This is a genomic window from Arthrobacter sp. NPDC093139 (assembly GCF_044754165.1).
Lineage (GTDB): Bacteria > Actinomycetota > Actinomycetes > Actinomycetales > Micrococcaceae > Arthrobacter.
Window position 1 is genome coordinate 57,672 of the sequence record NZ_JBIVOO010000006.1, and the last position, 46,480, is coordinate 104,151.

Annotated in this window: 44 protein-coding genes and 2 pseudogenes; 22 read left to right on the top strand and 24 right to left on the bottom strand. The window is 61.8% G+C overall.

Annotation, left to right across the window (positions count from 1 at the left end; translation table 11 throughout):
• Positions 1-275 precede the first annotated feature (275 nt).
• Positions 276-1,043 carry a glucose 1-dehydrogenase gene (locus tag ACIP90_RS11365; protein ID WP_400579425.1) on the bottom strand — a complete coding sequence of 256 codons (768 nt, stop codon included), beginning with the start codon at positions 1,041-1,043 and terminating at the stop codon, positions 276-278.
• Between the two features lie 87 nt (positions 1,044-1,130).
• A complete protein-coding gene (locus tag ACIP90_RS11370; RefSeq protein WP_400579426.1) occupies positions 1,131-2,585 on the bottom strand; it encodes a sugar porter family MFS transporter in 1,455 nt (484 codons plus the stop codon).
• A 539-nt stretch (positions 2,586-3,124) separates the two neighbouring features.
• Between ACIP90_RS11370 and ACIP90_RS11375 the strand changes: the two genes are divergently transcribed.
• From ACIP90_RS11375 to ACIP90_RS11410, 8 genes are all read left to right on the top strand, one after another.
• Positions 3,125-3,529, top strand: coding sequence for a nuclear transport factor 2 family protein (locus ACIP90_RS11375; protein ID WP_400579427.1), 405 nt, complete (start codon positions 3,125-3,127; stop codon positions 3,527-3,529).
• 58 nt (positions 3,530-3,587) lie between these two features.
• Positions 3,588-4,115 carry a cupin domain-containing protein gene (locus ACIP90_RS11380; RefSeq protein ID WP_400579428.1) on the top strand — a complete coding sequence of 176 codons (528 nt, stop codon included), beginning with the start codon at positions 3,588-3,590 and terminating at the stop codon, positions 4,113-4,115.
• A 113-nt stretch (positions 4,116-4,228) separates the two neighbouring features.
• Positions 4,229-4,723, top strand: coding sequence for a hypothetical protein (locus ACIP90_RS11385; RefSeq protein WP_400579429.1), 495 nt, complete (start codon positions 4,229-4,231; stop codon positions 4,721-4,723).
• Between the two features lie 707 nt (positions 4,724-5,430).
• Positions 5,431-6,255 (top strand): SDR family NAD(P)-dependent oxidoreductase, encoded by an 825-nt coding sequence (locus ACIP90_RS11390; protein WP_400579430.1) that lies wholly within the window; start codon positions 5,431-5,433, stop codon positions 6,253-6,255.
• Between the two features lie 36 nt (positions 6,256-6,291).
• Positions 6,292-7,743: an aldehyde dehydrogenase family protein gene (locus ACIP90_RS11395; protein WP_400579431.1), complete on the top strand. Its 1,452-nt coding sequence runs from the start codon at positions 6,292-6,294 to the stop codon at positions 7,741-7,743.
• A 32-nt stretch (positions 7,744-7,775) separates the two neighbouring features.
• Positions 7,776-8,567: an HpcH/HpaI aldolase/citrate lyase family protein gene (locus tag ACIP90_RS11400; RefSeq protein ID WP_400579432.1), complete on the top strand. Its 792-nt coding sequence runs from the start codon at positions 7,776-7,778 to the stop codon at positions 8,565-8,567.
• 27 nt (positions 8,568-8,594) lie between these two features.
• On the top strand, positions 8,595-9,584 hold the full coding sequence (locus ACIP90_RS11405) for a ketopantoate reductase family protein (RefSeq protein WP_400579433.1): 990 nt from the start codon (positions 8,595-8,597) through the stop codon (positions 9,582-9,584).
• Positions 9,585-9,773: 189 nt separating this feature from the next.
• Positions 9,774-10,031 carry a hypothetical protein gene (locus ACIP90_RS11410; protein ID WP_400579434.1) on the top strand — a complete coding sequence of 86 codons (258 nt, stop codon included), beginning with the start codon at positions 9,774-9,776 and terminating at the stop codon, positions 10,029-10,031.
• A gap of 326 nt (positions 10,032-10,357) precedes the next feature.
• Here ACIP90_RS11410 and ACIP90_RS11415 read toward each other — a convergent pair.
• From ACIP90_RS11415 to ACIP90_RS11440, 6 genes and pseudogenes are all read right to left on the bottom strand, one after another.
• A pseudogene (locus ACIP90_RS11415) lies at positions 10,358-11,239 on the bottom strand (alcohol dehydrogenase catalytic domain-containing protein); the annotation flags it as partial.
• Between the two features lie 375 nt (positions 11,240-11,614).
• A complete protein-coding gene (locus ACIP90_RS11420) occupies positions 11,615-12,355 on the bottom strand; it encodes an SDR family NAD(P)-dependent oxidoreductase (RefSeq protein ID WP_400579435.1) in 741 nt (246 codons plus the stop codon).
• Positions 12,356-12,641: 286 nt separating this feature from the next.
• Positions 12,642-14,162, bottom strand: a complete 1,521-nt coding sequence (locus tag ACIP90_RS11425) for an aldehyde dehydrogenase family protein (protein WP_400579436.1) — start codon at positions 14,160-14,162, stop codon at positions 12,642-12,644.
• A 125-nt stretch (positions 14,163-14,287) separates the two neighbouring features.
• Entirely contained in the window at positions 14,288-15,121 is an 834-nt protein-coding gene (locus tag ACIP90_RS11430) for an ABC transporter ATP-binding protein (protein WP_400579437.1), read from the bottom strand.
• Positions 15,122-15,277: 156 nt separating this feature from the next.
• Positions 15,278-16,300, bottom strand: coding sequence for an ABC transporter substrate-binding protein (locus tag ACIP90_RS11435; RefSeq protein ID WP_400579438.1), 1,023 nt, complete (start codon positions 16,298-16,300; stop codon positions 15,278-15,280).
• Positions 16,301-16,361: 61 nt separating this feature from the next.
• Entirely contained in the window at positions 16,362-17,219 is an 858-nt protein-coding gene (locus ACIP90_RS11440; RefSeq protein ID WP_400579439.1) for an ABC transporter permease, read from the bottom strand.
• A gap of 521 nt (positions 17,220-17,740) precedes the next feature.
• On the opposite strand from ACIP90_RS11440, the gene ACIP90_RS11445 reads away from it, so the two are divergent.
• A complete protein-coding gene (locus tag ACIP90_RS11445) occupies positions 17,741-18,676 on the top strand; it encodes an aldo/keto reductase family oxidoreductase (RefSeq protein ID WP_400579440.1) in 936 nt (311 codons plus the stop codon).
• A gap of 228 nt (positions 18,677-18,904) precedes the next feature.
• Complete coding sequence (locus ACIP90_RS11450) at positions 18,905-19,927, top strand: zinc-dependent alcohol dehydrogenase family protein (protein ID WP_400579441.1); 1,023 nt, start codon at positions 18,905-18,907, stop codon at positions 19,925-19,927.
• Between the two features lie 134 nt (positions 19,928-20,061).
• On the opposite strand, the gene ACIP90_RS11455 is transcribed toward ACIP90_RS11450, so the two are convergent.
• From ACIP90_RS11455 to ACIP90_RS11495, 9 genes and pseudogenes are all read right to left on the bottom strand, one after another.
• Entirely contained in the window at positions 20,062-21,207 is a 1,146-nt protein-coding gene (locus ACIP90_RS11455) for an alpha/beta hydrolase (RefSeq protein WP_400579442.1), read from the bottom strand.
• 138 nt (positions 21,208-21,345) lie between these two features.
• Complete coding sequence (locus ACIP90_RS11460) at positions 21,346-22,242, bottom strand: PQQ-dependent sugar dehydrogenase (RefSeq protein ID WP_400579443.1); 897 nt, start codon at positions 22,240-22,242, stop codon at positions 21,346-21,348.
• A 186-nt stretch (positions 22,243-22,428) separates the two neighbouring features.
• A complete protein-coding gene (locus ACIP90_RS11465) occupies positions 22,429-23,700 on the bottom strand; it encodes an MFS transporter (protein WP_400579444.1) in 1,272 nt (423 codons plus the stop codon).
• Between the two features lie 45 nt (positions 23,701-23,745).
• Positions 23,746-24,291: a cyclophilin-like fold protein gene (locus ACIP90_RS11470; RefSeq protein ID WP_400579445.1), complete on the bottom strand. Its 546-nt coding sequence runs from the start codon at positions 24,289-24,291 to the stop codon at positions 23,746-23,748.
• Between the two features lie 103 nt (positions 24,292-24,394).
• Positions 24,395-24,991, bottom strand: coding sequence for a hypothetical protein (locus tag ACIP90_RS11475; protein ID WP_400579446.1), 597 nt, complete (start codon positions 24,989-24,991; stop codon positions 24,395-24,397).
• Positions 24,992-25,701: 710 nt separating this feature from the next.
• Entirely contained in the window at positions 25,702-26,013 is a 312-nt protein-coding gene (locus ACIP90_RS11480; protein WP_400579447.1) for an SDR family oxidoreductase, read from the bottom strand.
• An 86-nt stretch (positions 26,014-26,099) separates the two neighbouring features.
• Positions 26,100-26,285: a hypothetical protein gene (locus tag ACIP90_RS11485; RefSeq protein WP_400579448.1), complete on the bottom strand. Its 186-nt coding sequence runs from the start codon at positions 26,283-26,285 to the stop codon at positions 26,100-26,102.
• 86 nt (positions 26,286-26,371) lie between these two features.
• Positions 26,372-26,659, bottom strand: a complete 288-nt coding sequence (locus ACIP90_RS11490; RefSeq protein ID WP_400579618.1) for a hypothetical protein — start codon at positions 26,657-26,659, stop codon at positions 26,372-26,374.
• Between the two features lie 56 nt (positions 26,660-26,715).
• Positions 26,716-27,009 (bottom strand): annotated as a pseudogene (locus ACIP90_RS11495) (dehydrogenase); the annotation flags it as partial.
• Between the two features lie 159 nt (positions 27,010-27,168).
• Between ACIP90_RS11495 and ACIP90_RS11500 the strand changes: the two are divergent.
• From ACIP90_RS11500 to ACIP90_RS11515, 4 genes are all read left to right on the top strand, one after another.
• Entirely contained in the window at positions 27,169-28,047 is an 879-nt protein-coding gene (locus ACIP90_RS11500; RefSeq protein WP_400579449.1) for a helix-turn-helix transcriptional regulator, read from the top strand.
• 461 nt (positions 28,048-28,508) lie between these two features.
• Positions 28,509-29,015: a hypothetical protein gene (locus ACIP90_RS11505; protein ID WP_400579450.1), complete on the top strand. Its 507-nt coding sequence runs from the start codon at positions 28,509-28,511 to the stop codon at positions 29,013-29,015.
• A complete protein-coding gene (locus tag ACIP90_RS11510) occupies positions 29,012-29,398 on the top strand; it encodes a DUF2255 family protein (protein WP_400579451.1) in 387 nt (128 codons plus the stop codon). Before ACIP90_RS11505 ends, ACIP90_RS11510 begins: the two co-directional genes overlap by 4 nt.
• Before the next feature lie 199 nt (positions 29,399-29,597).
• Positions 29,598-30,365, top strand: a complete 768-nt coding sequence (locus ACIP90_RS11515; protein WP_400579452.1) for a hypothetical protein — start codon at positions 29,598-29,600, stop codon at positions 30,363-30,365.
• 226 nt (positions 30,366-30,591) lie between these two features.
• Here the strand turns inward: ACIP90_RS11515 and ACIP90_RS11520 are convergent, their stop codons facing one another.
• Positions 30,592-30,792, bottom strand: a complete 201-nt coding sequence (locus tag ACIP90_RS11520; RefSeq protein ID WP_400579453.1) for a hypothetical protein — start codon at positions 30,790-30,792, stop codon at positions 30,592-30,594.
• An 822-nt stretch (positions 30,793-31,614) separates the two neighbouring features.
• Positions 31,615-31,755: a hypothetical protein gene (locus ACIP90_RS11525; RefSeq protein WP_400579454.1), complete on the bottom strand. Its 141-nt coding sequence runs from the start codon at positions 31,753-31,755 to the stop codon at positions 31,615-31,617.
• A gap of 393 nt (positions 31,756-32,148) precedes the next feature.
• Here ACIP90_RS11525 and ACIP90_RS11530 point away from each other — a divergent pair, with 393 nt between their 5' ends.
• Genes ACIP90_RS11530 through ACIP90_RS11540 form a run of 3 tightly spaced genes read left to right on the top strand, consistent with a single transcriptional unit; the run spans position 32,149 to position 34,482 of the window.
• Positions 32,149-33,171, top strand: a complete 1,023-nt coding sequence (locus ACIP90_RS11530; protein ID WP_400579455.1) for an SDR family NAD(P)-dependent oxidoreductase — start codon at positions 32,149-32,151, stop codon at positions 33,169-33,171.
• A gap of 59 nt (positions 33,172-33,230) precedes the next feature.
• A complete protein-coding gene (locus tag ACIP90_RS11535) occupies positions 33,231-33,995 on the top strand; it encodes a hypothetical protein (RefSeq protein WP_400579456.1) in 765 nt (254 codons plus the stop codon).
• Positions 33,988-34,482, top strand: coding sequence for a DUF6644 family protein (locus ACIP90_RS11540; RefSeq protein WP_400579457.1), 495 nt, complete (start codon positions 33,988-33,990; stop codon positions 34,480-34,482). The genes ACIP90_RS11535 and ACIP90_RS11540 overlap by 8 nt, the downstream gene beginning before the upstream one ends.
• Positions 34,483-34,851: 369 nt before the next feature.
• Here ACIP90_RS11540 and ACIP90_RS11545 read toward each other — a convergent pair whose 3' ends face one another.
• On the bottom strand, positions 34,852-35,649 hold the full coding sequence (locus ACIP90_RS11545) for an IclR family transcriptional regulator (RefSeq protein ID WP_400579458.1): 798 nt from the start codon (positions 35,647-35,649) through the stop codon (positions 34,852-34,854).
• A 647-nt stretch (positions 35,650-36,296) separates the two neighbouring features.
• Here ACIP90_RS11545 and ACIP90_RS11550 point away from each other — a divergent pair.
• Positions 36,297-37,400, top strand: a complete 1,104-nt coding sequence (locus tag ACIP90_RS11550; protein WP_400579459.1) for a mandelate racemase/muconate lactonizing enzyme family protein — start codon at positions 36,297-36,299, stop codon at positions 37,398-37,400.
• Positions 37,401-37,514: 114 nt separating this feature from the next.
• Complete coding sequence (locus tag ACIP90_RS11555; RefSeq protein ID WP_400579460.1) at positions 37,515-38,876, top strand: MFS transporter; 1,362 nt, start codon at positions 37,515-37,517, stop codon at positions 38,874-38,876.
• Between the two features lie 359 nt (positions 38,877-39,235).
• On the opposite strand, the gene ACIP90_RS11560 is transcribed toward ACIP90_RS11555, so the two are convergent.
• Entirely contained in the window at positions 39,236-39,514 is a 279-nt protein-coding gene (locus ACIP90_RS11560) for a hypothetical protein (protein ID WP_400579461.1), read from the bottom strand.
• 58 nt (positions 39,515-39,572) lie between these two features.
• Between ACIP90_RS11560 and ACIP90_RS11565 the strand changes: the two genes are divergently transcribed.
• Entirely contained in the window at positions 39,573-39,839 is a 267-nt protein-coding gene (locus tag ACIP90_RS11565) for an IclR family transcriptional regulator C-terminal domain-containing protein (protein ID WP_400579462.1), read from the top strand.
• 837 nt (positions 39,840-40,676) lie between these two features.
• On the opposite strand, the gene ACIP90_RS11570 is transcribed toward ACIP90_RS11565, so the two are convergent.
• On the bottom strand, positions 40,677-41,573 hold the full coding sequence (locus tag ACIP90_RS11570) for a TIR domain-containing protein (protein ID WP_400579463.1): 897 nt from the start codon (positions 41,571-41,573) through the stop codon (positions 40,677-40,679).
• An 879-nt stretch (positions 41,574-42,452) separates the two neighbouring features.
• Between ACIP90_RS11570 and ACIP90_RS11575 the strand changes: the two genes are divergently transcribed.
• Positions 42,453-43,487 (top strand): DUF4192 domain-containing protein, encoded by a 1,035-nt coding sequence (locus ACIP90_RS11575; protein ID WP_400579464.1) that lies wholly within the window; start codon positions 42,453-42,455, stop codon positions 43,485-43,487.
• A gap of 104 nt (positions 43,488-43,591) precedes the next feature.
• Positions 43,592-43,852 (top strand): hypothetical protein, encoded by a 261-nt coding sequence (locus ACIP90_RS11580; RefSeq protein ID WP_400579465.1) that lies wholly within the window; start codon positions 43,592-43,594, stop codon positions 43,850-43,852.
• A 1,158-nt stretch (positions 43,853-45,010) separates the two neighbouring features.
• On the opposite strand, the gene ACIP90_RS11585 is transcribed toward ACIP90_RS11580, so the two are convergent.
• Together ACIP90_RS11585 and ACIP90_RS11590 are read right to left on the bottom strand one after the other, a co-directional pair.
• Positions 45,011-46,132 carry a hypothetical protein gene (locus ACIP90_RS11585; RefSeq protein ID WP_400579466.1) on the bottom strand — a complete coding sequence of 374 codons (1,122 nt, stop codon included), beginning with the start codon at positions 46,130-46,132 and terminating at the stop codon, positions 45,011-45,013.
• Positions 46,125-46,480 (bottom strand): hypothetical protein (locus ACIP90_RS11590; RefSeq protein ID WP_400579467.1); only part of this gene is annotated, 356 nt, incomplete at its 5' end. The genes ACIP90_RS11590 and ACIP90_RS11585, both read right to left, overlap by 8 nt.

Below are 46,480 nucleotides of genomic sequence, written 5' to 3' on the forward strand. Positions count from 1 at the left end.
CTGCGCGCGAAACGGCCGGTGCCCCTACAGGCCGATCTGGACCACTTCAGCGGTCATGGTGTGCGCCGGGATCTGATCCGGTCGTGCAGCTACGAGCATGAGCCCCCGGCAAGTGTGAACGTGGATTGGAAAGGTCACAGCGAAGGTTCACCTCGCGCCCAGCGTCCCTACCAACTGGCACTACCACCCCTGCGGGTCAATATCTTCACGGGCACGTACGCGAATCCGTCGGCCTGGACCCTCCTTGGGTCCAGGCCGACGGACGAAGGACTGTCTCAGATCCCGACCGTTTGACCGCCGTCGATGACCATTGCATGTCCGGTTGCAAATCCGCCGAGATCAGAAGAAAGCCAGAGCACTGCGGAAGCGATCTCTTCAGGGCTGCCCATCCGGCCAACCGGTTCCTGACCGATTACCCGTGCCCGGCCTTCGGGGGTGCCACCGGAAAACCTGTCCATCATGGGCGTTTCGATGATGCCCGGGCAAATCGCATTTACTCTTACGCCCTGCGCGGCATAGTCCAGCGCGGCCGATTTCGTCAGGCCAATCAGTCCGTGTTTCGCGGCGACGTAGGCGGCCTGCCCTCGGATCCCGATGACGCCGGCGCCGGATGACGTGTTGACGATGGAGCCGCCGCCGTTCTTCAGCATTGCGGGGATTTCGTACTTCATACACAAGAACGCGCTACGCAGGTCGATGTCGAGCACCCGTGACCACTCATCCTCGGGGATGTCGACGAGAGGTGCGGGCGGCTGTTCGATACCGGCGTTGTTGAACGCGACATCAAGTCGACCAAACTCCTGGACCGTCTGATTGATGACGGCTTGGATGTCGCTGGATGAAGTCACGTCGCATTTGACGGCGAGCAGCCGCCCACCGTGCTCCTCGACGAGTCGAGCGGTCTCTTCGTTGCCGATTGCGTCGATGTCGGCCAAGACTACGTCGGCGCCTTCGGCCGCGAATGCTATTGCTGTAGCGCGGCCAATGCCGCTGCCGGAACCGGTCACGAAGGCAACCTTTCCGGCGAACCTGCGTTCAGTCATCTTCGGTGTCACTTTCTATTAATGAGGTGGTGGAGCTTGGTTCCTGCCGATCCGACAGGCCAGAGCGGCAGGTACCAAAGAGGGCGGTCACGGCGACGTCAGGTTACGGCGTTCAGTAACCGCGCCGGTGTAACGGTCGCGCAGTTCAACCTCGAGCTCTTCCAACGTACGTCCCTTGGTTTCCGGAATGTACCGAAACGCGAAAAGCGCCGCCAGCACATTGAGCACCAGGAATCCGGAAAATACGGCCACCGAGCCGAACTGCTCGGCGAGGATCGGGAAGAGGAACGAGATGAGAGAGTTGGCGACCCACAGCCCGCCGAGTGCAGCGCCCATGGCAAACCCACGGATCGGCAACGGGAACAGCTCCGAGAGCACGAGGAATCCTGTGGTGCCCAGGAAGGTGACCATGAACGCCGTCACCAGCAGCATGAACAGCAGGATCAGGTACGAACGCAGGGTGGACTCGGGTAGCAGATAGGTGATTAGGAGCCCCAGATGCGAGGCGGCAACACCGCCGAAACCGAGCAGCATCATTTTGCGGCGCCCCATCAAACCGAGAATCCACATACCCACCAACGTGAAGACGATCATCGCGATTCCGACGGTGACGGAGGCGAGCAGCGACGCGGATCGGGTGAGGCCTGAGCTCTCCAGCACGGTCGGCGCATAGTACATGACCACGTTGATACCTGTAGTCTGCTGGGCGATCGCCAGGACGATGCCGACCAGGATCAAACCTTTCATCCAAGGTTCACTGCGAAGGGTGGCGAGGACCGAGACCTTGCCCTGGATGTGGTCAGCCTCGACGATGGCGGTGATTTGCTTGTACTCGGCCTCAACCCGGTCCGCGAGATGCGCCCGCTGCAGAGTGCGCTTCGCCTCCGACCACATCTGCTTGCTCGCGTACCAGCGAGGGGTGTCGGGCAGGGTAAGCATGCCGAAGAGAAGCCCGAGGGCCGGAACGAGAGCAATGCCAAGCATGTAGCGCCACACGACAGTGTCGTTGATCAGGTTGGCAAGTACCGCGTTGATAACAAATGCCAGGAACAGACCGATGACCAGCATGAGCTGGTTCATGGTAACGATGCGGCCTCGCTGCGATGCCGGCGCCATCTCGGCGAGATACAGCGGAACGACGACGGATGCGACGCCCACAGCGTAGCCCAGCGCGATGCGCGCCGCGACCAGGATGACGACGCTGGGAGCCAAAGCACATGCCACCGTACTGACGACGAAGATCACACCGGCAATTACCAGCGACTTCTTCCGTCCCACACGGTCAGCAATAGGCCCGCCCAAAAGTGCACCAGCCGTCGCTCCAGGGAACAGCAGTGATGTGACGACCAGCCCCTCGGTAACGGCTGTCAACTGGAAGTCCTCCCGGAGGTACACCAGCGCTCCCGCGATCACCCCAGTGTCAAAACCGAACAGCAAGCCACCGATGCTGGCGATCAAGGTGAGTCGGAACATAAACGTTCTAGGGCCTTCGCGACCAGTCGTGGTGGCCAAGACCGTGGTGGGGCGTGAATTTTCGGACACAAGCTCTCCCTAGTGGTCCGCAGGGCGGAAGGTATGAGTCCCGCACTGGTTCGATCGACATTGTTCGTTCATGCGTCTTACTACCTTTTAGCTAGGTGTCCCTGCTCATTAGAGCGAACACGACGGTGTGTTGGTGGTTGCACCCTCAATGAGGATGGATCTCTCGATCAACATGAATTGTTGGCCTTGCTTGACGCCGCAGCTCGTGGTGCGGCGGTTCAGCAGTGATGGCGCACACATTTAGGTGGAGCAATAATGACGATATCCTGTATTATGAGACTCAGTCAATCGCATGGCATCCTGTTTCTTCTTGAGCGGCAGGAAGAAAAGGGTGGGGACTGCACGTCGTGAGAGGATGCCGGTTCGCCGGGTTTGCGCCGGGGAGATCACAGAAAGTCAGGGCAGAGTGGCAGCTTTGCCAAGATGTTGAAACGCCCGGGGGCAAGAGCGTGACCTGTCTAACTGCACGTATTTTTGTCCTCCCAGATCGTCGTCCGGCGGCACATCCGGCACCCCAAACACGGAAGGTTTTGATCATAATGCGCGCAAGCACCGAGACAGTGAGGCTGCTGACCAATTACTACGCGGCAATGGAGGCAAACAACCCCCGGGAGTTCGGCTCCTACTACGCGGAAAACATGACGCTGACATTCGGGAACAGCCCGGAGATCAAAGGGCGAGACAACATCATCTCGGCCTTCAGCGACAAGCTCAACGAGGTCGTATCGCTCGGGCATGATCTCGTCAACGCGTGGGAGGAAGAGGGCGGGATCGTCTTCTTCGAGTCCCTCGGCCGATGGACCCTCCGCGGTGGGGAGGTGATCGAGATCAAGGCGGCTTCCAAGATCACGATTGTCGATGGCAAGTTCGTCGACCAGCGCATCTACGTCGACAACACTCCCGTATTTGAAGCAATTGAGCGAGAAAAGACTGGTGCGATCTAAATTTTGGCGGAGACTCCCCGCTAGAAGAGCAGTTCTCAAGATGGAAAGGACCAAAAACATGACTGGAGAACATCGGGAATATCAGTCGCGCCTGATCATCACCGGACTCGATGCCGACGGCAGGTCAACATTCGTAAGTGACGGTCCGACGACAGATCGCCTGGTTGCCGACGGCTACACCCGGAACCACCTGTGGCAGGCGACTGAGGTGCCAACACCGGTCATGGCGCCGAACGGCCCCGGTGGCGCCTCGGTCATCCCGCCACCCCCGGCAGGGTACAACTACGTAATCACGGCTTTTGCCCCCGACAGTGAATGGGACTATGAGGGAGGCTACGCCCGCATCCTGGCTGAGTCGGGTGCCGGAGATGCAGTTGATCCCACGGATGCACCCGGTATGCACACAACGGATACGGTTGATATTGTCACCGTGATTTCCGGGGAGGCTGTCGTTCTGCTCGATACAGGCGAGACGACGATGCGGCAAGGCGACACCATCGTTCAGCGGGGTACCAAGCACGCCTGGCGGAATCGGACGGACAAACCCTGCGTTGTCTCAGCTGTTCACGTCAGCGTAATTCGCTGACGCTCCGGCTGATTGATTCCCCGCCAGGAGAGGGGGCGGGCGGCCCTCACTTCCCGGCACCATCGGCACGTGCGGCGAACGTGGTGCGGAGCCACCAGATTGGAAGAGTTTTTATGCAACGCGATAACACTGCCCTGCCCCCCTTTGCTCGCCGCGTAATCGTGGGCGTCAACGACGCCGCAGCGTCCACGGTCATCGCTGACGAGCGAGACCTTCCCCGCACCCGGCTCCCTAACGGGATCATTTTGCAGGAGCTATGGCAACAGCGGGGTATTCCCGCTAAACCGCACGACCGGCCGGATCCAAAATGGACGCTGGGGCCGGCTGCGCCGACCCGAGGCGCCGTTGTTAGGATCCTCACCATGCCGGCCGCAAGCGGAAACTCCCTTGCAAAACCTGACCTGCATACCGACCCGTCTCTGCACGTGATCACGATGCTCGACGGTGAACTGATTTTTTTACTCGAGGACGGCGAAGTGGCGCTCGGCGTTGGAGACTCGATCGTACTGCGGGGCAGCATGCATGATCTCCGCAATGAGCTACCGCGACCCGCAACATTCGTATACACCTCGTTCCCTCTCGCCGAGAGCAGTTCAGAGCACCAGTAAAGTATTTCTCCCGGGGCAGGGGTTCACTGCTGCGGTAAGTGCAGCAGTCCCCTCGTTTACTGAAATCAAGGAGGGTCAGGGCTGAGCATTAGCCCGGCACTGCCCCTCCTTGCCGCAACGCGTCTGGCGAGAGCATGACTGTTAAAGCGCCTGCATTAGAGGGGTGCAAAAAATCAGGAGTCTTGAAAGACTAGGTTCCCCTCAAGCCGGGCACTAGAAAAATCTGCGGTTGCCTGTCGACCTTCGCGGAAATTCGTCTTATTGCCTGCGAGGAGGTCAACAACGTACCGCCGGACCGAATGCCGTCCTCTCATCCCAGGCAAAAGTCCTCTAGCATCCGCAAGGGGCCTGATCATCGCTGGCAGGAGCCAGGTGGCGAGACCACTGGCGTACCGGGCCCATGGACGGTTGGCCAAACTTACACCCCGTAGCCCCGCACAGGCCCGGGGATGGGTACTGCCAAGCCTCGAGCGTGAGAGCTTCCCCAACTTCTTCGACAAGTCGCGCGGTCTCTTGGTCGCAGCTGCTGGACAACTTCCGCCATTCAGACATGCGGCGATGCCTTGACTGAATCCCACATGACGGGATATCGTTTATTAGAGGCGCCCTTCTGGTCCCCTTCGACAGCGCCAAAGAGTTGAGCTCACTTGGGGCGCCACTCTGTTCACCACCTCCACGACCATCACGACGACGCAAGAGGATCGACTATGACGACGACACCCCTGACTCACACCCCCCACGACTCTGGCGTGCCGGCGTCGGCGCGGGACTTCAGCGTAGAGGGGCGGGTAGTCATTATTACCGGCGCCGCCCAGGGCATCGGCCGTGAACTCGCACGCCAGTTCGCTGCTGCCGGAGCCGTTTCGGTCGTCGCCGACCTCGACATCAAAAAGGCTGAATCAGTCGTCAAGGAAATCCACGATGCCGGAGGTACCGGCATGGCAGTCAAGGTCAACGTGGCCGACGAACCGTCCGTCACAGCAATGGTCAATACAGTGATCGAAACCTGGGGCCGGGTCGATGTGCTGATCAACAACGCCTCGATTTTCGCGACCCTGGACAAAGTCCCGTTCGACCAGATCCCTCTGGCGCAGTGGGACAATGTCCTTAAGGTGAACATCACCGGTACCTACCTTTGTGCCCGTGCGGTCGCTGACCATATGCGTAAGGCTGGATTCGGCCGTATCATCAACGTCTCATCCGACGCGGTAACGCGCGGCACGATCAACTATCTGCACTACGTCACGTCAAAATCGGCAGTGATCGGCATGACCAACTCGCTGGCACGCGAACTCGGCAGTTATGGCATCACCGTCAACTGCATCCGGCCGGGCAGCGTGGCCACCGAAGTCGAGCGCACCGTCAATCCCACCGCCGAAGTCCGCGAACGAGCCGCATCCTTGCAGTGCATCCCACGCGGCATGGTCCCCACCGACCTGGTTGGCATCATGCTCTTCCTCGCAACACCAGCATCAGCATTCATCACCGGCCAAACCATCGCCTGTGACGGCGGCTACACCCACAGCAGCTAACCCTAAAAGCACACGCAGGCACAGGAGAACCCGCTCATGAAGCAATACCCTCACCTCTACATCGGCGGCCAATGGACGGAACCGACCGACCCTCGCGAAGTGGAGCTCATCGACCCCACCCGCGAGGAGGCCTTCGCCCGGGTCACCCTAGGCACCGCTGCTGATGTAGACCGCGCGGTCACCGCCGCCCGGCGCGCCTTCGAAACCTACTCTGCTACATCGGTGGAGGAACGCATCGCGTTGATCGACCGGATCATCGACGTTTACGAGTCGCGTATCGACGAGTTCTCCGAGTTGATCGCGCGTGAGGTTGGCATCCCTGTCAGCAGCCGCGCCCAGGTCACGGGCCCGGTTGAGCACATGCGGGTGGCGCGGGACATCCTGCGGAATTACCCGTTCGAGTCGCGCATCGGCAGCGCCATCGTCCGTCGGGAGCCGATTGGGGTCTGCGCACTGATCTCACCGTGGAACTGGCCGATCCAGACAGGCGTCATCAAGACTGTCTACGGCCTGGCGGCCGGATGCACGATCGTGGCAAAACCCAGCATCAACTCCGCCGCCAGCGGCACGCTTCTTGCCCAGGTGCTGCATGAGGCCAACGTGCCGGCGGGCGTATTCAACCTGGTGAACGGTACCGGTCGTGACGTGGGCGACGCAATGTCCCGCCACCCGGGTGTGGACATGATCTCCTTCACCGGTTCCACTGGCGCCGGGCAACAGGTAGGAGCGGCCGCCGCGGAAACCGTGAAACGCGTCTCCCTCGAACTCGGCGGGAAATCAGCGAACATTGTGCTGCCCGACGCTGACCTCGAAAAGGCTGCCCGCTGGAACATTCAACGCAGCTTCTTCAACGCCGGTCAGTCCTGCCATGCCCCCAGCCGGATGCTGGTGCACGAAAACCAGGTGGAGCAGGTCGTACCCTTCCTCGTTGACGAGGCACAGCGCTTCCGCCTGGGTGACCCACTGGAAAGCTCCACAACCATGGGCCCGGTCGTCAGCGCCGCCCAGTACAAATCGATCAGGAACCTCATCCAGAGCGGTCTCAATGAGGGTGCGCAGCTCGTCATCGGCGGCCTCGACCGGCCCGAGGGCCTGGACCGGGGCTATTTCGTGCAACCGACCGTTTTCACCGGCGTCACGCCGGAGATGACGATCGCCCGGGAGGAGATCTTCGGACCCGTCCTGGCGGTCATCCCCTACCGGGACGAGGACGAGGCCCTGCGGATCGCCAACGATTCGCCCTACGGCCTTGGAGGCTACGTGTTCGGCGGCGACCGGACGAATGCCCGCCGTGTGGTCAACGGGCTGCGTGCCGGGCGCGTCAGCTACAACGGCGCAGCCACGGACTCCTACACCCCCATGGGCGGATACAAGCAGTCAGGCATCGGCCGCTCGATGGGCAGGTTCGGCCTAGAAGAATACCTCGAAATCAAGTCCGTGTACGGGTTCGACGACGAGGCAGAATCATTGCCGACTCTTTTCGGCTGAGAACACACGAGTCGATCAGGAGACGACAGAAAATGAACAACGTAGCCACGCCCGTTTTGCGTAATCATGCCAAGGAAAAGCTATCCCGGGGCGAGCCGGTATATTCGATGACCGTCCGTCTGGTGCGTACTGTGGACATCGCCTCCATCGCCTACACGGCGGGATTCGATTCCGTTTACATTGACATGGAGCACAGCAGCTTTCCCCTTGAAGCTGCGGGTCAGATCTGTATGGCCTGCAACCACCTCGGGCTCACTCCCCTGGTGCGTGTGCCCGGCCTCGACCCCACCTTCATTGCCAGGGTCATGGATTCCGGTGCCATGGGGATCATCGTGCCCGATGTTGAATCCGCCGACCAGGCACGCGCCCTTGTCCGTGCAGTTAAGCATGCGCCGCTGGGTGAACGCTCCCTCGCCGGAGCTGCACCGCAGCTGCATTACCGGACGTTCCCTGCAGACCAGGTCGTCCGGGTCCTCGACGAGGCGTCCATGGTGGTAGCGATGATCGAATCCCAGGCAGGACTGGACGCGGTTGAGGAGATAGCTGCTGTGGACGGCGTGGACATGCTCCTCGTGGGAGCAAACGATCTCAGCGTCGAACTCGGGATCGCGGGGCAAATGGACGACCCCCAGATACATAAGGCGTTTCTTCGGGTTATCGAGGCCTGCCGGGCGAACGGAAAGTCCATAGGCATCGGCGGACTCGGCGGGTGGCCGGACCTGATCAAGCAGTACCAGGACCTCGGCGCCGGCTACGTCTCCACCGGCAACGACATCTCGTTCCTCAGCGCCGCCGCGGCACAAAAGCGCCAGCAGTTCGTTTAATCGAGCATTACCTAACAGGGGACACACATGAAAATTTGCGTTTACGGTGCCGGGGCGGTCGGCGGGCACATCGCCGGCCGGCTCGCTGCGGCGGGTCAAATTGAGCTCTCATTGATCGCCCGCGGTGAGCAACTGGCCGCCATTCGACAGAACGGGCTGCGGGTGGAAACCCACGAGGGTACACTCGTCTCCCACCCGCTATCTACCGACCGTCCCGCTGACCTTGGACCACAAGACGTCGTCATCGTCGCAGTCAAGGCCCCGGCCCTGCCCACCATCGCCGAGCACATCGCTTCGCTCCTACACGAGGACAGCCTGGTGGTGTTCGTCATGAACGGCATCCCCTGGTGGTACTTCAGCTCTCACGGTGGAATCCTGGACGGGACCCGACTGCGACGGCTGGACCCCGAAGGCGCACTGTGGGACTGCATCGGTCCGGAGCGCGCAGTCGGCGCCGTTGCCTACACTGCCTGCACCGTTACCGCACCCGGAGTCGTCCGCGCAGAGAACGCCCGTAACCGCCTGATTATCGGGCGCCCCGATGGCAAGCCCGACCCCAGGCTTGACACCCTGGCATCGCTGCTGAACCCCAGCGGCCTGGAAGTCACCGTCACGTCCAAAATCCGTGACGCGGTCTGGGCCAAACTGGTCATGAACCTGATCGGGGGCTCACTGGCCGCCCTCACCGCTTCCCCCATGAAGGATGTCCTTAATAAGCCCGCCATAGCAGGCACCGCGAAAGCAATGGCGGACGAGGGCGTCGCTATCGCACGAGCCCTTGGATGCGATCCAGGCGATCCCGATGAAGGCCTGGCAAAACTGGCCACTTCCAGCCACCTTCAAAGCATCGCGCAGGACCTGCTGGCCGGACGTTCCATGGAGATCGACGGCCTTTTCCGCGTCCCCCTCGATTTGGCGGAACTGGCACAAGTCCCAACCCCCAACCTGGACCTCGTCATCGAACTGGCGACACAGCGCGCACGCGCCGCTGGTCTGTACCAACACACCAGCACCTGATATTGAACATCTAGAAAACCGGTTGCAAAGCCAAGAATAGCGACGGTATTCAACCGCAGCCCCCAGCCCCGTGCGTATGACCCGGCCCGGGGAACCATCAGGAATCCGAAGCCGTATCCAGCCTCCTGGCGTACGTCGGGCGAGGTATTCAGTGACAAAAATCCGCTTATCGACTTCAAGGGAAAACAGATGATTCCTGAAGATACGCCGAAGGACAGGAACGGCAGCAGCAGGAAGCTGGCACCGGGCGAATATGTCGAGGTGAAAACGTCACGGGGTGGCACCCGGCGCGGCGTCATCGAAGCAGTCATGAAAGACAAATCCGGCTTCTGGTTGGCTGCCGACGGCGTGGAACCCCGCGTTTTTGTTCCGCTTGAGGAGTTTATTGTTCCGCTGGAGGACAAGGAACAAAGCATTCGGCCCGCGACTGCGCCGGAGAATGCATGACGCACGCAATCTTGCCGGGTCCGACCGTGCTCGCAACCGGTCGGACCCGGCAATCCAGGCAGAACGTGCACCGGATTCAGAACCAACAGTGGGAGCAATAGAAAGGAGACAGCCCGTGGAAACGCTGATACCGGTAGCCTCGGATCAACCACCTCGGTTCGATTACGCGAGCCAGTTTTGCGACGGCGGCGGAAACGTAACGGATTGTCCCTTCTGTACAGGCCCCGAAACTGACTAGCCCAAGAGCAATCAAGGCCCATGTTGAGGACACCAGCGGGACCGCATGTGCGGCAACTGATGCCTCCGTACCCACGGGCGCAGGAGTGTACCTTGATGGCGCGGCGCTCGTCCATGGCCTTGTAGCCCTCGGCTGCCTCCTCCGGTGGGAGTTCAAGGTTAAAGACCTTTCCCGGGTTCATCTTGCCGCTGAGCATGAGGTCGATCAGCTCCGGCAGGTAGTCCCGGACCGGGCCGGACCATCATGCAGGTGAACATGGGAAAAGCGTGCGCCCCGCGACGTGTAGCGCGGATTGCATGCATCATCCGCTTCCTTGATCCCCACTGCTTCGAGGAGCGCCGAGGCCGCCGGTGAGTTCCTTGATCCTTTTTACGCCTTCGCCACCGCGTTCCTCCACGATGTCTGTGGCACCGAACTCGCCGGCCGGCGCCTGCCGGTCAGTGTGGCGGGAGAGGGCAATCATGCGTTCGGCTCCCATTTGTTTGGCCGCGAGGATGCCCAGGAGAGTCCGACCGCTCCGTCGCCCACTAGGGCAATGGTCTTGCCGGGTCGACCTCGGCTGCCCTGGCGGCGAACCATCCGTTGCGGAGCACATCGGAGCGGCAAGCAGCGACGGAACCGTCTCGGCGGCGGGGGCATTCCAGGTGTCGTCACCAGTGCGCCGTCGGCGAGAGGCACTCGCATGTATTCGGCCCGCGCACCGCCCACACCTTGGCGGTGGACGCAGCCGCTCTGGTAACGGGAACGGTAAATTTCGCAGGTATTGTCCGAGACGAAGAAGGACCCGACCACGAGCTGGCCCACCTGGACGTTCTTCACATCCGCGCCGATCTCTTCAACGATGCCCACATACTCGTGACCCATTGCTGAAGGTTCAGCCGTGTCGTCGGCACAGCGGTAGGGCCAAAAGGTCGGAGCCGCAAACACAAGCGCCGGTCAGTTTGATGACCGCTTCGATGGGCTGCTGGATAGCGGGCTTGTCACGATCCTCTACGCGGACGTCTCACGGCCCGTGCAGAATGGTTGCGCGCATGAGTGATCCTCGATGTGCCTATTGATCACAAAGGTTTGTTTTCATCAAACCGCGGGCGTGCTGCTGTAGCGAGGGCTTTGCTGAAACGGGTTATGCAGGACCCTCCTTACGGCTCCCGATTTGCTCTTCGTGGCTGCAGGTTGCTGCAACGGGCGGGGTGGATCTGCGCCGGTGCAGTTTCTGTTCTAAGGTGCACCGTCCGGGATGCCCATATGGGTCGCCGGCCCGGAGTTCCAGGCACCAAAACGCGGGTCGTGCCTAAGTGCCTCAAGGACTAGGCGCTCCTGTGAATATTCGCCTTGGCGATGATGACTAGTGAAAGGACCGGCCTCCGTCTGTTGCCAGGGCTGAGCCCGTAATGTAGGAAGATTCCGAAGAAGTGAGGAAGAGGATGGCGCGGGCGATCTCTACCGGATCGGCGAGTCGGTTCAGCGCATAATTCCCGACATTTCCCCTATGGCCGTCAGCCATGGCTGTATCGACCATGCCGGGACATACCGTGTTCACCCGGACCGTCGGTGCTAGCTCGGCCGCCAACGCTTTCGTGAGAGCAATAACCCCTCCTTTCGATGCGGCATACGCTGTGTACCCTGGCGAGTTCGGCAACAGCCCTGCCGCTGAGGCAATCGTGACAACCGTCGCGGAGGTCTCCTGCAGGAGCCAGGGTATGGAGCTGCGGACTATGTTGTACGTGCCGGTGAGATTGATGTCGATCACCTTGCGCCAGTCCTGAGCCGACACGTCGACCGCGTGCCCGCGGAACATGATGCCTGCGGCATTAACGACACCGTCGATCCCGCTCAGAGCGGCCGCAGCCTCCCCGACCGTGCTGGCGACTGCCTCATCGTCGGTTAGGTCCACGGGAAAGGCCAAGCCTCCGATTTGTTCGGCAGCCGCCTGCAGTTTCTCCTTATCACGATCGAAAAGCCCAACTGCTGCCCCTTCGCGTGCGAACAGCTGGGCGGTGCTCCGTCCGATCCCGGAAGCTGCGCCCGTAATAATGATCCGGCGCCCCTTCAGCCGCTGAGTTAGAGGTTCTGCATAATCATTCATGTCACTCTTCCCTTGTTAGTAGTTGTTCAGTTTCATGGGCACCCCAAGGCCGGCTCTCATACACTCGTCGCGAAATTGGCACAAGCCCTGCTCCGCACCTCTTCGAGCCTTTGAGTGAGCGCAAACTATGGACCGACAATTTAGCGAGGGGAACGTTGTCGAGTCGTTGGGTTCGCGTGAACTTGAACCGGGCTTCGTCGAGGAAGCCCCCAAGTCCTGGTCCGCCGTACGAGAGCTCCCGTCTACCCGTGGTCCGTTGTCACTGGTCCACTTTGGCTGGCTGGAGTTAGTTGTCGGTGTAGGGTAGTTCGCGTTCGGTGGTGAGGTCCCAGACGACTGCTTTTCGGCGGGTGTACATGGCGATGGAGTCAAAGCCGTTTTCTTTGCCGAAGCCGCTTTGTTTCATTCCTCCGAACGGGACTGTCGGGTGGAAGGAGCGGTAGGTGTTGATCCATACCGTTCCTGCGATCAGCTCCTTGGCGAGATGTTGGATGGTCCGGGCGTCGTTGCCCCAGATTTGGGCGCTGAGCCCGAATTCTGAGGCGTTGGCGCGGGCGATGACTTCGTCGGTGTCAGAGTAGGACAGGACGCTTGCCATCGGGCCGAAGGCTTCATTGAGCGCTGCCGGGTTATCGTCTGTGACTTCCGCCAGGACCGTGGGTTGGTAGAAGGCGCCGTTTGCGAGGTCGCCGTCTTCTGCCGGGCCGCCGCCGGCCAAAGCGACCGCGCCGGCGTTAATCGCACTCTTTACCAGGGCATCGACGCGGGTACGGTGCTGGCGGTTGATGAGCGTGCCCATCTGAGAGGATTCCTTTGTGGGCAATCCGACACGCACTGTCCTTGCCTTTTGCCCGAGCCGGTCGGTGACCTCGGCGTACATCGAGTCCGGGACGAAGATCCGGGAGCCTGTTACGCAGCTTTGGCCGCTCTTGGCGAAGTTGGAATGCAGCAGCGACGGGATGGCGATGTCGAGGTCGGCGTCGGGCAGCAGGATGGCCGGGCTCTTGCCGCCCAGTTCGAGGAATGTCGGCACGATGTTGGTTGCCGATTGGTGGATGATGGCCCGTCCTGAACCAGGTCCCCCGGTGAACGCGATCATCCCGATATCCGGGTGCTCGGTGAGCAGCGGGCCTACCTTCTCTCCGCGGCCGGTCACAACGCTGACGACACCGGCAGGAAGGCCCGCCTCCAATGCGAGCTCGACCATCCTGTAATTCAGCAGTGGGGCGACCTCGGGAGCCTTGATCACGATGCAGTTCCCGGCGACAAGCGCCGGTCCTGCCTTCAACGCCACGAAATTCGCGTTGCCGTTGTAGGGGCTGACTCCTGCCACGACCCCGAATGGCTCGTCCATCCCGTAGGACAGCCGGTCAGGCAGCTGCGCAAACGTGCGGCCTTCGATTTTGTCGGCGATGCCGGCGTAGTAGCGAAGGACCCGTGCGCTGTTGTCGATGTCAGCCAGGGCCTCGTGGCGCAGGTGGCCAACATCAGAGACCTCTATATCGGCCAGTTCCTCGCGGTGCGCTGCAATCGCGTCGGCCCACGCTGTCAGCATTCTTGCCCGGACCTCAGGTGCGGTTCTGCGCCACACTTTCTCATAGGCCGCTTTCGCACCTGCGACCACAGCGTCAATGTCGGCCGCGCCCGCCTCGTGGAGCGCGCCAATCACCCTGCCGGTAGCAGGGTTCAAGATCTCCATCTCATGACCGCCGGAAGGGACCACCACCCCCTCCGCCGAGATAAGCCCAATCCGTTGGTCCCCTCCGCCAAGCGGCAAAGCGTAGTCTTCGGACAGTTTTGTCTTCATTTGAGGATCTCCTTGAAAGGCCTCGCGGCCCCGATTAAGTTCGCTTGGCCCGATGAGCCCATTGATTGATCGACAGTCGTAATACCCAGCACCATTTAGGGGGTGCACTAACGGTGGGCACCGGCTTATTCGTCTCCTCGCTTTGGAATCTCGATGCCGTGAAGAACTCCCATTCGTTCGAAGTGGGTGTAGATCCGGTCGACGTACTTCCCGAAATCGGGGGACTCCACGAGCGCGAGGGGGCGTGGACGAGGCAGATCGACGACTATTTCGTCGACTACCTCACCTGGGCTTGGGCTCATGACGAAGATCCGGTCTGAGAGTCCGACAGCTTCTTCAACACTGTGGGTGATAAAGAGAACTGTTGGCCTGTTGCGCAGCCAGAGCGCCTCGAGGTCTGCCCGGACCTGGAGGCGGGTAAGTGCATCCAGCGCCCCGAAGGGTTCATCGAGCAGGAGTACCGATGGCTCGTGGACGATGGTACGGATGAGTGAAACTCTTTGCCGCATCCCACCGGACAACTGGCGCGGGTACTTGTCTATTGCCTTCTCGAGGTGGAGTTGCTTGAACAACTCGGTGGCCCGGGACCGGAGTGTCTTTTTATCGAGCCCGCGTATGTCAGCATGAATCAGGACGTTTTCCATTGCAGTCCGGAAATCCAGGAGGAGGTGGTCTTGGAAGGCGATTCCGATATCAGTGAAGGGCCTGTTCACTGATGTTCCGCCTACGCGGATGTCTCCTTCAGACCTGTCCAAAAGCCCGGCGACCATGAGCATCAGCGTGCTCTTTCCGCAGCCGGACGGGCCGACTATAGAAATAAACTCTCCGGGCTTTATGTCCATCGAAACAGGCCTGAGCGCTTCAAATGATTTGCCCGCCGCGCTGGTAAATGTTTTTGCGACGTCCGCTATCGAAATGGGCAGACCTGCCGCCCTTGTCTGCAGTGCTGTGTCGTTCACTCGTGTGCCTTTCTCTGATCCGTGCAGGTGTGGATCTGAATCCTCATCGATAACCTCACCCTTGACGGGAGGTTCGCTGTATGCTGGCCGCTGGTCCTACGGCCTCGAGGAGACCCGGGTGGAATCGTCCGCTACTCCCGGGCCTGCTCAACGCCACTACTTGCAGCTCTTCAATTCAGTCGTCGGGGGGAGGTAGTCGTAGGAGACGGATTTGGCCGTGTCCAAGGGAGCAGGCAGGAGCTTGGCACGAGTCATGATTTCGTTACTTTGCTGCCAGTGTGCGGCTTCGGCTCGGCCTATGACGTTTGCGTCTGCGGCACACAGCAAGGGGAGCAGGAATTTGAGTTCGGCGCGTACTGTGTCGTCGACGGAGTCCGGCAGAAGCTGTTTGACGGCGGCTACGGCGTGCTCGGGATTATCGCGTGCAGAGGAGATTCCTTTGAGGCTTGCGGAAACGAACTTCTTGACCGCGTCTGGGTTCTTTTCTGCGTAGCTTTGCGTAGTGAATATTGAATGGGCCACCGGAGAGACGCCGTAGTCAGCGAACAAGAAGTTCTTGAACTTGGTTTTTTGCTGTTCCAGCGAAACAGCGGTGTCTTGGCCGCCGATGATCGCGTCAACGTTTCCCTGGAGCAGCGCTGCTGGCATGGACGCAAAGGGAACGTTCGAAATGGTGACGTCCGTTTCGGTGAGACCGTTCGCTTCGAGGAAGAGCGGGAAGAGGAAAGCATGGGCACTGCCCTGAGGTACCGCTATGGTTTTTCCCTTGAGGTCCTGGACAGAGTTGATCCCGGATGATTCCAGGACCTGCATAGCAATGTTGGTCACCTGATTCATGGTTGCAACAATGACGAGGGGAGCGCCCTTTTCGATTTGCTGGCTGATCGGCACGGCGTCCGCGATCCCGATGTCCGCCTGGCCGTTGGCTACGAGCTGGACTGCAGTCCCGGACCCTGTGCCCTGCTCAATTTGTGCGTCAATGCCGGCGTCCTTGTATAGGCCATCCGCTTGGGCAACCGCGAAGCCGGCGGTGGAGGCCGACCAGGACCAGTGCATTTGAAAGCGGACTGGGGTTCCACCGCCGCCACCATCGCTTGCTGTGGGCGCGGAGCACCCGGAGAGCAACATTGCTCCCGCGGCGATCGCAGTTGCGATCCACTTTTTGATGCCTCTTTGCATGATGCTTTCCTTCGAATCTTTGTTTGCCAACTGGTTGGATAGATGCACTTAGTTCCGCTTGTTAGGCGGCTCGGCGTTGCCATGGGGTCAGCAGCCATTCGACTGCTTCCACCAGGTAGTTGAGGATCACTCCGATGACGGTAAGAATCACCAGGATGGCGAACATGTATTCGGTGTCCATCGCACCGCTTGCCCGGAGTAGCGCGTAGCCCAACCCGCTGTTTGATCCCAAGAACTCTGCAACAAGTGCACCGGTGATCGCGATGGTCGCAGAGGTCTTGATGCCGGAGAAGATCACGGGGAGAGCGGCAGGAAACCGTAGTGTCCAGAATGTTTGCCACCGGCTCGCACCCATGGAGCGAGTCAAGTAGAGCAGCCGGTCATCAAGAATCCGAAAACCGCTGATGCTGGCCATCAGCAAGGGAAAGAAGGTAATGAGAACGACCAAGGCAACCTTGGTGTTAAGGCTGAATCCGAGCCACACCAGGAGTAGTGGTGCAACAGCGATCTTTGGCACCAACTGCAGCACTATGACCGGCGGGTAGACCAGCTGCTTGGCGGTCCTTGAGAGAGCGATGACCAAGCCGAGAGGGATGCCGATCACGATGCTCAGCAGTAGACCGATGACAAGGACAACGAGAGTGGACTGTGTGTGGATCCAGAGGCTGTTGGCATCGGTGAACAGCCGTTCGAAGACGGCAAGCGGTCCGGGGAGCAGGTACGCGGGAATTTTGAAAAGCTCCACCGCGCCGGCCCAGCCCAGAAGAATCGCCACGAACACCAAGGGCGGCAAGGAGGACCAGGCGATGGAACCGATTCTTCGCCGCGTGGCAGATGCTTGCCGTGGTTTGCGCTGGCCCACCCCCGGTGGCGTCAGGGCAACGGCAGCCGTTGCTGTTTGGCTAGGCCGATCGGCCATAAGGTTTTTCCTCGGCATGAACCTTCTCCTCCTTGAGCGCGGAACACAGATTGCTACCACCCCGCTGCCGACAGCACGTACACGTGACGTGTCCGAAAGACAGGGGAAAGCTTTGCCCAGAGGGCTTCTTGGGACGGTGACTTCCTCCATAGTCCGTTCATGTAGTCACGACTATGGATGGTCGTGCGACTAGATTTCTTCAACGAACTTATCCTGCATTATGAGACTTCGTCAATAGCTGGATCCTGTACTGTGGGATTCGAGTCACTCCCCTATGGATGACTTGCTTATGCAGCCAGTTCAAAAAAAGTAATGCGGGCGGGGTAGGTGCCGTTGCATAGCGTCGGATGCATATCGACTCCGCGCAGTGCGGGAACCTCACCACGATGCTGCAGATCCTGGGCTCCAGGGAACCGGCCAGTCCACCCAACCGTGACCTCAACGGAGCCTGAAGAGGGCTGACTGCCTCGCCTGCCTGCCGATGCTCATATCCGTGGCCGCTTTCAAAACACAGAGGACTTATGCGTACCATTACCTTTGGCCAGACAGACCAGCAGGTGCCCAACATCGTGGCTGGCATGATGCGAATCAAAGAATGTTCCGACGAGGAAATCCGCGCGTTGTACTCCACGGCGCGTGAAGCCGGCATCGACTTCTTCGATCACGCCGACCTGTACGGCGGGCAGCGGCACATGTGTGAGCGCCGGTTCGCTTCGGCCCTTAGGCTGAGCCCGTCTGAACGTGAACAGATTACCTTGCAAACCAAGACCGGCATCGTCGCTAAGGAATGGCATTACGACTCCTCGTACGAGCACATCGTGACGTCAGCGGAGGAGTCTCTGGAGGCCCTCGGGATCGACTACATCGATGTGCTGCTGCTGCACCGACCAGACGCGCTACTCGAGCCCGAGGAAGTCGCCCGCGCGTTCGATCACCTGGAGTCCAGCGGGAAGGTCCGCGCCTTCGGCGTCTCGAATCACACACCGCGCCAGATCGACCTGCTCAAGACAGCTGTTACTCAGCCGATCGTTGCGAACCAGGTACAGCTGTCCCTCACCCACTCCACGATCATCGCCCAGGGCCTGTCGTCGAACATGACCGGCGAGGCGGACTCGATCAGCCGTGACGGTGGCGGCATCGTCGACTACGCACGCATCAACAAGACCACCCTGCAAGCGTGGTCGCCGTTCCAAATGGGTTTCCAGGATGGAGTGTTCTTCGGATCCAAAGACCACCCCAAGCTCAACTCCGAACTCGACCGGCTCGGCATAAAGTACGGAGTCACGCCGACTGCTATCGCCACAGCCTGGATCACCCGCCACCCGGCCGGGATCCAGGTCGTGCTCGGGACCACCACACCCCAGCGCATCACTGACGCCGCCGCCGGCTCTGACATCCCGCTGACCCGCGGCGAGTGGTACGGACTCATCCAAGCCGCCGGTCACAAGGTGCCATAACCCCGAGACGGGGCCATGCGACGACCCATCGCGTAGCCAGCCATGCGGACGCTTTAAAGCGACCGGGTCCAATATCAGGGACCGATGCCAGCTGGGGGTTTCTAAGGGAACCTGCCAGAACTGTGCTGACGGTCATTGAATGTATTATGCGCGGCGATCTTTGAGCAGTCGCAGGAGGGCGCCGGCGCTGATTGTCGATGCAGAACCAAGGAACCAGGAGTAACACGCATGCGTGGAGTAGTTATGTACGCACCCGGCGACGTCCGGGTGGAAGAACGTGAAGACCCGAGGATCATCGAGCCGACCGATGCAGTAATCCGGCTGGCCGCAACCTGCATTTGCGGGTCGGACCTGTGGCCCTATCGTGGGATCGAACCGGTCGACCACACGCCCATGGGCCATGAATACGTCGGTGTTGTCGAGGAGATCGGATCCGAGGTCAAGAATCTCAAGGTAGGCGACTTCGTCGTGGGATCATTCGTTATATCTGACAACACCTGCGAAATCTGCCAGTCCGGCTTCCAGTCCAAGTGCGTGCACGCCGAATTCGTCGCAGCCACGATCGGGACCCAGGCTGAGAAAGCGAGGATTCCGCAAGCAGACGGAACTCTCGTCCCCACACCCGGACAGCCCACCCCTGACATGATTCCGCATCTGCTCGCGGCATCGGACGTCCTTGGTACGGGATGGTTCGCTGCCGTCGCGGCGAAAGCGGGCCCGGGCAAAACAGTAGCGGTGGTCGGCGACGGGGCAGTCGGACTCATGGCCATCCTCGCAGCCAAGCAACTTGGCGCCGAGCGGATTATCGCCATGTCCCGGCACCCGGAACGGCAGAAACTCGCCCGCTACTACGGCGCGACCGACATCGTCGAAGAGCGTGGTGAAGCCGGAATCGAAAAGATCAAAGAACTCACCGGCGGCCTTGGCGCCCACTCTGTGGTTGAGGCAGTTGGCACCCAGGAATCCTTCATGCAGGCAGTGGGTGCCACCCGTGGTGGCGGCCACCTAGGCTATGTGGGAGTGAACTACGAGGTCAGCATTCCCGGTATCCAGATGTTCTTCGCCGGAATCCACGCGTTAGGCGGACCCGCCCCCGTCCGGCGGTTCCTTCCGGAGCTGATCCAGCTGATCTGGGAAGGCAAGATCGATCCAGGCAAAGTCTTCGACCTCACGCTTCCCCTGGAGGAAGCGGCCGAGGGATACAAGGCGATGGACGAACGTCGGGCAACAAAGGTCCTCCTCACCCTATAAGAAGCGGTCCGCAGCGGCGCTCCAAAAGCGGACCGCTGAATTCCGCCCCCAACAAGAGTGGTCGAAGCGAGAAGAGCCCGCGGCACGTGAAGTGCCGCGGGCTCCCGTCTCCGCTGCAGAATGGCGGGGGCCGTTTAGAGGTTTTTCCGGAAGAAACTCCGGAGCTTCTCGAAGGGGATGAGGCTTACGCGGTCGTAGAGGTCCACGTGGCCGGCACCGGGAACCAGCACCAGTTCCTTCGGTCCGGAGGCCAAGCGGTGCGCTTCCTCGCTGAACTCGCGGGAGTGTGCCTGGTCGCCGGTGATGAACAGGAGCGGCCGCGGCGAGAGAAGGTCCATGTCGTTGAACGGGTAGAACGTCATGAACTTCGTGTTCGTGGCCAGGACGGGGTGCGTGGTGGTGTTCGGGCAGTAGCCGCGGGCGGTGCGGTAGAAGTCGTAGAACTCACGGTCGACGGCGGTCGATTCCGGAGTCAGTTCCTCCGGCGTGCCCCCTGTGTAAGCGATCTTGCCGCCGTCGAACTCCACGTCCCTCTGGGCCGCAGCCTGCGCGATAAATGCCTTCCGCTGCTCCAAAGAAACGGTCTTCCGGAGCCCGTCGCGATTGGCTGCCCCCATGTCATACATGCTCACGGTGGCGATGGCTTTGATACGCGGGTCGATCTTTGCCGCGCTGAGAACGAAACTGCCGCTGCCGCAGATGCCGATGGCGCCGACGCGCTCCCTGTCCACGAAGGACTGCGAGCGGAGGTAGTCGACCGCGGCACTGAAGTCCTCAGCGTAGATGTCCGGGGAGACGGCGTTGCCGGGCTTCCCGGCGCTCTCTCCCCAGAAGGAGAGGTCGAAGGACAGTGTGACGAAGCCTTGTTCTGCCATCTTGGTGGCGTAGAGGTTGGCGCTCTGTTCCTTCACGGCGCCCATGGGGTGTCCGACCACCAGTGCAGGGTTGCTCAGCCTGCGATCCAGGTTGTTCGGGACAAACAAGTTGCCCACCACCTTCATCTGGTACTGGTTTTTGAAGGAGATCTTCCGTACGGTGACCTGATCGCTGGTGTAGAAGTTGTCTGCGCCGTTCGAGGTGTCTCCGGGCTCCAAGTCAGTGCGGGATCCGCCAGGTGCTGCGTTGGCTGCTCCGGCAGTTGCCATGCCGGCCACACCGGAAAGCCCAAGTACAGCGGCGCCGGCACCCGTCAGCTTCATCAGCCCGCGGCGGGAAACGCCGTCTTCTGCCAGACCTGCACGGATGGCGGTCGTCTTGATTCCGTCAGTATTCGTAGTCATGTTGTTGTCATCCTCGTAATGTGCGCTAACGAACGTCGAAGTTTCCTTCTGCACTTTCGAGCAAATCACGGTTGAAAGAGACGAGGGAGACTCTGCTAAGGGTGGTACCGGCAGGGCCTCCATCAGAAAACTCCCAGCTCAGGCGTCCTTACTCACAGGTCTGACACGAAGAATGCGGTCGTCGTCCGGGCCGGGACTTCCCCGGCCGTCGGTGTTGTTGGTAACGAACCAGAGGGTGCCGTCCGGGGCTTCTGTGACATCCCGGATGCGGCCGAACTCGCCGTCGTAGTAGGTGCTCGACGTCGAGGGATCGGCCACCGGGACGGCACGCAGGACCTCTCCGCGGAGGTTGGCGATGAACAGGGTGCGCACCACGCCGCTGGGGCTAGCCCCGGCGGGCTCCCACTGCTGTACAGGATCCGTGAAGCCCTCGGTATTGGCGATTCCTTCCGCGGCTGGCCAGCCATAGTTAGGGCCCGCGGTGATGATGTTCAGTTCGTCCCACGCGTTCTGGCCGAACTCCGTGGAGAACGATCCCGGGAAGGGGTTGTCCTCGGGGACATTGCCGTCCGGTGTCATTCTCAGGATCTTTCCGTTGAGCGAGTCGAGGTCCTGGGCGGTATCGCGCTGGCCGGCATCACCGGTGGAAATGTAAAGCATGCCATCCGGGCCGAAAGCCAGGCGGCCGCCGTCGTGATAGCTGGCAGCGGCGATACCGTCGAGCAGCGTTTCCGGCTGGCCAAGCGTCAGGGAACCCCTGCTGCCCGTGACATCAAAACGCTGGACGCGGTTACCCCCGGTCCCGGTCGAGTAGACGTACAGGCGGCCCCCGCCGTCCACCGCCAGGCCGAGAAGACCGCCTTCCCCGATACCGGCGACACCCGGAACGGTTCCCACGGCACGCGCGGTACCGTCGACGCCGAGTTCAAGGATGCGTCCATTGTCCCGCTCGCTAATCAAGGAGATACCGCCGCGGAACACCACCGACCACGGCGCCTCCAAGCCGGTCGCCACAGTTTGCGGGGTGCCCGTCAAGGTGGCTGTGCGGGCCGGGCGCAGGGGTACCCACGGCAGCAGAAGCGTTTGGTGCAGCCGACGGCGGCGACGCTGGCGTTGCTGCCGGTGTGGGGCTGCAGGATGCCAGCAGGAGGCTGGCCCCGATGAAAGCGGATAACAGGATCGGCCTGTGCGTGGGGTTCATTTAGTCCTCCTGACTTTTGGTTAGGTGGGGAATGCGGTGCGGCGTCCCGCTATTGCGAATAGCAGCGCGACGGCGGCAAGCCCGGCCATCACCGCCGGCAGGACCAGCCCGTCGAAGTTGCTGATCATCACCGCGCCGGCGACGCCGGCGGCGAAGATCGCCAGGTTGAAGGCCACGCCGAGCATCGCGTTGGCGACGTCGGCATTGTGCCCGCTGGCAGCGCTGATGGCCGTTTGGAGCTGGGCTGCCGCCCCACCGAAAGCGATGCCCCACAGCACAATCGCGGTAACAACCGCTGCCGCCGAGGCGTGGCCGACGATGATGATCACGCCGGCCGCGATGAAGGCCGCGAGACTCAACAGGGACAGGCGCCGAAGGCCACTGTCGATTACTCCACCGGTGATGGCGATTCCGGCAATGGCCGCCGCTCCGAACACCATCAGGGCGATCTCTACCGGGAGCGGAAGACCCGTCGAGCGGAGGTAGGAGCCGATGTATGTGTAGAGAATGTTGTGTCCAAGCATCCACGTGACAACGACGGCGAGGACCACCGCGACGCCGGGAAACCCGAGGACCCGCACCAAGGGCACACGCGTCCCGGCATGCTGGCCAGGCGCATCCGGCACCAGAAAAACAGCGAGCAGGACGGTCAGGAGCGTAAGGATAGCGAGGACGCCGAAGGACCAACGCCAGTCCCACGTGGTGCCAAGCCAGGAACCGAACGGCGTCCCCACTGCGAGTCCCACCGGGGTGCCAAGGGACGCAACTGCCAGTGCGCGGCCGGCATGTTCGGGAGCGGTGATGCGGCGGGCGTAACCGGCGATGATGCCCCACAGCAGGCCGGAGAATGCACCGGCCAGGAGCCGTGCTGCCAGGGAGAGCACGATGTCCGCGGAGAAGGCCGTGACAAGGTTGGCTGCCAGGAAGCCAAGGATCCCGACCACGAAAACAGGCTTCCGGCGCATGCTCCGAGTGATGGCGACCGCGGGCATCGCGGCCACAACGGTTCCCAAAGCGTAGGCGCTGACGAACTGCCCGGCGGTGCCCTCGGTAATGTCCAACCCGGCAGAGATCTGCGGCAACAGTCCCGCCGGCATGGTTTCCGTTGCGATCAGCAGGAACCCCATCAGTGCCATGATCAGCAGGGCCGCCCACGGAAAACGGTGTACCAGGGCGGAAGAATCAGATGATGTGTCTTGGAAGGTACCGAGGTTTTCGTGGGGCTGGTTTTCGTGGGGCAGGCTGTCCGCAGGCGTTCCGCCGGCGTCATCCTGAAGGATTGCGCGAGTCAAAAATGGTCCCGTTCTTCTATGTGGATGGGACTGGCGGGTGGCTGCTCAGTCCCTGAGGCTCAGGGTGGCTTCGAAACGGCCGCTTCGGTCGCGGATTGCCGCGAGGTCATCGAGCGTTCCGATCCGTACAATCCCGGTGAAATGCCCCACAGGTTTGTAGTAAAGGACAAGAGTCTGGCCGGGCGCGTAGTACCCGATCGTCAGCGGATCAGCGTCATCGCCGGCTGGAACGCCGTCGAGTGACAGCGGCTCCGGTAGTTCTGCGTGCTTCTCCTGTCCGCCAAAATCGCTGAAGGACAGCGTCAGGGGAAGCTGATGAATGAGCGAGCGGGCGGTCGCGTTCCCCGACAGGGTTCCGTTCACGGTCCGGCCGTCAAACCGGATGGTGATCGGAGTCTCTTCCCGGGTCTCGCTGGCTGTCATCGTTTCTGTTCCCTCCGGGAAGGCAGTTTCCTGCGAGGTTGTCGCAGCGGTCGCGGGGACGGTGTTCCCGCCGGCCGTGTTCGTTAAGACCGGACTGTCCGACGCGGTACTGCACCCGGTAAGGGAGAGCACCAGCGCGGGGATCACAACCAGGGTCTGCTTCTTCATTCGCATCGCAGATTGTCCTTTTCCAAGCAAAGTTCGGTTTCAAGGGAAAAGTTCGGTCCATTCCAGCAAAGCAGCCGCCGACGGCGGGCGGGAGCCTCTGTTGTTACAGGTACCGGGAGGGACCCTTTGAGTGGATGACAGGAGTCCAGCTGCGCGTGTGGATCGGGCACCGGTAGGGCGCATGTGCTGTTCGCTCTGTTCGCCCGGCCAGGAGCACCCGCGTCAACCACCGCAGTCGACGCCGGAAGATCAGCAGAGCGAGTGCGGCGATCGCTGCGGTCTCCGGCCATCGGGGCGCCGGCCAGTTGTCGGGCACAGGCGCATACCCGCCCCTGGACAGGCCGGCGTCCCGCTCAAAGTGGTTGCGTGATCCGGGAAACAGTGCATCATCAACGAAGTAGGCGACCGGGAACGCGAATGGGCCGGCCAAAAGGTTCGCCACAGCCCACTGATCCACGTGGCGTGACTCGTGGTAGCCGAGTTCTTCCTCTTCAGCCCGGGCCTGTGAAATGTTGGGGCCATACCGGATGTACAGCCGCTCGCCCTCGGTTCCGTACCCGTTGATGCTCAAGGGGCCGGCGCTCACACCATCGGGTGGCATCCACGCGACGAACACGTCACCCAGGGTGCTTCCGCCGCCGCTGGTACGGGGAGGCGGCCAGAACATGACCAGCAGCGGCGGCCCGGAGCAAGACTCCATGCCCATCCCCCGGCCAGCCAGGACCCCTACTCCGCTGATGGGCGCGACCAAGAAGTTGCGGGTGATACTCCAAGCGGGTGGGGGTGAGATCTGCAGGTACGGCTCTGGTTGGATTTGCCCGTCGGGTGTGATGTGACTGTGGCAGATAATCTGGGGGAAGGTCGCCTCGAGTGTGCGTGCAGCGGCTCCGGCTAGGAGCAGCGCTGCGACCAGGAACACGGCCGTGCTGCGCATCCTCATGTGTGAGGCGCAGGTTCGGCACGTCACTGCCCGTCTCAAGCGGCGGGGCCGGAAACGGGGCGCGGACCAGACCAGACCGGCGAGGCCGAAGCAGATGCCACACGCCAGAACCCGCAGGAGGGGACGGGCGCGTCTGACTGAGCGCCCCACTGGTCCCGCCATTCGCGTCCAACCCCACGTGTTCTGCGCTGCCGTAAGCACCGCAAACCCTAATTTCCGTATATTGTTGCCGCCTGACCCCCCCGCCGCAAGCCCCGATGACCCCGCCAAGACCGTGCCGCCGTTCCGCTGCGCGGAAAGTCGTTACCTAGGCGGTGAAGCCACCGTCGACCGGAAGCGCGACGCCGGTGACGTAACTGGCAGCGTCGCTACAAGCCACAGCACGGCCGCGGCGATCTCCTTGGGCCGACCGAGCCGGCCCAAGGGGATCGACGCGGGCGAAGCTTCCGGATCCAGCTCACCGCCGGCGGTCATCCGCCTACCCATCGGGGTCTCGATGGTGCCGGGCAGACGGCGTTGACCCGTACACCCAGCGGCGCGTACGGCAACGCGACGCTTTTGGACTGCCCGATCACGCCGTGCTTGGTCGCGTGATAGGTGGCGCGTCCGCTGCCGCCAACCCGAGCTCCCAACGAGGAGCAATTGACAATCGAGCCGGCCCCCTGCTTCCGCATCTGCACCAGCTCGTGCTTCACGGAAGCCCAGACACCGCGGAAGTTGACCGCCACGATCTTGTCAAAGGCCTCCGCCGTCTCGTCCGCCGAATCCACGGGCGGAAGCACGATTCCCACATTATTGACGCCAAGTCGAGTCTGTCGGCCTCCACAAACGCGCTACCACCTTCTCCACCTGCGCCTCGTCAGACACATCACACACGGACAGGGCCCGGTGCCCCTCGCGCTGAGCTCAGCTGCAAAGCGCTCTGCCGCTTCGCCGTGTCGACACCAGCGACGGCGGCGCCCGCCACGGCGAACCCCCGCGCCGTTGCCGCGCCCATCCCCGCACTCACGCCGGTGACAAAGGCGACCTTGCCTCTGAAGTCCAAACGGACCATGTTCATCCTTCCTCCCTTGGGCGACCTCCACAGCGGCCTCCCGAGGTAGGTGGGACACCGGTTTTCCTTCCTTGTTGTGTCGAGACTCAGGCGAGGGGCGTCACGAAGGTGCGGAATTTCTTCCCTTCGCTGTGGATGCGCCAGAGGGTTTCAGCCAAGGCGGCAGGTTCGTGCGCGGGGTCGTCGCCGCCGATTCCCAACGGGATGATGAGCCGCGCAACGGGGATTCCCTCGGGCTCCAAGGCGTGGTGGAGCATCTGGGCGTAGGCCGATTCTGCTGCGAAAGCGGCGGAGGTTCCGGCGTAGTTGTGGTTGGGGCGGACGGCGCTGGAGCCGTTGACGAACAAGGCAGTTCCGCGGCCAAGGGCGCGCATCCCGGAAGTACCGCGGTCACGGCCGCGGCCGCTCCAAGGGCAGAGAATTCGAGTACGGAGCGGAGTTCTTCGAGCGTCATCTCAAGAACGGGACGCAGATACTCCCTAGACGGAACGGGGCTGTACTGGAGGATTTCGACGTCGCCCAGTTCCGCGGAAGCTCGCGCCAGTGCGGCGTTGAGCGACCCAGCATCGCGGACGTCCGCGGCATACCCGCGGGCGGTGATTCCGGCGTCGGACAGCTCAGTGACGAGCGCGTCCACATGCTCCTGGGCACGGGAGATCAGCGCGAGTTGAAGCCTTCGGCCCCGAAACGACGTGCAGCTGCAAGGCCCAGCCTGGACCTGCACCGATGATCGCGAGGGCGGTCTTCATGGAATACTCCTTCTTTGGCTTCGTCCATGGCTCCTCCTAAGCAAAGCATTTTTCACGTGCACGGAGGGAGGCCCGTTCGAAGGGGGTATCAGGAGGGTCTCCTTCATTCCGGGATGCGCCCCTATGGTGGATTCATGGACAACCGTGCAGACGTTCGTGAATTCCTCACCTCGCGACGCGCCAAGATTTCGCCCGAAGCAGCCGGGCTGCCGGCCGGAGGCAACCGCCGCGTTGCTGGACTGCGCCGCAGCGAAGTGGCAACCCTCGCCGGGGTGAGCGTTGAGTACTACACCCGGCTGGAGCGCGGTGCCATCAGCGGCGCCTCCCCGGAGATCCTTGACGCGATTTCGCGTGCGTTGAACCTCGACGACGCCGAGCGCGCCCACCTGTTCGACCTCGCCCATGCGGCGAGCCCCGTAGCCAGGCCGCCGAAGCGCCGGAACTCCAAGAGCTGGAATCCGCACACCAGCCTCCAGTGGGCGCTGGACGCCGTCACAGCCGGACCGGCTTTTGTCCGTAACGGACGCATGGACCTCCTGGCCGTCAACGCACTGGCGCGCGCCTTCTACAAGGATGTGTACGACATGCCCGGCCAGCCGCCTAACCTGTCACGTTTCACGTTCCTCGACGAGCGCGCCCGCGAATTCTACCGTGACTGGGACGCCGCGGCCGAGGTGGTCGTTTCCATCCTGCGCACCGAAGCCGGACGGGATCCACACAACAAGGAGGTCCATGACCTTGTCGGTGAACTGAGCACACGGAGCCAGGAGTTCCGGCGTCTGTGGAGCTCGCACAACGTCCGCCATCACGGCGCCGGCGCCAAAGTCTTCCGCCATCCGGTCGTGGGCGAGATGACCATCGCCTACGAAGGCCTCGAGATGGCCGCCGAGCCAGGACTCACCCTCACCATCTACACCGCCGAGCCGGGCTCCCCCTCCGAAGAAGCCATGCGCCTGCTCGCTTCCTGGGCCGCTACCGAATACAGCCACCAGCCCGGAAAGGTCAGCAACTAGAAACCCGGAGTCCCGGCCCCTATTCAGGGCCAGGCGTTCTTGGCCGAGCTCGAATGTCCGGGATTGCCCGGCGGACGCTACCCGAAGCACAAAGCGCGTCAGGCACCGGGCACCTTCTGCATCTCGTCATGCTCGCCAATGAGGCCGGCTGGGAGGCCCTGCTGATACCACCCCTAGATAGAGACTCCCTTGTTCTGCGCCGTCCATGTCTACTTGAAGGAAACAAAGACAACCCCGGGAGGAGGTAAGTGCTCGACAATGAAGCAACGCGGCTTGCACATTCGACCGCACCGGCCTAGCCCCTTCGACATGCTCGAGAAGCTCTTCAGTGAGACGTCCCGCGGTAACCCATCCCCCACCAAGCAGCATGGCCTGGGCGAGGAACCCAACGCCCATCAAGCTGGGGCGATTCACGAGGAACGCAAGAACGACTCCGCCCACAGACCCTGGTAGGACACAACATGCACAAAAACAGGCTGCTGATCAATGCCCCCGCGCTGGCTCTGGCCCTGCTACTCACCACAACGGCCTGCACTGCCCCGACTCCGCAGAACACTCCCGCAGTTGCCGGAACCGCGGCCCGATCCAACCCGATCATCGGAGAATGGACGATGACAAGCCTCCAGCTCCGAGCCGGTGATGATATGAAAAAAGTGCCTTTCTCCGGGCAAATCATTTTCACCGAAGCCGGAACCGTGTCCGTGCAGGCCATGAACCCCGACACAACCGCAGCAGACACGCCCTACACCGTTCGCGGATACGAAGCGTTCTACGGAGACGCCACCATCGACGCCGGTGCAGGCACATTCTCTGTCGTCGTCGAGTCCGCCGCAGCGCGCGCCCTCATCGGCCAGACCCTACGCCGCAACTTCGAAGTGAGAGACGACACCCTCGTCCTCACCCCCGTTGACCCTGCCGAAGGCTGGCGTGTCACCTACGAACGGGCTACCGCCGGGGGAACGCGATGACGCTCTGGGATCCGGTGGTACTCAAAGAAATCTGGGAAAGCGACGATTTGCACATTGCCCCGTTCCGCGAGGACGGGGCCACAACAGGCACACCCACATGGATCTGGTCCGTGGTCGTTGACGGGCGCCTGTTCGTCCGCGCATACAACGGACGCAGGTCGCGGTGGTACCGGTCCGCGATGACCCAGCACGCCGGGCAAATCACCGCAGCCGGTCCGACCATCGAGGTGTCCTTTGCGCCCGCGGACCCGGAACTGCAGGATGACATCGACGCTGCTTACCGCCAGAAGCACGCCGGTGACTACTACCTGGGGCACATGGTCGGCGCCGGCAGCCGCGCAGCCACCGTCGAGATCACTCCCAGGCAAACCCTTGAACGATGAGCGCAACCCTGGCGAGTCAGCTGGAGCCGAGCAGTCCCCCTCCAGCTGTAGCCGGCGTGCTGCCATTGAAGGAAAGCGGCACGCCATCGTGGTGAAAACTCCCGTCATTGGGGCTGGAGTGCTGGGATCCCTGGCCCCATTGCGTTGGTTCGCTGGCATTTCATGAGGACTCAGCGTTACAGGAAGGCCTGCATTGGTGATGACTGAAGACGACACTGGTGAGGGAAGCCGCCGCCCTCTGCGGCTGCTCTTGAGCGTGTTCCTGCTCGGGATGCTCGCGTCTGCGCTGGTGCTCCTCTGGCCGGCCTGGCCCGAAGGCCTGGGCAGCAACGTCGACTCCTTGGGAGGGAGGCCAGAGTGCGTGGTCGAGACCTCGCAGGGAGAGGTTGAGCTCAACCGTGACGAGGCGCAGCTGGCCGCTACGGCGGCCGCGCTCTTGGCTCGTGGGGCGGAAGCGCCGGGCAGTTCCGGCATCAATGAGGCGGTTTTGCAGCGGCTGGCCGATGGGCCAGACGAGGACGCGGGTCCGGGTTTGACCTGTCAAGGCTCGGCCGCCAGCGGCTTGCCGGAAGAGCAGGTGACTGCCACTGGCCTCACACCGCGCGCTGAGCGGTTGCGTGAGGAGATGTCCGAAGTGTTCGGTGAGCAGAGCCTGGGTGGCTTCGCCCCTGGTGGCGTCAGCCATGGACACGGAGCGGAGTCGACGCACTACTATGGCCGGGCCATCGACGTCTTCTTTCGTCCAGTAAGTGAGGAAAACCGGCGTGAAGGATGGATGCTGGCCAACTGGCTCGTTGCTCATGCCACGGAGCTCGAGATTCAGTATGTGATCTTCGATGACCGGTTTTGGAGCGCGCACAGCTCCCAAGGGCAGTGGCAGCACTACGACGCACCCGAGCCCGAGAACGAGATCCTGCGTCACCTCGACCACGTCCACGTGGACGTTCTGCCGGGGAGGTCTAACTGAATACAATCGGCCCTGAGGCGGGATGCTCAATTGACCCACCGCCGAAGCGCATCTCATCGAGGACTACACCGAAGGGACCTGCATGGCCAGCTCGGTCATCGGAGGCGAGTTCGTCAAGCTGCACGGCGCACCTGCACCCGCGTGTGCTGAGCCGGGATGGGCTGAAACGCGGCGATGGCCCCGAGGGATCCCTCGGGGCCATCGCCGCGTCATCCATGGGTGCTGCCTATTTGCCGCTGTAGACGGGGAAGGCGCTGTGCTCGCCGTAGTCCACGTCACGAAGGCCGCGCAGCGCATCCATGTCCGCCTCAGAGATCTCGAAGTTGCCCTCGGCGTTGGAGCGCATATGCTCCGGGTTCGCGGTCTTCGGCAGCGAAACGGCGCCGAGCTGCAGGGTGTAGCGGATGCACAGCTGCGGCACGGTCACCCTGTACTTCTCGGCCAGGCCTTCACGTCGGCGTTCTCCAGGATCGCGTCGTGTCCGATCGGCGAGGACGCCTCGGCGAGGATGCCCTTGCCCTCGCAGTAGGACAAGAGATCGGAGGCGTATTTCCCGCGTGCACGCGCAGCTGGTTGACGTGCGGCACGACGGCCGCGGTCTCCAGCAGGCTGTCGGCGGGCGGGACAGGTCAGAGGTTATGGTCGAAGAATCCCGTCAGCCTGTTCCAGGGGATCAGGTCGACCTTGTCGTAGAGGTCCACGTGCTCGGCACCGGGGACGATGTGCAGCTCCACCGGGGACGATGTGCAGCTCCTTCGGCTCCGGGGCCTGCCGGTAGGCGTCCTCCGTGTAGTAGCGGGAGTGAGCCTTCTCCCCGGCGACGAGCAGCAGCGGCCGCGGGGCGGTCATTTCGATCTGTGCCAGCGGCATGAAGGCGGTGATCGCGCCGAGCCCGGTCAGGGTCAGCGCGTGCGACCGCGTGCTGGCCGCGCGGGGTGGCGTAGTATTCGGCGAACTCATCGGGCGCGGGCTGCTGCGACGGCTTCAGCAGCACCGCGTCGCCGCCGCCGTAGCGTACCTCGCCGCCCGCAAACTCCGTCCAGCGCTGCTCGGCGGCCTCGGCCAAGGCCTTGTGGCGCTCGGCGACGGTGTTCACCTCGCTGGAGACCGGAGCGTAGCCCAGGCCGTCGCGGTAGGCGCGGCTCATGTCGTACAAGCTCACCGTGGCCACGGCCTTCAGCCGCGGCTCGACCTGCGCGGCGGCCAGGGAGAACCCGCCGCTGGCGCAGACGTCGATCACGCCGATCCGTTAGCGGTCGATGTCCCGGCGGGTGCCGAGGTAAGCCACCGCGGCGCTGAAGTCTTCGACGAAGGCCTCGAGGGAGGCGATGTTGCCCTCCGTCCTGTCCGGCAGGAATGGGTCCTTCCCGGCTCTGTCTTTCTGACACATCCATGGAACCCCGCCGATCGCCGCAGCGGGAGTCCCTCTTGGTACCCCTCACGACAGGGACTCCCGCACCGTCGATTCTCCGTGTTGCATTGATGGAGTACTCCTCGGACCGACCCGGAAGGCCTCCACGATGCGGACTGCCCAGAACAGCCGCCGGCGCTGCCATCGCGCTGGCGCTGCTCCTCGCCGGATGCAGCGCTGCGCCATCCGCCGAGAGCCCGACTCCCACGCAGACCACGGACGCGTCGCGAGCCGGAGCGCCGAGCCGACGGCAACTCCTTCTCGAACGACCTGACCAGGATCTTCGAGACCGAGGACATAGACCAGATCGAGCTGCTGGACGGGCAGCAGGTCACCATAGCCGTCGCCGGCTGAACAAAGGGAACGACGAGAATGAAGCCCAATACGACTCCTCTGACCAGGCGCGGCCTCCTGCTGACCGGAGCGGCGCTTGGCGCAGTGGCCCTGGCGGCCTGCAACAGCGCTCCCCCGCGGGAGGCCGCGACGCCTGCGCCGGCGGGGCCCGCGCCCGATCGCACCGAGAGTTCCGGAAACGCCGTCCGGGCCCAGGGCGGCCTGTACGGCGTCCGCCTGTACAACACCCGGCAGGTCGCCGACGAGCTGGTGTGGATCGACGAGAACGTCCAACCGCTCAACGGCGACACGAAGCGCATCCTCATCACCGGCTCAACCGCCGGTGCCGGGCAGCTCGCCGCTGCCCATCTCCTCAAGCGCGGGCACAGGGTCGTCGCGCACGCCCGGAACGAGCAGCGCGCCGCAGACGTCAGGCGCGATCTGCCGGGCCTCGAGGACGTGGTGGCCGGCGATCTGCTCGACCTCGACCAGACGAGAGCGCTGGCCGAGCAGATCAACGCCCTCGGCGAGTTCGACGTCATCGTCCACAACGCCGGCGAGTACGGGCTCCCCGACGGCGACCTGCTCAACTCAAACTCCCTCTCACCGTACCTCCTCACCGCGCTGGTGACCCCGCCGCGGCAGCTGAGCTACCTCACCTCGGACCTGCACCTCGGCGGAGACCTGAGGCTCGACGAGGTGCGCTCGGGCGGCGGCATCGGCTACGGCGACAGCAAGCTGCACATGGCGATGATCGCCACGGCAGCGGCCCGCCTCTGGCCGGACCGGCAGGTGAACGCCGTCGCACCCGGCTGGATCCCAACGCTGATGGGCTTCCACAACGGGAACACCAGCACGCCCGACAGCCTTCGCGACGGCTACCTGACTCAGGTCTGGCTGGCCGAGGGCGTCGAGCCCGGCAGCGACGTCACCGGCGAGTTCCTCTTCCACCAGCAGGTCGAGACGCGCGTGAACGATCTCGTGCACGACACCCAGGCGCAGGACCGGCTACTGGCCGTCTACGCCGAGCAGACCGGCGTCGCTTTCCCCGCAGAAAGCTGAACCCCGACCCCAGGCTCGCCATACGAGACCCGCACCGCCCACAGAGAGGATCGACGATTTTGAGCGTCTCCACACACACCAACCGACCACTCCTCCGCGGCCTTATGGCCACCGCGGCTCTCCTCGCCGCGGCAGCGATCGCGCTGGTCCCAGCGTCACCGGCCGCCGCGCACCACGGCTGGGACGGCTTCGAGACCAACGGCCTCGTCTACATCGCCGGCACCATCTCGTCCGAGGGAAGCTGGGGCGATCCGCATTCGCATTTCGATGTGGCACTGGATGCCCAGCTCCCAGCCAGCACGCCCGATCTGCCGATCCCCCGGGAGCTGTCGGGACCGGAGGACAGCATCCGGGTCAAGGCGGCTCTCCCGTATGACGGCCCCCACGACGAGCTCGAGGTCATCATCGCTCCGCCGTGGTGGTCGAGCAGCAACGGATTGGACCGCTCTCTGGAGGCCGGAGAGCGCTTCCAGGGCGTCGGGTACATTAACAGCACCGATAACGGCCTCTTCCGTCCGGTCGCCTTCTGGTACGGAGACGACAATGCGCCCGTCAACCAGGTGATAGGCAGCACGCTCCCGGTCAGGGCACCGCTGCCAGGCGATGCGCAGGCAGGCGATGGGCCTGCCGACGCGCCGTCCGCGGCGGAGGACCCCGCGCAGACGGACCGTCCGGCAGAGGATGCCGACATCGCCGATGACAGCGGCTCGCAGACGTGGGTCGTCTGGGCGGTGTTCGCTGCCGTCGTCGTCGTGGCGGTCGTGGGCGGAGTCTTCTACGTGCGCCGCTGCACCCGCCAGGATGAACGGAGCCCGGATGCCTGAATGGCTCGTACCAATCCTGCGCTGGCTGCAGGATTCCGCGCTCGGTGATGCCGTGCGCTCCACTCCCTTCATGTATGCGACGCTCGAGAGCCTCCACATCCTCGGGATTGCCGTGCTCGTCGGCCCGGCCTTCGCGTTCGACCTCCGGCTGCTGGGCGCTGGGCGTTCTCTGGTATCCGTCACAAGGTCCGCACGCTATCTCCTGCCAGTGTCCCACCTCGGACTGGCCATCGCCGTCTTCACGGGGATACTGCTTTTCAGCGCGCAGGCCATCGGCGTCGCCGGCTCAAATGCTGCTCCGTGGAAGCTCGGACTCCTGCTCCTGGCCGGGCTGAACGTCATCGTGTTCCACCGCGGCGTCCACCGTCGAGTCGACGAGTGGGCGGACGCCGACGCGACGCCGGTCGCGGCCCGCGTCTCGGCGGTCGTGTCGATGACGACGTGGACGGGCGTGATCTTCGCAGGACGATTCCTGGCCTACATCTGAAGGTTCGTTCCATCCGGCAGCCCAGCGCAGAGCAGACTACCGACCTGAACATCCTGCTCCCCCCCGCCGCATTACCACACAGCAGGTGAGCCCTTTCGGATCATCGCCAAACCGCCGGCCGCGCTGCCAGGGGTGACAGTAGCTGCACGCCGAGCACACGCCATGGAGGGTGATTTTGTGGCCGGTCGGGCAGAGCGGTTTGGCAGAGTTACGAGCCGCGGCAGGCTAAATGACTGATCACATCTCAACCTGTCTCACTGTTGGTCGAACTGTGCGGGGGCAACCGAGGACATAGGTACCCTGTTATCCCGGGCCAGAAAGTCGGGCTATAGGAGTGTGTTGTTCCTTCTCGCCAAGCCTCTGTTGCTCCTAGACAACCTGCGTGGGGACCTGTTGGGATCCGAGCATGTCAGCGACCGGTATGCGACCGAGTTCGTCAGCAATCTTCTGCATGGCTGGCAGCACATTATCGGCTGCCTGTTTAGTGAAGCGGAAGCTCGGGCCGGAGACGGTGAGCACGCCGACAAGTTCGTCACCACCGGCAGCCCGGATCGGAAAGGCAAGGGTGGCGATGCCGTCCTCGTAGATGTCGGCGAGGTACAGATGGCCGTGTGCGCGTGCTGTGCGCACTATGTTCAGGGCCTCCTCAACACTGCGGGGCGCGGCAGACCCGTACTCGCCTGGGGGTGCGAAAACTTCCGCCCGAAGACGAGCCGTTGCCTCCTCGTCGGAGAGACTGCTCAGCAGGAGCAAGCCGCTAGCCGCATAAATAGGAGGCACGTTGCCACCATGCAGGGGATCATACTTCAAGCCGGACTTGCTGCCCTGGGCCTTGCTGATGCGCACCAGGTGGTCTCCGTCGACAAGGTTTAGACGGGCGAGCTCGCCACTGACTGCAGCAAGTTCTTCCAGCAAGGGCCGGGCAAGGTCAACCAGAGGAATAAGCTCGAGATATTGCAGGGAGTGGGACGCGAGCTTCAGCGTCAGATGGTACCGCCCGAACTCATCAATGCGTGCATATCCTAAACGCGTCAGCTCACCCATCAAACGGTGTGTGGGACCAGTAGGGGCCTTCAATGCCGCGGCGATATCGGTGAACGTTAGTCCACGTGGGGCACTGCTCATCAACTCGATTGCCTGAAGCCCACGCTCTAGTTCGCGGCTCATTCCGTCTCCATATCTACATCCACCTACTTCTTACGCCTGAACACAAGCCGCGTCTGGAGGACAGGACCACGGGTCCAAGTGATCTGACTGACGGACGACTGCCTGCGGCTCATCCTAAGAAACGAAGAGCCGCGCCTTCGACGAACCTCGAATTAGGCTCAACTGGAGGATCTCGCCGTAGCCGTCCCGGCACAGCCAGCGTAATCAGGAGGAGCGCCTTGGGCCAATCCTCGTATTGCTTGTGACAGGTCCCTAGGTTCGACTCTTGAACGGAAGGTCCAGCCTGCTCACTAGGACACCGTGGTCTCCGGTCGCACAGAGATGCGGAAAACTGCCTCTGTTCTTCAGCGCGGGCCGAGCCCAGACAACCATTGACGAAGTCCCACAGTTCCGGATATTGTTTCTGGAAATGACTTCCAAAAGTGGCCACCGCCATATGTGCTGATTCGAGGCTTGACGCCACCGCGTCGAGCAGATTCGGCAAACTACCAATAGCCGCTTGTCCGGCCCAGCGTAGAAGAAACAGGACCCGGAAGAGTGCCACTGGCACGCGCCGTTTTTTCCCTGCACGGGGATCAAAAGCTGGGCGCGAGCTCACGACGCCAAGCCTCTCGCCTGCTCGACTTCATCCCCACAGGAGATACTTCTTGAAGATCACATCTATTGAGGCAATACCTTTCATCATCCCCTACCGACATCCGATCGTCGCTGCGTCCGGCATTCTTGATAGCGCAGAACACGTCCTGGTGCGCGTACACACTGACGAGGGACTGGTGGGCATCGGTGAAGCCGCTTCCCGCTCGTTCGTTTACGGCGAATCCCAGGCTTCGATCGTGGCTGCCATCCGACAGTGGTTGGAGCCCGCACTTCTCGGCGCCGATCCGATGGCCGTCGAGGACCTGTATGAAAGAACGTCATGGCTTGTCGCGAATAATACCGCCCGCGGCGCCCTTGACGTCGCGCTTCACGACCTGCGCGGCAAGGTGACAGGGATGCCCTCGTGGCTTCTCCTTGGCGGGGTGAAGAGGCCTCTCCGAGTCACACGCATCCTGACGATGGGCGAGGCTGAAGAGGCTGCGGATGAAGCCCGACAAGCCGTAGCCAAGAGCGGAATTTCTGCATTCAAGGTCAAGGTCGGCACCGGGCTGCGCAGTGACGTGGCACGCATCGCCGCGGTCAGGGAAGCTGTTGGTGAAGAGGCAACAATCTACGTCGACGCCAACCATGGGTGGCGTGCTGAAGAGGCTATCCTGGCCTTGACTGCCATGGCTGAATACGGTTTGGACCTTGTAGAGGAACCCTGCCCGGCTTCGGACACTATCGGACGGCAACGTCTAGCCCAACACGTCCCCATCAGCGTTATGGCCGATGAGAGCGCGCCCACCCTAGCGGATGCCGCACGAGAACTTATTTCCGGCTCATCGCGGGCTCTTAGCATCAAGACGACACGGACAGGATTCACTGAGTCCGCACGGCTGGTGTCTCTGGCTGGCGCGCTCGGTGCGCGGACGCTGCTGGGCAGCCAGGCAGACAGTATGGTCGGCACGGCAGCCTTGCTGGCCTTTGGATCAGCGTTCCCCCGAGTGGCCTCCGAGCCCGGGGAACTCGACTATTTCAATGTGTTTACCGATCATCTTGTCACCAACGAACTCGTGGTCCAGAACGGCGTTCTCGTCCCATCAGAACTCCCCGGGATCGGAGTGGATATTGATGAGGACAAACTTTGTCACTACCGAATCGACAACCAATGACCAGCGCAATCCCGGCCCGCATTTGCATCGGCCTAGCTGCCAGGACGCTGCTGGAACGCCACACCTAATCCACCACATTTACCAGTATCTCGTTATCTCAATGAGGAGGTTCCCATGTCAGCCAAAAGGGCAGACCAAGCAATTGAACTCAAGACGCCTTCGACCGGAAGCACGGTAAAATCGGGCGAAGTGCATGTAGACCGAACTACACTCCGAAAGGTCACACTGGCAGCTTCGGTCGGATCGGGTATCGAGTATTTCGACTTGGTCGTGTACGGAGCCATGGCCCCGATTCTGGCGAGTGTGTTTTTTCCCAGTTCGGATCCGGCCGTAGGCCTACTTTCCACTTTTGCTGTCTTTGCCCTGGCTTTCGTAGCGCGGCCGCTGGGCGGTCTCTTTTGGGGCCCCTTGGGTGACAGGATCGGGCGTAAGCGCACGTTGGCCGCCATCATCATTGTTATGGCCTTATCAAGTGCCGCTATCGGGTTACTTCCCGGCTATGCGGAGATTGGCGTGCTGGCACCCATATTGCTTATCCTGTGCCGATTTGGTCAGGGCATCTCGGCCGGCGGCGAGATGCCGGGGGCTGCAACCCTGGTGGGCGAGTATTCCTCTGACCGCAAGCGCGGTTTGCAAACCAGCTTTCTTCAGTGGGGTGTCACCACTGGGCAAATTGCCGCCCTGCTGTTCTGTTTTGCTCTCGCGGCCGTCATCCCGGCGGAGGACATGCAAAGCTGGGGCTGGCGGATTCCCTTCCTGATTGCCCTTCCTTTGGGTGCAATTGGTCTCTACATTCGGTCACGGATCGCAGAAAGCCCGGACTTTGAGAAGGTCGAGCGGCTCGGCGCGAAGACTGAACACCCGGTGAAAGCGCTTTTGGGTAGTTCGCGTGGTTGGAAAATGCTGGGACGTGCCACACTCTTTAATCTCCCGGTGGGCGTTCCTGCCTATCTTTTGCTGACCTTCATGCCCGCGTTCCTGGTGTCGACGGTCCATCTCAGCAGCGCAGAAGCGCTGCTGGCCGTCACAATTGCGATCGTCCTTGCCATGGTCGTGCAGCCAATCGGTGGTTTGTTATCGGACCGCTTTGGCCGGCGTCCCCTGTTGGGCATATTGTGCGTCACACAGCTAGCCACAGCATTCCCGGCGTTCATACTCCTAAACACTGGAGGCTTCGTTCCCGCGCTGGCCGGACTGATGTTGCTTGGTTTCATTCACGGTATCGCAACAGGGTGTCAATCAGCGCCAGTCCTGGAGTCCTTTCCGACGCCAATCCGTTTCACCGGATACGCCTTGGCGCTCGGGCTCTCCACCGCGTTGCTGTCCGGACCAACACCGTATGTGGCGACGTGGTTGATCGGGGCCACGGGGAGTTCCTTTGCACCGGCGTGGCTCATCGTAGCGTGTGCCATCCCGGCCCTGATCGGAGCCTTCTTCATCAAGGAGACGAACAACCGTCCGCTGCCCACACGCTAACTCATCATGAGGGAGTTGGGGGCGCCACGAAAACGGCGCCCCTAACTTCAGCTCTAAGCCCTCCGACATCGAAGTTAGATCTCGCCCCCGGCGAACCCAGTATGTGCTGGGCAGTTCCGGATGAGGGAAAACACGAAGGGAGAGGTTGGACTTACACCATGGGAGCACGGTCCCTGTTGCCCCACCCCGGACCGGAGCCGGCGGCTCCGGCAAGCGCCGGCAGTCTGGCCAGGATGCTCGGCATTCTGGCCCTCTATAACCAAGCGGAACCGGTTTGGTCAGCAGCGTCTCTCATCGCGGCTCTAGGGACCTGACGAGCCACAGGATATCGCTACATCGAGACGCTGCACCATGCGGGGTTACTCACCACACTCAGCAACGGCCATTACGCCCTTGGCCCGCAGATCATCGAGATGGACCTGCAGATCCGCTTGGCAGACCCACTGCTGCTGGCCCGCCAGGGGATCCTTGAGGAATTGGGCGACAAGATCGGGCACTCCGCCCTCCTGCTCACCGCGTTCGACGACGTCACCGTCCTGTGCATCCGGGAGTACCGCCTGCCCCAAAGCCCTCCGAATCGTCTGCACCGCGGACAGCGGCGTCCATTGTTTCTTCCCCCACCACCGGCTGAAAGCCATTTATGCCCATCGGGCGGAAGCGATCGGGAACGCCGGACTCGGCAGCACGTGGCGAGATTTGCGCAGAACCCTGGCCGGAATCAAAAGGAACGGCTATCACCTGACCAGAGGCGAAAACAACCCAGGTGTCGCGGGCATAGCTGCTCCTATACTCACTCATGAAAGAGGAGCCGTGGGCAGCATCGGGGTCGCCTGGGATGAGGAAGCCCGCCGCGACGTCGACGTTCAGAGCACCGTCCTTGCCATTAAGCAGACGGCAAGAACTGTATCTGAACGCTTGGCGGTTACTCAGAGTGGCTCCGCACCTGAATGCGGGCAGGGCTAAGTCGAAACCTGGTCCGCCTGGAGGTCCACCCGGGCCCGACGTCCGGGTCACTAACGCCCTCCACAATTCCTCGTGCGCAGCGGCGAGTGCGGCCACCCTAACGATCCTCTCAACCTCAGCAGCCAGTGTCGGCGACGCCAGCACGAAAGGGCACATTCCAATAGAAAAAGCCTTGCGATTTAGATTGTAAAAAGTACCGCTCCGACGCCACGCGGGAAGAAGGACATCCAGTTTCTGTTGTGCTGGGAAACGGCTGGGGAATGGCCTGTAATTGCAGTTGAAGTTCCTGCAGGCCGCTCATTGGGGCTAGCAGCGCTGGAACCATTGATAAAAGGATGGTCCCGCCGGCGAGCTCCCGCATTCGGCCAAGAACCTGCTGGACTGCCGCAGCAGGTCGCCCAAATTGAATGCAGGGCAACTGTGAAGTCGCTAGCTTGTCGTTTCCAGCACCAGGCACAGGAAGCCCTTCTCGAAATTGGGCTGTACTGCAGCACTTCTATCCGCCGAGCTCGACTTCCGCTTCCAGAGCAGCGCCAGCTGCCCACCGGTTCGGCACGTCTGCAGCGAAATCGCCCTGCCGAGAACCCTTCATCGGTGAGGTCCCATAGATCGTGCTGTAGAGACTGTCCAGCCTAGCGCGAAGTGCCTGAGCCACGGTCGGTCATGACTACAACAGTAGGTCAGATTAAGGCACACCCCAACTTGACGCCGGGGCGTTTCTCACATCTCCGCATCTGCTGGCGGCACTAAGGCTGATAGCCGGTTATGTGTATGCCAAGCTTCCTTCACTTGCGTCCAACTACATGATCGAAAGCCGCTTCGGACAACGACCACAGCCTAGTCCTGGCACCCTACTTCTGACAGCGGTAAGTTCTGGCCCAGCGGTCCGCCGGGCGACGCGATGTACTGATCTTTCCATGCCGGGTCAATGATGACGAGCGTCTTGCCGTTGTCCCCAAACTGTTCCTTGTAATAGTGCTGAATGGCCTTCTTCTCCAGCTCACTTAGGGCAGTAGACGAATCAAGTACATCAGTCTGTTCGTTTACCGCCCTGAACCCAAAGTTCGCAGGTCGACCACGGAGCACGCCGTACACCTTGGTCGTGAAGGACTGCCCCTTGTACCTATCGTCGGCCGTCGTCGGCAGTGGGTTGATGACCGGGACAGTAAGCGCTTTATCGAAGTCTCGAACCACTGCCAGCAGCTCATCAATTTTCTCGGAGATAGTTCGCTCGGGAGGCATCACATTTGATTTCGCACGCGCCTTGAGGCTTTCCAGTGCAGCGGTCAGGTTATCCCATTCATTGTCAATACGTCCGTCCAATGTATCTTGACGAATCTTAGGCCCGTATTCATTCAGAGATTTCATGAGGGATCTAAATCCGTCAATATTTGCCATCTTCATCTGAAAATTCTTGAAAGGACCAACTACTTGGTTCGTATCATCGAAGTTGAGCAGGAGAACCCCGATCCGCTTCCTCCGGTCACCAACCTGACGGGAGAGTGCGCCAGCCTCATAGTTTAGCCACTGCTCCATCTGGTTCTCTTTGGACACGCAAATGATCCCAAAGTCGGTGTCCGTAAGTTCGTCTTCGATTTGAGCCAGCCACTGCTCGCCTGCGGGTATCTCGGGGCTGTAGAACGTAGTGACTGTATCGAATAGCCTGCCTACGACCTCATTGAGAACGCCGGCAAAGTCACATGTGTTCTTAGACCAACTAATAAAGACTTTCAAGCTCCCCCCATTTGCTCGGATAGTCCGCCAAGAATATCAAGCGAACTGCTGACTTTTTGTCTCTTGTCCAGCAAGTTCATAACCTGAGTCTGATGATGTGGGACTTCTAGATGCAATTCTCCCTCCCATTACCGGTCAGGTTTGTAGAGCTGGTTGCTTGGGGCCCGCGAATGCGTCGGGCGAGCATCTGACGAAAGGCCAGATATCGGCAGTTGGCCCGCCGCACGTAAGCTTGATCTGGGATGTTTCCAACTCCTAGGAAGCCTGTCAGCCCTTGCTGACAGGCTTCCTCATTTTGAGGGACGGTACGCGTTTTTCGGCGTGCGGTAGCAGACGTTCCTGCGCGTGCGCCCAGGCCAGCTGCGAAGACAGTGCGGAATCAGTCATTGAAGCCTCCGTCGCACGAAGCCTTAGTGCAGAGTGTCCAACGTCCGTTCGTTCCGCCACTTTTGGCCAATTTTCCGGCAGCCAAGGCGTGCATATGTCGAATCCGAGACGGAACATTCGGGAAACATCGCAACCTCGTTCAGCCCTGACACTGGTCGCTTCCGCTGCGGCTCCGGGCAACTCCACCTGCGTCATGCTGCCCCGCCCCGGCGGGCCCATGAATGACCAGAAGCATCATCGCTGTTTGTCATTCTGATAGCCCCATCATCGCTGGGCGGGCCCTCCGCGCAACCAGGGCGCCATGCGCCGACCGCAATCAAAAAGTTTCGTTCGGCGCTCCTCCGTCGCTTATCTCCTCACCAAACTTTTTGATTGTGGCCGGTCCCCCAAGTTGCACTCCGGACCCTCCTACCCAGCGGTGAATCCTCTATCAGAACGGCACCCACATCCCAACAACCACAGTCAAGCCAAGAAGGTCAAAGGAGCAGGACCATGGAAACGCTCACCATCAAATCCCCCGCAGACCTGCTCAGCTTCATCGGACACACCCTCGGCTTCTGGCCGCAGGAAAGCCTGGTCTGCATCACCGTGGACACCGACCACCTCGGCGCCACCCTGCGCGTAGACCTCCCCCAGCACGACGGCGGCGAGCTCGGCTACGCCCGAACCGTCGCCGGCTACCTCACCCACGATCCAAACGCCACCAGCGTCCTCTTCGCCGTCTACACCGCAACACCCTGGGACCCCAGCCATCCCAAGCCACGCGCAGGGATCATCGCCGCACTCACCGGCGTGCTGGCCGAACGCGGCATCACCATCAGCGACGGGCTCCTCGTTGGGGAGAAGACCTTCACCCAATACGACGGCGACCCCCAGACCAGCGCCGCAATCCCCCTGACCGCGACCCAGACCAGCACGATCAACGCCGAATTCATCTACCGCGGCAGCAGCGTCGAAGAAACCGACCGGATCACACTGCCCACTCCGACAAAAGACGCAGCCAAAGATGCCGCCGTCGAGAACCACATGAAGACCATCCGAGCCCTCCCCGCCAATGACGCGATCGGCCGGGCACGAAGGCTCTGGGCGGACATGCTGGACGCCAAAACCTACCCGACCGAGGACCAAATCATCACTCTCATCGCCAACTTCCAGTTCCCAGGCATCCGCGACCAGCTCATCGCAGACATCCCGGGCATCAAGGAACCCGCTCACCAAGTCCTCTTTGCCCAAACACAAGGCAAGCCGCAATGGTCCCGCATCGAATGGGCCCAGCAACTATTGCTCCACACCTACACCAGAACCAATAACCAACACGCAGCCCCACTACTTACCGCCCTCGGATACATCCACTGGTGGGAAGGCCGAGGAAGTAAAGCCCACCAATTCCTCCAGCTCGCCCTCGAGGCCGACCCCGAATACCGGCTCGCCAAACTCAGTGACCAAATGATCGGCTGCGGAATGATCGCCGGCTGGAACACGGACAAGAACACCGCCTACCGGCCTCAGGGACTGGAAGGGCCCTGACTATGCTGCGCATCAGAACGTGCTCCATCCCGGCTGTCCGAGTAGGTCATGTTCTGGAAACCATCACGCGACATGGAAGAACTGCGAGCGTCAGGAGGGGTCCAATGACCGAAAATCAGACCCGGCTGGGTTCCCGGGCCCCAGGGCCCCGGGCAACTCCCAAACGCGTCGGCAAACGGGATCCGGCTGCTCGGGACACAGCTACCGGCCCATATGAAAGGCGGGTTCTGTCCGGAGATTTTGGCGCCGAAGCGACGCCGCCACGGTATTTCGACTACTACAGTTTCATGACCCTCGCCGATTTCATGACCTGGATTCAGAAGGATGACGGCAGCGAACCGGGGATCTCGTACTCGGGGCACTGACACCTTCCCGGGGTTCAGGAATTGCCACGCACGCCGGAACCGCTCCGCCAACCGCGGCGCAGCGCCCACTTCCGGCGGGGAAACGGCGCCGGGAGGCTTTTGCCGCACACATGGCCCTCCCCCTGGTCCCGACAAGACAGACGCTCCGGCGGCTGCGACTGGTTCTCGGCAGTGGCCACAAAGGAATTCCCTTGGTGCCCGGCTCTTGGGCTCAGACCAACAGGAGTACACGAAACTCGACACAAAAAGGCGTATCGTTCAGTTTTGGTTTCGTACCGGGTTCGGCCACCTAGTCGGAGGAGGAGGAGGCACCGGGATTTCCGCGGGCACACCGACGGCGGATCTCCCTCCGGCCGTCGCCCACGGACACCACCGTTTCCGTACACACCGCTCGCGGTGCCGGCCTAGTTGCAGCGATATTTGCGTGTTACTCATTGCCAGAGGAATCATGCCAAAAACCGGGTCAGTCCATTAGCAGCCTCTAGCGCCCCTCGGCGGAGCGCCAGGATCAAGGCCGCAAACGTACCGCGTAAACCACCATGATGCCTACCAGCATCACGACGGTCCAAAGGCGTTCCCAACTCTCCTTGTTTACCGAAGTGATCGTGACAACTGCGGCAAGTATCCCGAACGGAAGGAGGCAAATCAGCCGCAGGATGAAGGCAACAACAGGTGTGGTCCAGGCAGGGGACGGCTGCTCATCCAACATGGGTCTGGGAGTTGAATCTCCAGCCTTTATCGTCATTTCTGTGTCGCATCATTGCAGAAGCCTACCTGTGCGAATTCTCAGCCCGGAGCGAGAATAGGCCTTCAGATCGGCTGGCTGCGAACGGGCCACGGCACAGCCCACCGCATTGGGGGATGGCATGGACCATAGAACGAGACTATTGATCGCTGGCGTCGGGCTTGCCGGCTTGAGCGCGCTGATACAACTGCTATTCGTTATTACCAAGCTGCCTGTCATCTTTTGGTCAGATCTTCTGGGCGGAATCGCTGCAGCTGTCGTCACAGCAATTCTCTTGGTTCTTCTCCGTGGTCGTCCTCAGCGGTCGGCATGACCGACCGGATTGAAGCCGTGGTGATCAACGCGACGAGTATCAGGAAATCAGCCGCGAGCTGGTGCACCGTGTTGCCTCAAGTTAGATGGGCGTAGCCGCCTCAGCTCAGCTGCTCTCGGTCAGCCCATTTTCCGAGGAGCGCCTTGTTTGCTTCCCGTAGGGAGTCAAAATCCGCTGCGGGAAAATGCTTCGTCGCTGTCCACCAGTCATCGGGGCTCGGCGCGGTGAACATTCGTCGTCCTGAGGGGAACGGTGTGACCTGCCAGAAGCCCTCAGGCCGCAGGTCGGCATGTCCCGGGCCGAGAACCTGGACGGCGAAAATGCCTGGAACTGAACTCTTCATCACCGCGTGGTCCGCGGACAGCTCGGGATCGTCGGGCAATGGGACCCCCCACTGGCTCATCACGCTCCCTGGGGAGATGAGCCCGAAATGAACCCGGGTGACGGCCGCGTAGTCGTAAAGCGGTGCCATCTCTTTGAGCAGCCGCGCCAGCGGCTCTAGGGCGTCGGCCTTCCCGTCCTTTATTTCGGTGCCGGGCAGGATCCACCCCTCACCCGAGAACAGGACGTACCAGTCACCGTTGGCTGTGGGGAAGAGAAGTTCTGCCCACCCGATGTCTTCGCAGCAGCGCGAGATGACCTCCGCTACGTGGTGCGGTTCGCATCGGGACATCGTGAAGTGGAGCCCTGCGAGGATGACTCCAGTGGTGTGGGTCTTGGCCCAGCCGGCGAGCAGATCAACGATGTCCTTGAACGTGGAGCTTTCGACCGCCCAGCTGTCCCAATTGTTCTTGACTGATCGAAAGTGAAGCGGTGTCCTGTCGTTGTCTATGGCGGCGTCCACGGCACAGATGGCCGCACTGTAGGCGTAGCGCCCTGTCCGCGGCCTGGGCCCGAGTGTGTCCGAGCAGGCCGTGATGGTTCCCGTGAAGCCCACCGCAGCAACCGCTTCGGCAATCATTCCCGCCACCTCGACAGCATGGTTGGGGGAGCTCACGGGAAAGATGTAAATGGCCGTTCCATGGCTCACTTCAACTGCGTGAAACCGCTGGTCGGGGTAATCCGGCATCCTGATCTCAGAGATCGCGGCGTCGATGTCAGGAGTCGACGGTTGGTGATTGGCGGGTGAGGGCGCACACAGGAACCCCTGAGTGAACGTCGCGTCGGTGTTGACACGTCGGATCTTGACCGAGTCAATGGTGATGCCAGAGCGTTCATCCATTTAGTGCCCCCTTGAGGCTGTAGGTCCCCCATGATTTGCGGGTGATGTCAGTCGTCATTTCCAGCCGGTATTCCCCGGCGGTCAGGGCAACGCTTTTGTTCCCGGAGGCACAGTAGTCTCCGGCGATCTTGGCTCCGCTGGCGACGGAGGTGACCTGCCACACGAGGCCGTTGAGATACTGGTTGCCGTTGTGGTTTACACACGACACCCAATTGATACTAAACGTCTTTCCGCCCTCGGGGACGGTGAAGCTGTAAGTGTCTTTGGAGCCCTTGGTTTCGAGGTTCCCGGCACCGGCGGCGGGGGTCCCGTCGCTGATGGTGCTGCCGTCCACCGGGAGGGCGAACA

Bases quoted from the DNA above. Each gene is read 5' to 3' on its own strand.
- ACIP90_RS11395 (WP_400579431.1), top strand. From the start codon at position 6,292: ATGAAGCAATACCCTCACCTCTACATCGGCGGCCAATGGACGGAACCG.
- ACIP90_RS11375 (WP_400579427.1), top strand. From the start codon at position 3,125: ATGCGCGCAAGCACCGAGACAGTGAGGCTGCTGACCAATTACTACGCG.
- ACIP90_RS11505 (WP_400579450.1), top strand. From the start codon at position 28,509: ATGCACAAAAACAGGCTGCTGATCAATGCCCCCGCGCTGGCTCTGGCC.
- ACIP90_RS11405 (WP_400579433.1), top strand. From the start codon at position 8,595: ATGAAAATTTGCGTTTACGGTGCCGGGGCGGTCGGCGGGCACATCGCC.
- ACIP90_RS11540 (WP_400579457.1), top strand. From the start codon at position 33,988: ATGCCTGAATGGCTCGTACCAATCCTGCGCTGGCTGCAGGATTCCGCG.
- ACIP90_RS11420 (WP_400579435.1), bottom strand. From the start codon at position 12,355: ATGAATGATTATGCAGAACCTCTAACTCAGCGGCTGAAGGGGCGCCGG.
- ACIP90_RS11515 (WP_400579452.1), top strand. From the start codon at position 29,598: ATGACTGAAGACGACACTGGTGAGGGAAGCCGCCGCCCTCTGCGGCTG.
- ACIP90_RS11555 (WP_400579460.1), top strand. From the start codon at position 37,515: ATGTCAGCCAAAAGGGCAGACCAAGCAATTGAACTCAAGACGCCTTCG.
- ACIP90_RS11400 (WP_400579432.1), top strand. From the start codon at position 7,776: ATGAACAACGTAGCCACGCCCGTTTTGCGTAATCATGCCAAGGAAAAG.
- ACIP90_RS11560 (WP_400579461.1), bottom strand. From the start codon at position 39,514: ATGGCTTTCAGCCGGTGGTGGGGGAAGAAACAATGGACGCCGCTGTCC.
- ACIP90_RS11530 (WP_400579455.1), top strand. From the start codon at position 32,149: ATGAAGCCCAATACGACTCCTCTGACCAGGCGCGGCCTCCTGCTGACC.
- ACIP90_RS11390 (WP_400579430.1), top strand. From the start codon at position 5,431: ATGACGACGACACCCCTGACTCACACCCCCCACGACTCTGGCGTGCCG.
- ACIP90_RS11580 (WP_400579465.1), top strand. From the start codon at position 43,592: ATGACCGAAAATCAGACCCGGCTGGGTTCCCGGGCCCCAGGGCCCCGG.
- ACIP90_RS11450 (WP_400579441.1), top strand. From the start codon at position 18,905: ATGCGTGGAGTAGTTATGTACGCACCCGGCGACGTCCGGGTGGAAGAA.
- ACIP90_RS11575 (WP_400579464.1), top strand. From the start codon at position 42,453: ATGGAAACGCTCACCATCAAATCCCCCGCAGACCTGCTCAGCTTCATC.
- ACIP90_RS11380 (WP_400579428.1), top strand. From the start codon at position 3,588: ATGACTGGAGAACATCGGGAATATCAGTCGCGCCTGATCATCACCGGA.
- ACIP90_RS11525 (WP_400579454.1), bottom strand. From the start codon at position 31,755: ATGTGTCAGAAAGACAGAGCCGGGAAGGACCCATTCCTGCCGGACAGG.
- ACIP90_RS11445 (WP_400579440.1), top strand. From the start codon at position 17,741: ATGCGTACCATTACCTTTGGCCAGACAGACCAGCAGGTGCCCAACATC.
- ACIP90_RS11440 (WP_400579439.1), bottom strand. From the start codon at position 17,219: ATGGCCGATCGGCCTAGCCAAACAGCAACGGCTGCCGTTGCCCTGACG.
- ACIP90_RS11425 (WP_400579436.1), bottom strand. From the start codon at position 14,162: ATGAAGACAAAACTGTCCGAAGACTACGCTTTGCCGCTTGGCGGAGGG.
- ACIP90_RS11470 (WP_400579445.1), bottom strand. From the start codon at position 24,291: ATGAAGAAGCAGACCCTGGTTGTGATCCCCGCGCTGGTGCTCTCCCTT.
- ACIP90_RS11475 (WP_400579446.1), bottom strand. From the start codon at position 24,991: ATGGAGTCTTGCTCCGGGCCGCCGCTGCTGGTCATGTTCTGGCCGCCT.
- ACIP90_RS11585 (WP_400579466.1), bottom strand. From the start codon at position 46,132: ATGGATGAACGCTCTGGCATCACCATTGACTCGGTCAAGATCCGACGT.
- ACIP90_RS11410 (WP_400579434.1), top strand. From the start codon at position 9,774: ATGATTCCTGAAGATACGCCGAAGGACAGGAACGGCAGCAGCAGGAAG.
- ACIP90_RS11435 (WP_400579438.1), bottom strand. From the start codon at position 16,300: ATGCAAAGAGGCATCAAAAAGTGGATCGCAACTGCGATCGCCGCGGGA.
- ACIP90_RS11510 (WP_400579451.1), top strand. From the start codon at position 29,012: ATGACGCTCTGGGATCCGGTGGTACTCAAAGAAATCTGGGAAAGCGAC.
- ACIP90_RS11490 (WP_400579618.1), bottom strand. From the start codon at position 26,659: ATGCGCGCCCTTGGCCGCGGAACTGCCTTGTTCGTCAACGGCTCCAGC.
- ACIP90_RS11385 (WP_400579429.1), top strand. From the start codon at position 4,229: ATGCAACGCGATAACACTGCCCTGCCCCCCTTTGCTCGCCGCGTAATC.
- ACIP90_RS11545 (WP_400579458.1), bottom strand. From the start codon at position 35,649: ATGAGCCGCGAACTAGAGCGTGGGCTTCAGGCAATCGAGTTGATGAGC.
- ACIP90_RS11365 (WP_400579425.1), bottom strand. From the start codon at position 1,043: ATGACTGAACGCAGGTTCGCCGGAAAGGTTGCCTTCGTGACCGGTTCC.
- ACIP90_RS11455 (WP_400579442.1), bottom strand. From the start codon at position 21,207: ATGACTACGAATACTGACGGAATCAAGACGACCGCCATCCGTGCAGGT.
- ACIP90_RS11485 (WP_400579448.1), bottom strand. From the start codon at position 26,285: ATGGTCCGTTTGGACTTCAGAGGCAAGGTCGCCTTTGTCACCGGCGTG.
- ACIP90_RS11500 (WP_400579449.1), top strand. From the start codon at position 27,169: ATGGACAACCGTGCAGACGTTCGTGAATTCCTCACCTCGCGACGCGCC.